Raw genomic sequence first — 41767 nt, forward strand, 5'->3', positions numbered from 1 at the left:
AAATACGCCGCGCGGATGAGCGCGTACCGCTTTGTTTAAGCGCCAGACCTGCTAAAACGCAAGCTGACCAATCCGCTTGCAGGCCGGGCAGGCCTCCGTGGCGGCGGGCTATTGTTACCTAGAGAGCGCATTAATCCACTTGCCTTTTCAACGGGCAGTGTCTGGTTGAAAAAGCTGCTTTCTTTGGTGACTTTCTTTGCAGCAGCAAAGAAAGTTACCCCCCCGCCGGGGAGGCGGCTACTGCAAAACCAGCACAACAAACAGCAGCCGCAGCCAAACCAACTACCACCGAGCCCCAAACGAATCCCGAAGCTCCTGAATAGCCGATTCAGGCAACCCCTCAGTCCGAGGCAAAACCGAAAGCCAAAGCCGAGCCGTCTCCTCAAGCTCTTCAAGAGCAAAAGAAGCATGCGAAACCGACTTCTCCCAAACCACAGGCCCGAGTCGCTCAAGCAAAACCGCCCTAACACGCGAGGCAAGAACCGCCACTTCTTCAGCAACAGAAGCATCCCCCGGCTTGCGATAAGAAATCAAAGGCACATGCCCAACCTTCATCACGTAATAAGGCGTAATCGGCGGCAAGACGTCGTCAGCAGACCAGACGCCCGCAAGCGTCAATGCGACCAAGGAAGTCGAATGCGTATGCACAACACCCCGCGCCTCCGCATTGTTCTCATAAATCCGCCGATGCAAAGCCAAGGTCTTTGAAGGCCGCCCGCCAGAAACATGATTGCCAGAAAAATCCACCTTGGCGATCTCAGCAGGATCGAGCCTGCCAAGACACGCATCGGTCGGCGTAATGAGCCAGCCATCATCGAGCCGCGCGCTGATATTGCCAGCACTGCCAACGGTGTATCGGCGCTCATACAAACTCTTACCAACGATGCAAATCTCTTCGCGGATGCGGTTTTCGTCGTTCGATGCCATCAGAGCGCCTTCAATGCCTTCTCAAAGAAATCAGTCGTACCGAAGTTTCCAGACTTGAGCGCCAGCCCAAGCGAGACCGCGCCGTCCGCACCAATGGACTGCGTCGCCGGCACGCCCGGATCGATCTGCGGTCCGATACGCAGCGTTCGCACATCCAGCGCCTGCACCACCGCGCCCGATGTCTCGCCGCCCGCGACCACGAACTTGCGCACGCCTTCGTCACGCAGACGCCGCGCAATCGATGCCAACGCGTCTTCCACCAGATGCCCGGCTTTTCCGACGCCCAGTTCCTTCTGCACCGCCTTCACTTCATCGGGCGATGAGGTCGCGTAAATCAGCACGGTTTCATCGCGCTTCATATGGTCCAGCGCAAACGCGACGGCCTGATCGACCACCGCTTCGCCGCGCGACAACGCCATCGGATCGACACGGAAACTCGGCTTCGATTCGCGCCACGCCGCCACCTGCGCATTGGTCGCCTTCGATGCGCTGCCCGCCAGCACCAGCGCCGGACCATCGATCTTCGGCAGATCGGCCGCATGTTCCGCATGCGCGAGCAGATTCGCCGCGCGGAAATTCTGCGGCAAACCGAGCGCAATGCCCGATCCGCCCGTGATGAGCTTCAGATCGCGCAGCGCGTCGCCGAGCACGTAGAGGTCGGCGTCGGAGACGGCATCGGCGATGGCAAGACGCACGCCGTCCTGCTTCAATTCGGCGATGCGCGCACGAATGGCGTCCGCGCCCTTCATGATCGTGTCGTAGCGAATCAGGCCGACTTTCGACTTCGTTTGACGCTGCAATACGCGCACGAGATTGGGATCGGTCATCGGCGTGAGCGGATGGTTCTCCATGCCCGATTCGCTCAGCAGCACGTCACCAACGAACAGATTGCCGCGGAAAATCGTGCGGCCGTTCTCGGGGAACGCGGGACACGCGATGGTGAAATCGTCCTTCAACGCATCGAGCAAAGCGTCCGCGACAGGGCCGATATTGCCCTGATCGGTGGAATCGAACGTCGAGCAATACTTGAAGATGAACTGGCGGCAGCCCTGCGCGCGCAGCCATTCGAGCGCTTCGAGCGATTGACGCACGGCGTCATCGGCGGGAATGGTGCGTGACTTGAGCGCGACGACGATGGCGTCCGCTTCGAGTTCCTTCGACGACCCCGGCACGCCGATAGTCTGGACCGTGCGCATGCCGCCGCGCACGAGCATATTGGCGAGATCGGTCGCACCGGTGAAATCGTCGGCGATACAGCCGAGCAGTGCCTGCGCCATTTACTTCGCTCCCTTCGGGACGTCGATGCCCGGAAAAATTTTGATGACCGCGGAATCGTCCTCGCCGCCGTGACCGGCCGTGGACGCCATCATGAACATCTGATGCGCCGCCGCCGACAAGGGCAGCGGGAATTTGGACGTGCGGGCCGTATCGAGCACGAGGCCCAGGTCCTTCACGAAAATATCGACGGCGGACAGCGGCGTGTAGTCGCCCGCCAGAATGTGCGGCACGCGGTTCTCGAACATCCACGAATTGCCCGCGCTGTGCGTGATGACGTCGTAAAGCGCGTCCGGATCGACGCCTTCGCGCAGGCCGAGCGCCATCGCCTCGGCGGCGGCGGCGATATGCACGCCCGCCAGCAGTTGATTGATGATCTTGACCTTCGAACCCGCGCCGTGCGCATCGCCCAGTCTGTACACCTTGCCGGCAATCGCCGCGAGCACGTCTTCGCAGGCAGCGTAGGCATCGGCGGGGCCGGAGGTCATCATGGTCATTTCGCCGGTGTTGGCTTTGGCTGCGCCGCCGGATAACGGTGCATCGAGCAGCTTCAGGCCTTTTTCGGCGAGTCGCTTGCCGAGCGACACGGCGAATTCAGGCGATACCGTCGCGCATGCAAGCACCACGCTGCCCGGTTTCATCGCATCGCACGCGCCGTGTTCGCCGAGCAGCACCGCTTCCGTCTGCGCCGCATTGACGACGACGGTCAGCACCACATCGCACTTGCCGCCCAACTCGGCGGGCGATGAACACGCGATGCCGCCTTCCTTCGCGAACGCATCGAGCACGGGCCGGCGCACATCGCACGCGTGCACGGCGAATCCCGCGCGCAATAACGAGCGCGCGACGCCCATGCCCATCGCACCCAAACCGATCACACCGACGTTTTTACTCATCGCTCCATCCTTTTTGTTTCAACAGATGCCCGCTTCCGACAAGCGGCGCGCGGCGTTGATCAAATGCGTCTGCGCGGCGGCCCGCGCGGCGTGGGGATCGCGGGCGCGGATGGCCTCGACAATCGCCGCGTGTTCTTCCCGCACCTGCCGCATAAAGTCCTCGCGCAAGGCTTCGTTACCGCGCGTGACCAGCGTGCCCGCTTCGAGATACTGGTTCAGAAAGGTGAGCGTTTTCAGGAAGTACGGATTGCCCGTCGCATTGGCGATTTCGCGATGGAACGCCACGTCTTCGGCTACGCCGTCACGTCCTTCGCTGACGGCTTGCGCCAGCAAAGCGAGCGCCGTATCGATCGCGGCCATCTGCGTGTCGGTCCGGCGCGATGCCGCTTCCGATGCCACTTCCGCTTCGATCGCCCGCCGCAGCGCCAGAATGTGCAGCAAGTCGCCCGGCTCGACCGCCTGCGCGTAATCGATCCGCAACGGCCGAATCCCCGCCCGCTCGACGATAAACACGCCGCTGCCCTGGCGCGGCTCGACCATGCCTTCGTTTTTCAGCCGCGACACGGCTTCGCGAATCACCGTGCGGCTCACGCCGAATTCCTGCGCAAGCACGGTTTCGCTCGGCAGCTTGCCGGTCGAGGCGAAGCTGCCCTTCTCGATCTGCTCGTGCAACTGCTGCGCGACCGTATCGGACAGGGCGCGCGGCGGAATCTTCTCGAACATGCGATTCGGTGGAGCTTGTAAGGTCATCGGGTCATCATACAAGTTTTTGAGATAGGAATCGACTCGGCGATTACCCTGAATCGCGTCGAATCAGGACAGAGGTTCGTCGATCAGCGCCAGCGCGCGGCTGATATCGGCGGCATTGCCGGGGCGCACGAGGCGCGCGACTTCTTTGCCGTCGCGCATGAACACCAGCGTCGGCCAGAGTTTGACGCGGAAAGATCGGCCGAGCGGACGCCCGCTGCCGTCTTCGATCTTCATATGCTTGGCGCCGCCGTGATCCTGAAACGCCTGCGCGATATGCGGCTGCGCGGCGCGGCAGAAGCCGCACCAGTCGGTGCCGAATTCGACGACCACCGGGCCGGTGAGCGCGCCCACTTCGCTGCGTTCCGGCGCGGTCTTCGCGTATTCCATATTGGTGCTCATCGTGCTGTCCTCGTGTCCTAGCTTTGCGATATTTACTGCCCGATCCCCGTCAGTCCGACCAGCGCGCCCGCCGCCAGCAGCCACAACGGATGCAGCTTCGTCCGATGCGACAGCAGCGCCACCGCCACCGTGATCCCAACCAGCATCGCCGTCTGATCCGACGCTTCCGCGATCAGCAACGCGCTCGCGGCCACCAGTCCCGCCGTGATCGGCACGAGGCCGAGCTGGATATAGCGCCGCCACGGACGGTCCTTGAAGCGCTCCCACAGATGCATCGCGAAAATCGTTACCAGCGACGACGGCCCGAACTTGGCAATCGACGTGACGAGCACGCCGGGCCACGCCGCCACATGCCAGCCGATCAGGGTGACGACCATCATGTTCGGTCCGGGCGCGGCCTGCGCGAGCGCGAACAACGCGGAGAAATCGGCCTTGGTCATCCAGTGATGAACCTCGACGACCTGGCGCTGCATCTCCGGCAGGATGGTGTTGCCGCCGCCGAACGCAAGCAGCGAAAGCTGGCTGAAGATACCGGCGAGCGCGAGCAGCGTCTGGTTCATGCGCGCATCTTCCGGGCGATGAACACGGAAATCGGTGTGAGTACGAGCATCGACGGCAAGAGCGGCGTGCGCAGAAACGCAATCGCGACGAACATCACCAGCGCGATGATCGCCGCCTCCGGCTTATGCCGCAGCGGCCACACGATCTTCACCGACATCGCGATCAGCAAGCCCGCCGCCGCAGCCGCCAGCCCCGCGAACAGATGCGCAATGCGCGGGTCCTGATGCGTACGCTGATAAATCACGCCCAGCCCGATCACGATCAGCGAAGGCCCGACGATCAGCCCGAGCAAGCCCGCCAGAGCACCCGGCACGCCGCGAAAACGCATACCGATCGCAACCGATAGATTGATCACGTTGCCGCCCGGAAGAAACTGGCACAAGCCGAGCAGATCGGTGAACTCGTCGGCATCGAGCCATTTGCGACGTTCGACGATCTCGCGTCGCGCCAGCGGCAACGCGCCGCCGAACGCGATCAGCCCGAGCGTCAGAAAGCCGGTGAAGATTTCAACGAGTGTGGGATGCGGTTTGTCGTGTGCCATACGCGCTTGAAAAGGCGGAAAAGCCGCAAGCGTACAACCTGCATCCGCGTGACAAAAGTCTTCTCACGCGGACGACAGCGGCGTGAAAGCTTCAGCGCGCCCGACGCGATTCGTACGCCTTCAAATGCGCGTACGCGACTTCCAGCATCGATGCACCCTCGACCTTCGAGCGCCGCCGCGCGATCAGATCGCCGACGATGTGATCGGCTTCGATCGGCGCATCGTTCTCCAGATCGCGCAGCATCGAAGCCGTCATCGGCGATTCGCGGTCGGAGAAGAACGAGCGCGCGCGTTCCAGCGTCGCTTCGCCGGGTGGATGATCGTTATCGGCCGCGATGCTTTGGCATTCGAGGAACAACCGGCGCAGCACTTCTTCGCCGCCCGGCGCGGCGAGAATATCGCGGATCGGCGCGCGCATCAGGCACGTGCCGGTGGCGAGCGTGGCGAGAAATACCCATTTGTCCCACATCGACTGAAGCACGTTTTCGCTCACGCTCAAATCGAAACCGCAGCCGCCGAGCTGCGCGCCGATCGCTTCGATGCGCGCCGAATGTCCGCCCGCGCGCTCGCCTATGACCATCGAGTGCATGTCGGTCATTTGCACGACTTCGCCTTGCGGATTGAGCGTCGCGGCGATCGCGCACTGGCCGCCGAGCACGTTGGCGGAATCGAAACGGGCGTCGAGCGCGTCGAGATGCGCCATGCCGTTGAGCAGCGGAAGAATGGCCGTGTCCGGGCCGACGGCGGGCGCGAAGGAATCCATCGCGCCTTGCAGATCGTAGGCTTTGCAGCTCAGCACGATCAGATCGAACGGCGTGGTGATTTCGTTCGATAACACCAGCGAAGGTTTTTCGACGTGCAGATCACCTTCGGGCGTGTGAACCGTCAGCCCATTTTCGCGCAAGCGCTGCGCGCGCCCTTCGCGCACGAGAAACGTTACATCGCGTCCCGCATTCAGCAGCCGCGTGCCGAAATATCCGCCGATCGCGCCCGCGCCCACTACCAGAATCCGCATATCTCGCTCCGTTTCGATCGTTTCGATCGTTGTAATCAAGCCTGCCAGACGCCGTAGCCCGCTTCGCGCAGGCCGATGGCCAGTTCCACTTCCATATCGCGCGCGCCGTCGTAGGGCATCGGGTTGTACATCTCGTACAGATGCGGCAACAGCCGCAACCCGAAGTCGCGCACGTATCGATTCGACTGAATGCCCGCCTTGTGCTTGTCGAAACGCACGTCCGGATCGATGCCGGTCATGCCGACATAGACGAACGGCTGCCCGAGCACGTAGTCCGGATTCGCGCGCCGAAAGCGCGCCTCGTTCCACACCATGTCCGACAATTGGACGACATAGACGCTGTAGTGATGACGTTTCGCGCCCATGCTCGTGCGATGCGTTTCAAGGTTGAACGAAGGTTGAATGACGGCCGCTCATTCTATTCCGCGATTGACGAAGCCGCAGCGCCCGCCCTGCTCGATCTGGCTCAAAGTGGTAAATTCGCTCGGTCTGCGTGCGCGCGGCGACCGTGCTGCTGGTAGAGTTCCGGCCCGCGCTTGCGGTGCGGGTCGTCGAGCCTCGCCGAGGGAGTCGATCCTCCCGCGCGCCGCATCCATCGACACGTTTTCACCCCGAAGCCACGCGCCACGAGCCGCGCTGCGCTTCGGTCATTCGGAGATCAAGCATGAGCAAGCAAGCTATCGGCGTGGTGGGCCTCGCCGTCATGGGCCGCAATCTGGCCTTGAACATCGAGAGCCGCGGCCACGCCGTTTCGGTCTACAACCGCAGCCGCGCCAAAACCGACGAACTGATTGCCGAACATCCCGACAAGAAGCTCGTGCCGTCGTACACGCTCGAAGAGTTCGTGCAGTCGCTGGAAACGCCGCGCCGCATTCTGCTGATGGTGAAAGCCGGCGCAGGTACGGATGAAACCATCGACCAATTGCGCCCGCTGCTGGAAAAAGGCGACATTCTGATCGACGGCGGCAACACGCATTTCACCAATACCATCCGCCGCAATCAGGACCTCGCCAAGTCGGGGCTGCATTTCATCGGCACGGGCGTGTCGGGCGGTGAGGAAGGCGCGCTGAAAGGCCCGTCGATCATGCCGGGCGGACAGAAGGAAGCCTACGATCTGGTCGCACCGATTCTCACCGAAATCGCCGCGAAAGCGCCGGACGGCGAACCGTGCGTCGCGTACATGGGACCGGACGGCGCGGGCCATTTCGTGAAGATGGTGCACAACGGCATCGAATACGGCGATATGCAGTTGATCGCCGAGAGCTACGACGTGTTGAAGCGCGTGGCCGGTTTGTCGAACGAAGAGTTGGGCAAGGTGTATGTCGAGTGGAATCAGGGCGAGCTGGACAGCTACCTGATCGAAATCACCTCGAAGATTTTCTCGAAGAAAGACGATGAAACCGGCAAGGATCTCGTCGATGTCATTCTCGATCGCGCCGCGCAAAAGGGCACGGGCAAGTGGACCAGCCAGAACGCGCTGGACCTCGGCGCGCCGCTGCCGCTGATTACCGAAGCGGTGTTTGCGCGCGTGTTGTCGTCGCTGAAAACGCAGCGCGTGGCGGCGGCCAAGGTGCTGACCGGTCCGAAGCCGAAGTTCGATGGCGATCGTGCGGCGTTTATCGAATCGGTACGGCGTGCGTTGTATCTGTCGAAGATCGTTTCGTATGCGCAGGGCTTTGCGCAGTTGCGGGCGGCATCGGATGAGTATGAGTGGAATTTGCAATATGGCGAGATCGCGAAGATCTTCCGCGCGGGCTGCATTATTCGCGCGCGCTTTTTGCAGAAGATCACGGACGCTTATAAGGCTGATTCGAAGCTCGCCAATCTGCTGCTCGATCCGTATTTCAGCGATATCGCGGCGAAGTATCAGGACGCGCTGCGCGATGTCGTGGTCGCGGCGGTGAAGGCGGGGATTCCGGTGCCGGCGTTTTCATCGGCGATTGCTTATTTCGATGCGTATCGCTCGGAGAGATTGCCGGCGAATCTGGTTCAGGCGCAGCGGGATTTCTTTGGGGCGCATACGTTCGAGCGTGTTGACAAGGAAGGGAGTTTTCACGCGAATTGGGCGTGAGGGGTTGAACAGATGTGAAACGGGGCGGCCTGCGGTCGCCCCGTTTTTTTACGCCGCCCTTGCCCACGCGAAAGAAACGCGGAGTTCTCGCAACATTTCGAACGTGTCGCGGCTCGTCACGCCGAACCTGCGACAGACATTAGGAATCTTCACTTTAGTTGAATTCTCACTGAACGCTTCGTGTGTTGCGACGTGCCAATTCATGGTTTTGGCCTTGGCGATCAGCCAGGGATCGGCACCATCGAGAAACTGAACCTTGTTGGCTTCCGTATATCGCCCCACTGATTCGATATGCTGAATGATTTCCGCAAATGAAGATTGAGTGGCGTCGTCCGTGACATCCAGAAACCATCCGCCGCGACGGCGCGCTTTGACCCATTTCGCCAACGCGTCCGATCCATCCGCAAGCTCTTCATAGACCTCGCTGATACTTGCCACCAATCCCTTCCGATTGGCATCATCCAACCACTCCCAGAATCCGGGGCAAATATCGTTTGCATAGTAGCGATTCTGTGCTTCGATAAAGATATTGCTGTCCAGCAGGTACATCTTCAATCGTCTCCATACACACTGTCCGCGAGCTTCCGCAAATTGGCGGGTTTAACGCCAAGCAAGTTACCCGCATCACGCAATAACATCCGACCTTCGAACGTCGTTTCAAGAACCGCTTTGGTCAGCCGCCTGCTATTTCTTGTGGCTGAATTTTGGTACGGGTTGCCGCCGCCATTGCGTCGCATGGCTGCCGCAGCCCATTGCTCGCGCTCAGCCTGATAAAACCGATTAAATTCGACCCATGCAACCAAGCCCAATTCAAACGCACGACGTCCCGCGACAATTCGGCTTACCTTAAAGCGCCGTGCGAAGTCGCTGACTTGCGTCACGAAGACCGCTTGCAGGCTCCAGTCGCGGCGCATCTCGTCTTCCGGGATCAAAAACTGGGCTGCCACTGCGTTGCACCACCGCTCAACAGAACTGAGGCGTTCACGCACGACACCAACTGCTTCATTCGAAACGCCGCTCGCGCCCAGCCATACATGCGCAAGTTCGTGCATCAGCGTAAATATTTGCGCCGGCTTCGCATCCTTACTGTTCAGAAAAATGACCGGGACGTAGCGATCCGCCAAGACGAAGCCGCGAAACTCATCGACCGAAAGCGCTCGATGTGTATTACCGCCGACGATTCCAGATCGCATCACCAATATGCCCACGTCCTCAATACGCGCGATCAAAAGCCGCAAATAGTCTTCCCATCCTTTACACGCGATGCGGTCTTGAGACGTAATCCGAAGCGCTTGCTGGATATCCGCCGCGATGCCCTGGACCGAGTCTCCAACATTCGCGCTTCCGGCGAACGGCAACTCATTTTCGCCGTGCTGTATCCGGTATTCGCGATACCAATTCTGCTTGCGCAGAACGTCGTTCAGCAGTTCCCTGAAATCTGCACCGAGAGGAACAAGCGGAGCATCGCCTACCGTACGGAAATCAGCGATCGGGAGCGATTCTTCCGGTGGTTCCGCGAGATAGAGATAACCGAACGGGATGTGAGTGAGTTCAGCAAAGCGTCTTGCCTGTCGGAAGGTCGGCCGGCTCTCGCCAATCTCCCACGATGCGACATGGATTGCGTCAGTTCCAATCTTCTTCGCTAGCGCCGGCACGTCGATACCCGAGCGCTGGCGCGCCCAAACGAGTATCGAAGGATTAATCAGTGCCTCGGGCATAGTGGATGCGTAGTTGCCGGTTGATGACAAGCCCGAAGGTTAGCATCGAACGCATCCATAAGTCGTTGACTATGAGCAGCTTCAAGATATCCCCACCCACGCCCCATTCCTCTCCCCGCTCCGCAACACAGCATCGACAAACCTCAACCCCGCGACGCCATCCTCGACCGTGGTCAGCCACTCATCCCCCTGCGTGGTCCCGCTCGCGATACACGCCGCCGCATCCGTATAAACCTGCGCGAACGCCTCCAGATACCCTTCCGGATGCCCCGCCGGAACGCGCGTCGCGTGGAGCGCTTCGGGACTCTGCACACGCCCGCGCGTAATGCGTTGCGATGCCCCTCCGATCGGCGTGAACCACAATTCGTTCGGCGTCTGCTGATCGAACGATAAACCCGCCTTCGTCCCATACACGCGCAATCGCAGCGCGTTCTCCTCACCCGCCGCCACCTGGCTCGCCCACAACATGCCGCGCGCGCCGTTGTCATAGCGGAACATCGCCTGGACGTGATCGTCTACGCGCCGATTCGCCACGAACGTGGTTACATCGGCGGAAAGCTCGGCGGGCTGCATGCCTGTGACGTATTCCGCAAGCTGATACGCATGCGTGCCGATATCGCCGAGACAACCGGCCGGACCGGCCATCGACGGATCGGTGCGCCACACAGCTTGCCGATTCGCCTGCGTTTCGACCGGCAATGATAGCCAGTCCTGAGCATATTCCACCTGCACGACGCGGATATCACCGAGCAAACCTTGCCGCACCATGCCGCGCGCGTGGCGCACCATCGGATAACCAGTGTAGGTATAAGTCACCGCAAACACGCGGTCTTTTTCGCGCGCGAGCTTCGCCAGCGCCTCGCCTTCATCGAGCGATACGGCCAGCGGCTTATCGCACATCACGTGAATGCCGGCTTCGAGAAACGCAGTGGCAATCGGCGCATGCAAATGATTAGGTGTCACGATCGATACCACTTCGATACCATCCGATCGCCCCGCTTCCACGCGCGCCATCTCGCGCCAGTCGGCATAACTGCGCGGCAAGCCGATCGCCGCAGCACTCGCCGCCGCGCGCTGCGGATCGGACGATAGCGCGCCTGCTACCAGCTCATATCGATCATCCAGCCGCGCCGCAATCCGATGCACCGCGCCGATAAACGCGCCCTCTCCGCCGCCAACCATCCCGAGCCGCACACGATTCATCGCGTCTCTCCGATACCGAGCAAGCCACGCATCTGCTCGCGACTCGCGCCGCTGCCCGCGAAGTCATCGAAGGCACGTTCGCCGACGCGAATGATGTGATCGCGAATAAACACCGCGCCTTCACGCGCGCCGTCTTCGGGATGCTTCAGCGCGCATTCCCATTCGAGCACGGCCCAGCCCGCGAAATCGTATTGCGCCATCTTCGAGAAGATGGCCTTGAAGTCGATCTGTCCATCGCCCAAGGAACGAAAACGTCCCGCGCGATCGACCCAACCTGAATATCCGCCATACACGCCTTGCTTGCCGTTCGGACGAAACTCCGCGTCCTTCACATGAAACGCCTTGATGCGCGAATGATAGATATCGATAAACGCGAGGTAATCGAGTTGCTGCAAAACGAAGTGGCTCGGATCGAACAGAATATTGGCGCGCGGATGGTCGTCCACCGCGGCAAGAAAGCGCTCGAAGCTCACGCCATCGTGCAGGTCTTCGCCGGGATGCAGTTCGTAACATACGTCGATGCCCGCTTGATCGAACGCATCGAGAATAGGCCGCCAGCGTGTCGCGAGTTCTTCGAAGGCGGCTTCCACGAGACCGGCCGGACGCTGTGGCCAGGGATACACATACGGCCACGCCAGCGCGCCCGAAAACGTCACATGCGCGTTCAGCCCCAATCGTTTCGATGCCGCCGCCGCGAGCTTCATTTGCGCAATCGCCCATTCGGTGCGTGCCTTCGCGTCACCACGTACATGCGGCGCGGCAAAGCCATCGAACAACGTGTCGTATGCGGGATGCACTGCGACGAGTTGCCCTTGCAGATGTGTCGATAGTTCGGATATCTGAGCACCTGCGTCTTCGACCGTGCGGCGGATATCGTCACAATACGCATCGCTCGATGCGGCTTTTTCCAGATCGATCAAACGCGGATCGCACGGCACTTGTATGCCTTCATAACCCAGCGATTTTGCCCACGATGCAAGGTTCTTCAGCGTATCGAACGGTACGCTGTCGCCCATGAACTGCGCGAGAAAAATCGCCGGGCCTTTGATGGTCTTCATCTTTCGCCTCAAACAAAAAGAAGGCCGATTAAACGACTAAGCGACTAAGCGGCCTTCGCGCATCGACACGATCAGAACGGCGAGTTCGGGAAGTAGAACTGCTTGGCGTTGTCCTTGGTGATCAGCACCGACGGAATGATCGTCGTCGCGGGCAGCTTCTCGCCCTTCAAGCGCGCCTCGGCCGTGAGTTTGATCGCGTCGTAGATGAACTTGGGCGAATACGATACATCGGCGGGCGTGCGCTTGTCGCCATCGATAATGCGCTTGACCGCATCCTTCGATCCCGCGCCGCCAAACACGATCTTCACGTCCGTCCGCTTGGCCTGATCGATCGCCTTCAGCACGCCGACCATCATGTCGTCGTCGGCGGCCCAGACGGCATCGATATGTTTGAAGCGCGTGAGATAGTCCTGCATCACCTTGAAGGCATCGTCGCGATTCCAGTTGGCGTATTTGGCATCGAGAATCTTCATGTCCGGATGCTGTTTGATCACGCCTTCGAACGCGGTCCAGCGCTCGTTATCGAGCGTGGTCGGAATGCCGCGCAGCGCGACGATATCGCCTTTGCCGTCGAGCGCTTTCGCCAGATATTCGGCGGGAATCTTGCCGAACGCGGTGTTGTCGCCTGCTACATAGGCATCCTGAGCACTGGTATCCGTGAGACCGCGATCCACGACGGTGACATACACGCCCTTCTTCTTCACCTGCGCCACCGGCTGCGTCAGCGATGCCGATTCCTGCGGGAAAATCACCAGCGCATTGATCTTGTTGACCGTCACCAGATCCTGCAATTGATTCGCTTGTTCCGGCGCGCTGCCCGCTGTTTTCACGATCACTTTCAGATCGGGATGCGCCTTCTCCAGTTCTTTCTTCGCTTCGTTGGCCCACCAGACGATGCCGCCCGTAAAGCCGTGATCCGCAGTCGGAATGGCGACGCCGAGTATCACTTTGTCGGCGGCGAAAGCGGGTGATGTCATGGCGAGCGCGCAGGCAGCAAGCGTGATTGCGCGAATGATTTTCTTCATGGCGATGTCTCCTGTCTTATGAAATGTCTTTGACTAACGACGGCCTCGCTGCAGGAACGCTACGACGACGATCACGGCGCCCTGCACCGCCGCGTTCAGATACACACTGATGATGCTCGTCAGATTCAGAATGTTATTGATGACCGAAAGCAGAATCGCGCCGATCACGGTGCCGATCACGCGTCCTTCGCCACCCTTAAGCGCTGTGCCGCCAACAACTACGGCAGCAATTGCTTCGAGCTCCCAAAGAATTCCGGTCGTGGGCGTCGCGGAGCCTAAGCGCGGCACGTACAACACAGTCGCCACGGCCACGCACAGCCCAAGCAAAACATAAGTCGCAATCTTCACGCGATCCACACGAATCGCGGCATAACGCGCCACTTGCTCGTTCGATCCGATCGCCTGCACGTGTCGGCCGAACACGGTGCGATTGAGCACCAGCGCGCCGCCCGCCGCGACGATCGCGAAGATCCAGATTGGCACGGGTATGCCGAAAAGACTCGCGTAATAAACCGGTCCGTATAGATCGACGAGGGAGTTGTCGAGCGTGAGCGCGCCGCCATCGGCGAGCCATGTCAGCAGCGCGCGATAAATACCGAGCGTTCCCAGCGTCACGATAAACGGTTCGATACGCCCCTTCGTCACCAACACGCCATGCGCAAAACCGAACAGCGCGCCGAGCACCAGCGCCAGCACGATGCCCAATGCGATAATCGCAAGCGGCGGCACCACATGGCCTTTGAAGCCTTGCAAGAGCCCATTCATCATCCAGATCATGCTGCCCGCGATCAACGCCGCCATCGACCCGACCGACAAGTCGATACCGCCCGAGATAATCACGAACGTCATCCCCACCGCGATGATGCCGATAAACGACGTACGCGTAAGCACGTTCATCGCGTTATCGAACGTGGCGAAGTCGCCGTTGAGCAGCGTGCCGCCGATGCACAGCGCGATCAGCCCGATCAACGGTCCGACGCCCAGCAAAAACCGCGCGAACACGGTCAGTCGGCTTTCCTGCGCGGTGTCTTCAGTGTGTGCCGGTCGCATGCGCGATCAACCTCTCTTCGGTCAAAAGTTCCATGCCGAGCGTGGCAACAAGTTCGCCCGCGCGCATCACCGCAACGCGATGACACAAGCCGATCAGTTCGATCAGCTCGGACGAAATCACGATCACCGCGCGGCCTTCCGCCGCCAGCCGATGGATCAGAAAATAGATATCGCGTTTCGCGCCGACATCGACGCCGCGCGTGGGTTCATCGAGCACGATCACGCGCGGACCGGGATGCAGAAACTTGGCAAGCGCCAGCTTCTGCTGATTGCCGCCCGACAGCATGCGCGCACGGCTCGATGCATTGCCCGTGCGAATGCCGAAATCGTTCACGGCTTGTTTGAGCGCTTCGCGTTCCGCGCGAATGTCGAGCAGCGGATGCGCGTAGCGTTCCGGCGTCATCATCGTGAGATTGTCTTTGAGCGACATATCCACGTGCAGGCCGCGTCCCTTGCGGTCTTCGCTCAAATACGTGAGACCGTGATGCATGGCATCGCGCGGTGATCTGAGCTTCACCGTTTCACCTTCGATCACGATGCGTCCCGCGCTCATCGCGCGCAATCCCGCGAGTCCTTCGAACAGCTCGGTGCGGCCCGCGCCCACCAATCCTGCGAAGCCGAACACTTCGCCTTTACGCACCGCGAAGCTCACGCCTTCGGCCCAGCCGGGAACGGAGGCCTGTTCGACTTTGAACGCGACAGGCGCATCGTCGGCGAGGGCGGGTTTGTCGGGGAACATGTCGGAGACTTCGCGACCGACCATCAGATTCGCCATCTGCTGACGCGTGAGTTCATCGGTCGGCGCGCGCGCGACGAAACGGCCATCGCGCATCACGATGACTTCATCGGTAATGCGCTCGACTTCATCGAGTTTGTGCGAGATATAAACGATGGTCACGCCGTCTTTCTTCAAACGCGCCATCAACGCAAACAAGCGCTGCGTTTCGGATGGCGTGAGCGTCGCCGTGGGTTCATCCATGATGAGCAGACGCGCATCGCGCAACATGGCTTTCGCGATTTCCACAAGCTGCTTCTCCGCGACGATCAGATCGCGCACGCGCACATCCGGGTTCTGATACAAACCGACTTCGTTCAAGCGAATGCGCGCGGCTTCGCGCATCGCGGGTTCATCGAGAAAAAAGCCTTTGCGCAGTTCATGACCGAGAAACATGTTCTGCGTAATGCTCAAATGATCCGCGAGATTCAGTTCCTGATGAATCAGCACGATGCCCGCTTCTTCGGCCTCGCGCGAATTGCGAAAATCGCGCTCACGTTCGTCGATGTAAAGCGTGCCCGCGTTCGCGCGTTCATAACCGCCGAGTATCTTCATCAAGGTCGATTTGCCCGCGCCGTTTTCGCCGAGCAAACCATAGATGCGGCCCGGCGCGAGATCGAAGCTCACGCCGTGCAGCACGCGCACCAGCCCGAACTGTTTTTCGATGGCGTCGAAGCGAACCGAAAGGCTCATCGTCTATGCGCTCCTTCGTTCGATCAGGCGATGCGGCATCACGACACCAGGCACGTCGGCGCGCGGATCGCGCAGGCGCTTGAGCAGCAATTCGGCTGCGGTCTCGCCAAGCGTCTGCATCGGCTGCGCGACGGTGGTCAAAGGCGGATCGACATGCGCGGCCACAGCGATATCGTCGAAACCGACTACGGCGACGTCTTCCGGCACGCGCAGCCCCGCGCCGCGCACGCCGTTCATTACGCCGATCGCCAGGGTATCCGAGACGGCGAAGATCGCGGTCGGGCGTGCATCGTTCAACGCCATGAGTTGCGCGGCGGCTTGCGCGCCGGCATCGTAATCGAGGCTGTCGAGTTCGATCTGCCACGCGGGATTGGCGTGAATGCCGGCATCGCGCAAGGCATCGCGATAACCCGCCAGCCGCTGACGTCCGTATAAGTAACCATGCCCCGAGTTGATCAGCGCGATTCGCGTATGTCCCTTGTCGATCAGATATCGCACGACATCGCCCGCTGCAAGATGATTGTCGATACCGACGTACGGCACGGGCGCGTCCGGATCGAATTCGCAGCACGCGACCCACGGCAGGCGCGATGCTTCTTCGGCTAACGCCTGCTGCACGGCGGCGGGATCGAGACAGATGGCACCATCGGCGCGACGGCCGCGCAGGAGATCGAAATAACTTCGTTCGCGCAAAGGGTCCGCGCCGGTATCGCACAACAGCATGAAGTAGCCGTTCTGACGCGCCACGCTGTCGATACCGCGCACGATCGCCGCGTAGAACGGATTGCCGAAATCGGGCACCATAGTGAGCAGCAGACGGCTTTCGGCGGTGCGCAGATTGCGCGCAAGTTCGTTGATGCGATAGCCGCTTGCCGCGACGGCCGCGAGCACTTTCTCGCGCGTAGGCTGACGGACGTTCGTATGCCCGTTGAGCACACGTGATACCGTAGCCACGGACACACCCGCGCGCTCGGCGACGTCGGCAATCGATACTTCTTCGCGCATACGAACGGTATCGGACATGCTTCGCGCCATCGAAGGCGTTCGGGATGTAATGGATTACATTATTTGGTGCAGAGCGCGATCTAGGCAACCGGAATCGGCTAGGGAAAAACGCTTAAGAGCAATTTTCACATCGCTCATGTCGATTACATGGCAAGTTGCTCGTCGTACGTTCAGAGCGGCCCAATTCCATCACTCTCGCTCGACAACAACCGGAGCCAATGACATGAAATTCATGATGCTGATGATCCCGCGCGGTTACGAATCCGCCGAACCCGGCACGATGCCCAGCGCCGACGCCGTCGCCAATATGATGAAGTACAACGAAGACTTGCAGAAAGCGGGCGTGCTGCTGGCGCTCGACGGTCTGCATCCGCCGTCGATGGGCGCGCGCGTGACCTTCGAAGGCGGCAAGCCACGCGTCACCGATGGCCCGTTCGCCGAAGCCAAGGAAGTGCTCGGCGGTTACTGGATCATTCAGGTGAAGTCGCGCGAGGAAGCCATCGAATGGGCCAAGCGTTGTCCGGCGCAAGGCAACGAGATGATCGAAGTCCGGCAGGTGATGGAGTTCGACGATTTCCCGCCGGACGTGAAAGAAGCCGCGGCGGGATTCGACGAAATGCAAAACGCGCAGAAGAACGTTAAACCGTAACGCCTGCGATATAAGCCGGCTTGTCCGTCGACAGCGATTGCTTGATGGCGCGGCCGGTGTCGTCGATCAGCACTTCTTCGTGATCGCGCGCCACCGCGTCCAGCACCAGGCGCACGACGTCTTCGGGCGTGGATTTCGGCGCATCGATTTTCGCGGTCATGTCGGTATCGATCAGACCGGGGTGCGCGGCGACCACCAGCGTGCCCTGCTCGCGCAGTTCGATGCGCAGCGCATTGGTCGCCGCCCACGCCGCCGCCTTCGAGATGTGATACGCGCCGCCATTCGGCAGCGACGCCCAGCTCAGCACCGACAGCACGTTTACCAGCGCGCCGCCGCCATTGCGCTTGAGCGCGGGCGCGAAGGCCTGCGTGACGCCGAGCACGCCGAACAGGTTGATCTCCATGACATCGCGCACGTCTTGCGTCGAAGCGGGATCGGTGAGCGGGCTGCGTGTCGATACACCCGCGTTGTTGATGACCACCTGCACGTCGCCATAAGCAGCGGCCGCTTCGGCGATATCCTTCGCGTTGGTCACGTCGAGGCGAATGGCCTGCGCACCGGGAATATCGACGCTCTTCGGATCGCGCGCCGCCGCATACACCTTCGATGCGCCCGCCTCCAGCAGCGACTTCACGAACTGTTTGCCGAGACCGCGATTTGCGCCGGTGACGAGTACCACTTTTCCTTTGATCTGCATGACAAGCCTTTTGTGCATATGCACTTTACGTTGCGATAAAAAGGCCCGCGTAGAACAAGCGGGCCTCGTCGTGTTTCGACTCACTCCATCGCGGTCAGTTCGAACAGCGATTCACGCAGCGCCTTCGCGCGTTTCGCGCCGAACTTCTGCTCGAATTCCGCCTGCGCCGCGCGCCATGCCGCGCCCGCCTGCGCCAGCGTTTCCTTGCCCGTCGCGGTGTTGTACAAGCCGACGGCGCGCGACGAAGCCGAATCCTGCGCGGTTTCGACCAGACCGTCACGCTGCAATGGCTTGAGCGCGCGGACCAGCGTGGTGCGGTCCATCACCATGGCATCGGCGAGTTCGAGCATTTGCACGCCGGGTTTGCGCGCGATGGCGGCCATGATGGTGAACTGCGCCGACGTCAGCCCGACGCCGTTCAAATGCCGCTCGTAAAGCTGCGACACATAACGCGCGGCCTGCCGGATGGCGAAGCAGTTGCAGTCCTGAGGAGATGAGTGCGAAGTCATGTTCGGAAGACTACTTTGTGCATATGCACTTTGTCAAGCCAAGTGTTTTCCATTAGGCCGATAGCCTTGTCTCGAATCGTCGTTTCATTTATCTGATCAGAACGCACGAAGCCGCTTCAGGCTTGCGCTCGGGCGTGATCGCGTCTGTGCCGAAATCCGCATCGCGCGCGCGACTAAACCACAAGACGCGGCGAATTTTGGTTGACTACATTGCGCTTATCCGCCGAGGACAGCTCGCCGTCGTGCGCGGAAGTCGTATTTCATCCGACGAGTCCGCCGGATCGTCAAATCTAAAAAGGAGAGCACACCATGCGTTTCCGTATGACTTCTCTTTCGTGGCTCGTCGCGTGCGCCACGGGGGCGCTCGCCGTCGCGCCGATAGCCGCATCGGCGGCGGATCTGGTCGCCAAGATCGGCTTTGCCGCGCCGCTGACGGGCGCGAACGCGGGCTACGGCAAGGACTTGCAGAACGGCGTGCAACTCGCACTCGACGAAGCCAACGCCAAGAAGATCAAGATCAACGGTCAGGTCACCAAGTTCGAGATTCAGGCCGAAGACGATCAGGCCGATCCGCGCATCGGCGTGCAGGCCGCGCAGAAACTCGTCGATGACGGCGTGGCGGTGGTGGTCGGCCACTTCAACTCCGGCACCACGCTGCCTGCATCGCCCGTGTACAACAACGCCGGCATCCCGATGATCGATCCGGCCGCGACCAATCCGACCATCACCACGCGCGGTCTGGAAAACGTCTTCACCGTCATTTCGAGCGATGCGCAGAACGCAGGCAACGCCGGCATCTATGCAGTGACGACGACCAAGGCCAAGCGCATTGCGCTGATCGACGACCGGACCGCGTTCGGTCAGGGCGAAGCGGACGAGTTCGAAAAAGCGGTGAAAGCGAAAGGCGGCAACATCGTCGCGCGCGAATTCAGCGATAACCAGACCGTCGATTTTTCTTCGCAGCTCACGCGCATCAAAGCCGCGAACGCCGACCTGATCTTCTTCGGCGGACTCGACCGGCAGGCCGCCGCCGTCGTCAAGCGGATGAAGCAACTCGGCATCAACGCGCAGTTCGTGGGCGGCGGCGGCGTGATGGACGCCGACTTCCTCAAGCTCGCCGGCGACGCCGCCGAAGGCGCGCAAGCGTGGGAATACGGCAGTCCGCTCGACAAGCTCCCGCAAGGCAAGGCGTTCAGCGACAAGTTCCAGAAGCGCTTCGGCGTGGCGATTCTTTCGTACGCGCCGTTCGGCTACGACGCCGCGTGGGCCGCCATCAACGCCATGCAGAAAGCCAACTCGATCGACCCGAAGGTGTATCGGCCGGCGTTGAAGAGCATTTCGTTCGAAGGCATTACCGGGCCGATCGCGTTCGACAGCAACGGGGCGCTGAAGAACGCGTCATCGACGCTGTATCAGGTGAAGAACGGCCAGTGGGAATCGGTCGAGACGAAACACGGCATGTAAGTCAGTTGGCCGGGCCCTGCACGACGTTGTGGATGAAACCCTTGAGGCGCTCGTTGCATTCGATGAGCGCCGCAAGATGCACCTCGTGCAGTTGCCGGTCGTGTTCGTTGATGACCGCAGTCAGACGCGCCAGGCTGACATCGGAAAGCGTCCACTCGCCGGTCTCGCCGCCACGCTCGAGCATGGCCAGCACGTCTTCTTCGGTCGTGCAGATCAACGCGTGTTCGAGCCGCCCGTAACCGACCTGCGTCAGCATATTCGTCAACAGCACGGCTTGCGCGAGATGCTGCGCTTCCATCTGCGTGGCGTGAGCGTTGCGGAACGCCTCGATGGCGATCCGGTATTGCAGCACGATCGACTCGGCCTGACGCCGGGGCATCGGCAGCCAATAGACTTTCGCGGTGCGATTGCATGCGGGTCTGGCGGCGGCTTTCTTTCTTGCGTTCGGCATGTTCGGCTCACTGTTCAGCGGTTCATAAACAAAAGATCAGGCCCAGCATAGAAACGAAGCAGAGCAAAGCATTCAGATAAAAGAACCAGTCCGATGCGAACAGTGACTCCTCCGGCGGCGCACGCATGTCGTGCGGATCGTCGGCGGCGCTGTTGCGCCAGGCATCGATATAACCGGCCAGCGCGCAGCACAGCAACGCGATCGCCGCGAATATCAGCACGCCCAGCAGAAACCAGGAGATCAACTCGATCGGGACCGTCACCATCAACGTGGTCATGGACATCGAGTTCCGTTCTTCAATGAAAATTCAGAAGCGTGTTGCATCGGCTGGCCACTCATTTCGAATGACGAGTCATGCTAACAATGTCAATCCTTCAGGGCGCTATCGCGCGGAAAACAAAGTTATAGGGGTGTTTCCGAGTGTTTGCTAAAACAGGAACAGCGCGCCGAATTCAGATATCGCGCATGCGCAAAATGTAGCCCAAGCCGCGCAACGTCATGATCTGCGCAGTCGATTCCGCCAGCCGTTTGCGCAGCCTGTGAATGTAGATATCGATCGCGTCGCCGCTGGGTACATCGTCGAGGCTGAAGATGCTTTCCACCAGCATGGCTTTCGAAACGGTCTTGCCTTGCCGCAGCATCAGCGCTTCGAGAATCGCGTGCTCGCGGCGGCGCAGGAGAAACGGCTCGTCCTTATAGCGGAACTCGCGCGTGTCGAAGGTGTAGTGCAGGTCGCCGCACACCGCGGCTACGCCCTTCTGCGCGTATTGCCTGCGCACCAGCGCCTTGATGCGCGCCACCAGTTCGCGTGCATCGAAGGGCTTGACCACGTAATCGTCAGCGCCCGCGGCGAAACAATCCACCTTCTCGTCGATGGAACCGTGCGCGGTGAGCATCAGCACCGGCACGGAATCGCCACGCCGCCTAAGCCGCGTGAGCAGTTCCTTGCCGCTCATCGCGGGCAGACGCATATCGAGCAGCGCGACATCGTAGCTTTGATTGCCGAGGATGGACTCGGCGCGCTCGGCGTCCGGCACGTGATCGACCACGAACGATTCCGCCCGCAGCAGATTCACGATCCAGTGCGCCAGTTCGGCATTGTCCTCAACCAGCAGCAGTTTCATCGCGATACTCTCGTTCGGCCCAGGCGGGCAATTTCACGGTGACGGTCAGTCCGCGTCCGTCGCTTCCCGACCCGAGCACGACGCTGCCGCCATGCCGCTGCGCGATCTTCCTCACGATCGACAAACCCAGTCCCGAGCCTTCCACCAAAGTCGCGCCGCGTCGGAAGCGTTCGAACACGTGCGCCAGCAATTCGGCGGCGATGCCCGGCCCGTTGTCGATCACTCTGAGCACGACCCACGCATCCTCGCGATTCACCGAAGCCGTCACGCGCCCGCCGCGCTGCGTATAGCGAATGGCGTTATCGACGAGATTGGCGATGAGCGCGGCGAAGATCGGCGCGTCGCCGGTCACGTACATGTGGTCATCGCATTCCGCGCCGAGATCGATATCGCGCGCCTGCGCGGCAACCACCAGTTCGCTCAGCACCGATGCAACCACCGCCGCCAGATCGGTCTGGGTATCGCTGCGTTGTGGCGCGGATTCGGCCTGCGCCAGCAGCAGCAGTTGATGCGTCATGGTCTTCATCTTGCCGGTGCTGCGGCGCGCGCCGTTCAGCGCATCGGCGCACGCGGCGCCTTCGCAGATGCGGACCGCGTACTGAATCTGCGTGTCGAGCAAGGCAAGCGGCGTACACAGTTGATGCGCGGCATCTGCAACGAACTGACGCTGCGTTTCGCTATGCAGCTTCAACTGCGCGATACATTGATTGATCGCATCGACGATAGGCTGCAACTCGCGCGGCAAACCAACGGCGTGCATGGGTTCGAGCTGCATCGGCTCACGGCCGGCGACATCGTTCTTCAACTGCATCAGCGGCTTGAGTTCGACGGCAAGCCCGAGCGGCACGAGCGCGGCGACCAGAAACAGCATCAGACATTCGCAGAGCAACAGCGGACGCCACATACGGTCGAGCATGGCCTGACGCGAGCCTTGCGTTTTGCCGACGACAACAGTGACCGTATCGGACTTGCCGTCGTTGAAGAGCTGACGCGAATAGACGACCGCGCGAATCGGCATGCCGTCGAAATGGCAATCGAAAAAGAAAGGGCGTCCTTTGCCTTCCGGCGGCACGGCGAGATCGTTGGATCCCGCGAGCAGGCGGCCGTCCTGCGCGATCACCTTGTAGAACACGCGATCCTGCGAAGGCGATTCGAAAATTTCCAGCGCCGCTGGCTGCACCGCGACCGCGAGCCGGCCATCGATCCATTGCACGTCTTCGATAATCGTGCGCGCCGAAGATAAAAGTGTGCCGTCCTGAAGATAATCCGCGGTGTGGCGCGCGGCGTCGTAGGCCGTGAGCGCGGTCGCGATCACGAACGGCGCGAGCGGCACCATCAGCCATAACAGCAGCCGCGAGCGCAGACTCAGCGTCATGCGCCGCGCCAGGTGTTGCCAGATAAGCCATGCGCGCGCACCAGTGCCGCGCCCGTCCCCGTCCCCGTCATGTCGGTGCATGTGAATTCGCTAAGTATCGTTATAAGCGGCGAAGGATCCGGATCATGTCCGGGATCTTCGTCGGGAATCGGAAGCGTCCGTGTATCGGTTCACTTCAGCGCGGATTCTAGTGGCCAGAACCCTTCCCGCCGCTTACCTGAATTCTTATTTTTGATACGGGATTTCCATGAGTCGGCGCGCTGACTTAGCATGAAATTACTTTGCAGTGCGGAGTTTGGCTTAGGGGTTTGCTCAGGCGTCTGCTCAGGCGTCTGTTGTATCGGCGTAAGCCGAGAGATTGATGCGGGTAATCGCGGCTTCATCATCGAGCCATTGCGCGAACTGCCGCAAGGCCGGCGACGGCGCGGGACGCTCGGGATAAACCAGATAGTAAGCCGCGCCGCTCGGCACGCTCAGCGCAAACGGCGCGATGACCCGCTTCGCGCGCAAATCCTCTTCGATCAAGGCGACATCGCCGATCGTCACGCCCAGACCTTGCATGGCGGAGGAGATGGCGAGATCGAGCGTATCGAAATGCTGCGCTTTCGCCGATGGCAAACCGGGATAGCCATACGCATCGAGCCAGCGCAGCCAGTCGCGGCGATCGCGTGTGGGATGCAGCAGCGTCTTGCCAGCGAGATCGGCGGGCGTGGGCATCGCGTTCTTGCGTGGCTTCCAGAGCGAGGGCGCGCACACGGGCGTGAGCACTTCATCGAACAGATGATGCACGCTCGCGCCTTTGAGCGACGGCGGCGCGCCGAAGACGATGGCGGCATCGAACGGTTCGGTTTTGAACTCGACGCCATGCGCCACCGATGCCGTCACTTCCACCACCAGTTCCGGCCGCTCGTTTTGCAGGCGGATCACACGCGGCAGCACCCAGCGCATGGCACAGGTCGGACACTTGACGCGCAGCGTGCCGGACTGCGCGCCGCCCTTCGCCAGCGCTTCGTCGATCTGCGCGAAGGCCTGCTGCAAGGGCGCGACCAGCAACGCGCCTTGCTGCGTGAGCGCCAGACCGCGCGCCTGCCGCACGAACAGCGCATAGCCGAGTTGCGCCTCGAGACCGGAAATTTGACGGCTCACCGCGCCTTGCGTCACATTGAGCGATTCGGCGGCGCGCGTGAAATTGAGCTTTCGGGCGACCACCAGAAAGGTTTTGAGGACATCGAGCGAAGGAAGCGGTTTCATCGTAAAGAGAGGCGTAGCCATGATCTGCAAGCATGGCTAGTATGACAAAGTTTCGATTGTCCGGGCATTATTGGAGCGGTTGAATCGTCGAAAGTACTCCGGAGACATTTGCCGTGCGAAGCGCCTGCATTCCCGAATCGAAGCTGCCGAAGGTCGGCACGACCATTTTCACCGTGATCGGCCAGTTGGCCGAGGAACACCACGCCCTCAATCTCTCGCAAGGCGCGCCCAATTTCGCCTGCGATCCCCGACTCGTCGATGCCGTCGATCGAGCCATGCGGGCAGGACATAACCAGTATTCGCCGATGTCCGGCGTGCTCGCGCTGCGCGAGGCGATCGCCGTGAAGACGCAGAAGCTATACGGCTCGCAGTACGATCCGGGCACCGAAGTGACCGTCGTGGCGAGCGCCAGCGAAGGGCTGTACGCGAGCATCAGCGCGCTGGTGCATCCGGGCGACGAGGTGATCTACTTCGAGCCGTCGTTCGACAGTTACGCGCCAATCGTCGAGCTTCAGGGCGCGCGGCCCGTGGCGATCAAGCTGAATCCGCAAACGTTTGGCATCGACTGGGACGAGGTGGCGGCGGCGATTACGCCGAAGACGCGCATGATCCTCGTGAATACGCCGCACAATCCGACCGGCAGCGCGTTCACGGCGGCGGATATCGAGCGTCTGACCGCGTTGACGCGCGATACGAAGATCATCGTGCTGTCGGACGAGGTGTACGAACACGTGGTATTCGACGGCGCGCTGCATCACGGCATGGCGCGGTATCCGCAATTGGCGGAGCGCAGCGTGATCGTGTCGTCGTTCGGCAAGTCGTATCACGTGACGGGATGGCGCGTGGGTTACTGTCTCGCGCCCGCCGAGCTGACGGCGGAAATCCGCAAGGTCCATCAGTTCATGACCTTTTCCGCCGATACCCCCATGCAAATGGCTTTCGCCGAAGCGCTCGCGGATGAATCGAGCTATTTGAATCTGGGCGGGTTTTATCAGCACAAACGCGATTTGCTGGCGGGTGCGCTCGAAGGCTCGCGCTTCGAACTGCTGCCAAGCGCGGGCAGTTTTTTCATGCTGGCGCGCTACGACGCCATTTCCAACGACAGCGACAGCGACTTCGTGCTGCGCCTGATCCGCGAAGCGCGCGTGGCGACCATTCCGCTGTCGGCGTTCTATACCGATAGCACCGACAATCGGCTGATCCGTCTTTCCTTCGCGAAGGACGACGATACGCTTATCGAAGGCGCGCGCCGCCTTTGCTCGATCTGAACTCCGGAGACCTTCACTATGAAATTGAATCGCCTGACTGCTGCTGTGATTATCGCGTGTTCGTTTGCCAGTGGCGCCGCGTTCGCTGCCGATACGCTGCGTTACGGTATCGAGGCGCAGTATCCGCCGTTCGAATCGAAATCATCGACGGGGGAATTGCAGGGCTTGGATATCGATGTCGGCCGTGCGGTGTGTGCGGCGGCGAAGATGGAATGCAAGTGGGTCGAAACCTCGTTCGATGGCTTGATCCCCGCGCTGCAAGGCCGCAAATTCGACGCGATCAATTCCGCGATGAACGCCACCGAGCAGCGCCGCCAGGCAATCGATTTCACCACCGTGGTGTATCGCGTGCCGACGCAGTTGATCGCGAAGACCGGCAGCGGATTGGAACCGACGGCGGCATCGCTTAAGGGTAAAAGCGTGGGCGTGCTGCAAGGCTCGATTCAGGAGACTTTCGCCAAGGCGCATTGGGAGAACGAAGGCGTGAAGGTCGTGCCGTATCAGGATCAGAATCAGGTGTATGCGGATCTGAAGTCCGGCCGCCTCGATTCGACGCTGGTGCTCGCGCCGGCGGGTCAGAGCGGATTCTTGTCGAAGCCGGATGGCGCGGGATTCGCGTTTGTCGGCGCGCCGGTGCGGGACGACAAGATTCTGGGCAGCGGGATCGCGTACGGCATTCGCAAGGGCGACGATGCGCTGAAGGCGAAGCTCAACGCGGCGATCGCCAAGGTCAAGGCGGATGGGACGATCGATAAGTACGCGAAGAAGTATTTGGGGGATATTGATATTTCGGCGAAGTGAAAGTGGGCGGCTTTCGATAACTCGAAGTGGCTGCCGTCCTGCAGCTTTTTTTAAGCACAGGCACACTGGCGGCTTCCCTCGTTTTTCCAAAGCCGCATGAGCACACCCCAGCCGCCCAACGCCGCACCCGCGCCACCGCCGCCCCTGCAAGGCGGTCAACTCGTGCTCGCCACGTTCGCCGTGGCGCTCGCGACCTTCATGAACGTGCTGGATTCGTCGATCGCCAATGTCGCGATTCCGACCATCTCCGGCAATCTCGGCGTCTCGGTCAACGAAGGCACGTGGGTGATCACGGTGTTCGCGGCATCGAACGCGGTGTCGATTCCACTGACCGGCTGGCTCACGCAGCGACTCGGCCAGATTCATCTGTTCGTCGGCGCGATTCTGATGTTCGTGCTGTCCTCATGGCTGTGCGGCCTCGCGCCGAATCTGCCGGTGCTGCTGATCGCGCGCGTACTGCAAGGCGCGGTCGCCGGTCCGCTGATCCCGCTCTCGCAGGCCATTCTGCTCGGCTCGTATCCGAAGGAGAAAGCGTCGATGGCGCTCTCGCTCTGGGCGATGACCGCGACCGTCGGCCCGATCGCCGGTCCCGCGCTCGGCGGCTGGATCACCGATAGTTACTCGTGGTCGTGGATCTTCTACATCAACATTCCGGTCGGCCTGTTCGCGGCGGGCGTGACGTGGATCATCTACCGCAATCGCGAATCGCCGACGCGCCGCGCGCCGATCGATATCGTCGGGCTGATCCTGCTGGTGTCATGGGTCGCGTCGCTGCAAATCATGCTCGACAAGGGACGCGATCTCGACTGGTTCTCGTCGCCGGTGATCGTCGTGCTGGCGATCGTCGCGGTGATCGCGTTTGCGTTTTTCGTCGTGTGGGAGTTGACGGAGGCGAACCCGGTAGTCGATTTGCGGCTGTTCGCGGGCCGCAATTTTTTCGGCGGCACGGTGGCGATTTCGGTTGCGTACGGCGTGTTCTTCGGCAACCTCGTGCTCTTGCCGCAGTGGATGCAGCAATACCTCAATTACCGTTCCGTCGATGCCGGTCTCGTCACCGCGCCGCTCGGCATTTTCGCGGTGATGCTCGCGCCGGTGATGGGCAAAGTCCTGCCGCGCAGCGACGCCCGCGTGATCGCGACGATGGCGTTTATCGGCTTCGCGTTCGTGTTCTGGCTGCGCTCGAAATACGTGATCGAAATCGACACCTTCCATCTCGTGTTGCCGACGCTCCTGCAAGGCATTCCGATGGCGATGTTCTTCGTGCCGCTCACGGCCATCGTGCTGTCGGGTCTGCCGCCATCGAAGATTCCGGCGGCGGCGGGCTTGTCGAATTTCGCGCGGGTGTTTTGCGGCGCAGTGGGCACGTCGCTGGCGGGCAATGCATGGGATGATCGGATCGCGCTGCATCACGAGCGGCTGACGGAGCAGGCGAATATCTACAATCCGACGTTCATGCAGTCGCTCGGCTTATCTCAATCCACACTCGATGTCAGCGCGCAGCAGGCGCGCGGCATGTTCAATTTCACCGTCAACTCGCAAGCCGCAATGATGGGCCTGAACGATATCTTTCTGATCTCGGCAGTGATCTTTATTTTGATCATTCCGCTGATCTGGATTACGAAGGTGGCGAAGGGGGGCGGTGGTGGAGCGGCGTCGGGGGCGCATTGAATCCAGCGGCAACGCGCCCCGCGAGTCACTCCGGAAGGAAGTTCGAATCGAGCGCTTGCGCCATCGTCCACGGACAGACTTCCGGGAAATCCGAAAAGCTGATGTGCGTTTCATGTGAAGCAGCTTCGCGCGCATCGCCCCACATATCGGCAATCCAATCGTCGTCATTGAGCATAGGCTTGAGACTGGGTGTTTTTCTCAGCCGTCGCTCAATGGCGGCGCGTTGCGTGCGAATCGTATTCGACCAACTGTTCGACCGATGAAGCGCCTGAAATTTCCACTTCAATAAATGCGCGAGCAACACGGACATTCTGCTCGCAAATTCACGCTGTTCACTCTTGCCCACGTCCTCGATTTCCTCTGCGATATGCTCGATATCGATGGACGCAAGCTTCCCTGCACGCAGCAGCGCGGCCTGTTCTATGGCCCACGCGACGACGTCCTTGTCATAAGGTGTTCCCATCGGCTGATTCCCGTCTTCCTTTGAGTTGTCGGTATCGCCCATGCTAATTTGCATTCCTTCGTTCATATAGATCGTCCAAACGGCCTAGTCGCGGCCTACTTCAACCCCATCTCCACCCGCGTCGTCGCGCCTTTATCCTTGATGCCGTCCGCATTCAGTTTCGGCGCAACCGTATAAATCCGCTTGCTGTCGATTTTGCCATCGAAGTACTCCTGCACGGCCTGCGCGCGCCGTTGCGCCAGATCGCGCAGCGTGCCTTCATCCACCGGCGCGTTCTTCGTCAGCGCATCTTTCATATCCGCATCCGGCACACTCTTCGTCATGCCGATGAAATTCGTCGGCTTCTTGAAGTCCGCGGACTTATACACTTTGGTCAGGTACTTGTCGTAATCGGCATCCGAAATCTTGATGGCCGACCAATCGACATTTTCGCCGTTGTCCGACATATCGCGCACCTTCAGGCGCTTGACCTGATTGTCCACCCACGCGGTACGCAAAGCCGGCTCGTCCACCTTCGGATCGACGCGTCCCATCAGATCGACGCGAATCGATTGTTTGTCCGCCAGCGCCTTCGCGATCGTTTCCAGCTTCTTCTGCGCGGCATCGTTGAGCGTGGCCGAGCCTGCATCGAATTCGATGTAATTGAGATCCTCGCCGCTGCCGCCGCCAAACGCGTGCGCGAGCAGCGTGAACGGCGCGGTCACCGCCTTCTGCAACAGGTTGAGAATGGCCTGCCACACCAATCCGCCGATCGAAAACTGCGGATTGTCCAGCGAGCCGGAAATCGGAATATTGACGTCGATTTCGCCGCGCGAATTCTTCAAAAGCGAGATCGCCAACCTCACGGGCAACTTGGTCGCCGTGGTGTTATCGACGTGATCGCCGAAGGTCAACTGATCGATAAATAGATGGTTGTTCGCGCTCAGTTTGTTGTCGGCCAGCGCGTAGTGCAGATCGACGTTGAGCTTGCCCTTGGTGATCGGATAGCCCGCATATTTGGACGAATACGGCGTGAGATTGGTCAGTTCGATATCGTGCGCGGTCGCGGTCAGATCGAGCGCGGGTTTGTCGATCAACGGGTTCACCTGCCCTTTGATCGCCACCGGCCCGTTCGCCGCCAGTTTCGCCGATACATCCACTGGCGCGGGCGTGGTCGAATGCGTGCCGAACGCGCCGATGGTCCCGTTGATCGCCACCAGATTCGCCGTGTAATTCGGCTTGATGAAGTTATCGGTATAGGTCACGCGGCCGTTCTGCAACACGAGCTGGCCGAAGCGCATATTCAAAGGCGGACCGGATTTCGCTTCCGTCTTCACCACGGGAGGCGTCGGCGTTTCGGGCGCTTTCTGCTTGGCGACGGGCTGCGCCGCGCCCCTTTCCCCCGCCACCACGCTCGTCAGATTCAGCTTGCCCTGCGCATCCAGCAGCACGCGGCCGTAGAAATTGGCGAACGTGACGCGCGCGGCATCGACGTCGGTGCCGCGATCGCTGTAGCTCGCCTTCATGTTCGTGAGGCCGAGCAGCTTCCAGCCCGCGAAACGATCGTTGGACGCTTTGTCGATCATGCGCACGTCCGTGAGCGATACGTCGCCCTTGTACGTCGCGGCGAGCGTCTTGCCGCTGCCGGACAACGTGGCATCGCCGTTGGCGTTCAGGTTCGCGCTGGCCACATCGACATTGAGCTTGTCGCCGAAATACGGCTCGAACGCGGAGGCATCGAGTTGATCGCTTTTGACGTGCAGCGCGAGCTTGAGCGGATTGACCGTCACGTTGCCGTTCACGCCGAGCGCGCCCTTGCCGTTCAGCGTCAGCTTGCCATCGACGTCGAGCGGCTTGCCAAGGTCGTCGCTGAACTGCTTTACGGTGACGGACAACGGCGCGACGCGCAGCTTCATCGGGCGCGGCGTGGTTTCATCGGTGAAGTTCGCGGACGCATCGTTCAGCGCGATGGAATTGATCTTGTAGCGCCAAGCCGGCCCCGCTGCCTGCGCCTTCTGCACCTGACGCGTGGCGCTCTGCTCCGGCGCGGCGTCGTGCGGTCCGGCGAGCGCGGCCAGGTCGATGCTGCCATCTTTGCGGCGGGTGGCATCGAGTGAAAGTTTGGACAGCTCCACGCTGTCGAGCGATGCCGTGCGCGCCGCAACATCCACCTTGTCGATCTTTGCGACCGCCGAGTCGAGTTTGATCGGCGCGGCCGCGTTCGATTCGAGCGTCAACGCGTCGAGCTTCACGTCGCCTGCGCCGACTTGCACGGCGGCGTCGGGCTTGGACCAATCGACGGAAATCGGCAGATTCGCGCCGAGCGTGCCGCTGGTCACGCGCGCGGCCATCGCGTTGGCGATATACGGTTGCAGCGGCGCAAGCGCGAGCGCGTTGACGGCGAGTTTGGCATCGGCGGTTTTGGCGGCGAGCGTCACGTTGCCGGAGGCATCGAGCGCGCCGCCGTGGTCGAGCGCGGTCTTCAGCGTGTAGCGCGCGGGCGTTTTGGCGAGCGTCGAAAAGCCGTCGAGCGTCACGGCAATACCGCTGAGCGCGAGTTGCACGTGCTGCTTCATCAACTGGTCGTCGAAGGCGATCTTGCCGCCGTCGATGCCCACGTGCCTGATCGCCAGATCGAGCGGCGGCGTTTCTTTCGCTTCTTTCGCTGGAGCCGTCGATGATGCAGGCACAAGCTTCTGCACGTTCAACACACCCGAAGCATCGCGCGACAGCCGCACGTCGGGTTGCGAAAGCGTGATGTCATCGATCCGATACAGATCGCGCAAAGGTTCCGCCTGCGCGATCTTCACGTGCAGCTTGTTCGCGGCGATCAGCGGCGCGTTCGCCTTATCCGTCACGCTGAGGTCAGCCAGATCAGCGGTTCCGTCGATACGAATCGTCGGTGTATCGCCCGCAATCGAAAAGTTGACGTTGAGATCGGTCGAGAGCTTGCCGCTTTTCACCGCGACCGGCACCGATGCCGGCGCGTACGACGCCATCTGCGGCACGTCGAGGTCATCGAGCGAAATCGCGACTTCGGATTCGCGCGACTGCGAGAACGGCTTGCTGCGGCCTTTCACCAGCAACGGTGAACCGTCGATGCGCGCCTGCAACAGCGGCGTCACGAAGATATCCGTCGCGGACGGCAACGTAGCGATAAACGGAATCCCGAGCGCGAAGCGATCGACGACATGCTTCGCTTTCAGCAGGCGATCATCGAACGTAACGCTGCCGTTTTCCACCCGAATATTCGATACCGAGAACTTCAGCGGCTTGGTCGATGGCTCAGGTGACGGCTTGGAAAACTTCTCGATCAGATCGGTGAAATTGAAATGCGAGGCGTCGTAACGCACGACGTTGATACGCGGCGAATCGATCTTCAGCTCGTTGACGACCGGCGCAAGTTTGAACAGCGACGACCACGACGTACGCACCACCAGCCGCGATACATCGGCAAAGTCAGGCGAACTGCCCGGCGCTTTCGCGACATTTGCAAGCGACTCGCCGATATGCACGCCATCGGCTTCGAAATCGAGCGTATAGGGATTGAGCGAGATGCGCCGGATGCTCACCGGCCGGTCGAGCTGCTTGCCGAGCTGCTGTTCGGCGACGTGCCGTATGACCGGCGGCGCGACGAAAAAGCCCAGCAATCCGATCACCAGAAACGCAATGATCAGCCCGATAAAGATGCGCCGCGTGCGACGCGCGTGCACCACGCCGCGCAGTGTCTGCCCGGCATTGGCGAGTGAATTCGTGACGCTTGACATTCGATGCGCGCGGCAACGGTTCGCGGGCCGTGCGCCGCGTCACGTCGCTGTCTCAGGGAAGGTGATGGTCGGAGTATAGAACGCGGCGCGCGGCAAACGTTCGCCAAAAACGCATCGGCGCGCGCAATTCTTCCGATTGCGCGCGCCGATACCGCGATGTCGATTGGATTACTGCCGCGTGACAGCAGGTGGCGCCCAGTTGCCATCGCTGGCTTCGGGCTTCGGCGCGTAGAGGCGCATCGTCAGTTGAAAATCGCCGTCGGGCGCGGGCAGCCAGTTCGCGGCGTGCGCGCGCCCCGGCGAATCCGCCGACACGATCACATCGATGGAACCGTCGCGGTTTTTCTTGAGGCGATCGCGGTCGGTGAGCGCGAGACGCGCGCGTTTGTTATCGACCAATGCGCCGTCTTTCGAATAAGCCGTGAGCGTCCAGAAACCGCGTACCGGCGGCAACTGATTCGGCGCGAAATGCAGCACGTAGCTGTTCGCGCCGTTGAGCGCGTGGCCGTCGCTGTCCACGCGCGCGATCGGCTTGACTTCGCCTTCCTTGGTCGTCGTCGCCTGCTGACGGCGCGCAAGGTAGGCGCGCAGCGTGTAGTCGGTGCCGTAGACGCCGACGCCATCGCCGAACCAGGTCCAGCCGTTCTTGGTCAGCGCGTTGGCCGGGACGGTGGCGAGACGTTCGCGGGCATCGGACAGGCCGGAGGTCAGCAAGGGCGTATCGCTCTTTTTGAACTGGACCGGCTCGCCCGGTTTCACGCCGAGATCGGCCAGGCGATTCATCGCGGGCGTGTCGTCGGTGGCGGGCGGGTTGTCGTCGAGTGCGCGGGCGAGGCGCGCGAAGAACGCGTTCGCATCCAGCGATTCAGCCTGAAATCCCGGCGATGCCGTCTGCGGCGCGGCCGGCAGCGGCGGCACCGCAGGCGTCTGCGCGCCGCCCGCGCCCCACGCGCCCGCGACGGCGGGTGTCGGATCGGAAGCGGAATCTTTCGCGGGCGTCAGCGGTTCGATGCGCATCGCCGTCTGCAATTTGCGCGCATCGCGGATATCGCGCGGGCCGTTCACGCGCACGCGCACCGAGAGCCACACGTAGCGCGTGCGCGTGATGACGCGCGTCGCGTTCGAGGGCAGCGTGCCGGTCCAGCCAGCGGGCACGAAGGCGATCAGTTGTGCTTTCGGGTAGGGCGTGGTGTCGGCGCTGGAATAGAGCGCGTTGGTCCAGGCGTCGAAAGCGCGGGCATCGAGATAGCGTCCGCGCGGCGCGGCGGGCAGCGAGACCAGCACGGGATCGGCGGAGACGTCGAGCCAGGCGGTGGAATCGAGTGTATCGACGCTCGGCCAGCCGGATGCGCCGACTGGCGGCAAGGCGCTTGCATGACGGAACGTGTTGAGCGGTGCGCGGCCCGGTTGTCCCGCGCCGCCGCTGGCGCGTTCGCGCGCGATATCGCTGGCGACGAGCGGGAAGCCGAACGTATAGGCATCCGCGACCTGATCTTTCACCCAGCCGCTGCCCGCTTTCACTTCCTCGGGCGGTTTGTTCGCCGCACATCCCGCCAGCACGGCCGCACCGAGCAGGCAAAAAGCGAGGCAAAAAGCGGCATGGAGAGGAAACGTCCAGCGTCGTTTGTTGTTCATTCGAGTCGGAATCCGGGTTTTTGTCGTTTCTTTCGGGATGGCGCGCGAGCGGTCGCAGCCGCTTCCTCGATGCGCGTCCGGCATGCTGTCGTTTCTATCTCGGAATTCGGGTTTTAACTTATAAGCTGACGATAGGCAAGACGAACGACCGTAATTCCTTGCCTGCGCCGCAAAAAGCCTTGTTCACGTGGAGCGCGCGCATCGCGTACCATCGTTTTTCCGCCGATATTTTCACCGCTTACCGAGACCGCACGATGTATTTGCCTGCTCATTTCGAAGAAAGCCGCGTCGATGTGCTTCATGCGCTGATCGGCGCGCACCCGTTCGGGGCGCTCGTTACTCACGGCGCAAACGGGCTGGACGCAAACCACATTCCCTTCGAACTCGATACGACCGCGCCCTCCGCTCTCGGCATCTTGCGCGCGCACGTGGCGCGCAACAATCCGGTCTGGCAGGAAGTCGCGGCGGGACAGGACGTGCTGGCGATCTTTCAGGGCGCGATGGGCTATATCTCGCCGAGTTTCTATCCCAGCAAGCAGGAAACGCACATGCAGGTGCCGACGTGGAACTACCTCGTCGTGCACGCGCACGGCCGCATCACCGTGCGCGATGACGAAAGCTACGTGCGCGGCGTGGTCGCGCGGCTCACGCGCAAGATGGAAGCGGGCGAACCCGCGCCGTGGAAGATGGGCGATGCCCCGCGCGATTTCATCGATCAAATGCTGAGCGCGATCGTGGGTATCGAGATTGAGGTGACGCGGCTGGTCGGCAAGGCGAAGCTGTCGCAGAACAAGGCGGAAGTGGATCGCATCGGCGCGATCGACGGCGTGCGCGCCCGCGATACCGACCACGCCCGCGCTTTGGCCGATGCCATGACCGCCACGATGAACGAAGCAAAGCGTTCTTGACCTTCCAACCATTGGAAGGTCGATACTGGTTTCATCATCGCTTTGTCTGGTTTCGTCATGTCTTCCACTGTCACGTCTGAAGAAACTGCCCGGACCGCCGAGTTCACCGTCGAAGGGATGACGTGCGCGTCGTGTGTCGCGCGCGTCGAGAAGGTGCTCAAACGCGTGCCGGGCGTCGAAAGCGTCGCCGTCAATCTGGCGACCGAAAAAGCCACCGTCCATGCCGATGCCTCCGTTTCCGACGATCAACTCGTCGCAGCCATTGTGAAGGCGGGTTACGAGGCGGCGCGTATCGTGCCGGAAGCGCCTGTGCCTGCTGTCGCCGCGCAGACGTGGGATCGCGAACTCGCTTCTGTCGTTGCCAGCGGCGTGCTGACGCTGCCTTTGCTGATGCCGATGTTCGGTGTGCAGATCTCGCCGTGGCTGCAATTCGCGCTGGCGAGCATCGTGCAATTCGGCTTCGGCGCGCGCTTCTATGTCGGCGGATATCGCGCGGTGCGGGCCTTCGCGGGGAATATGGATTTGCTGGTGGCGCTCGGCACGTCGGCGGCGTGGGGATCGAGCGTGTATCAACTGCTCGCGCACGGCGGTTCGATGCATCTGTACTTCGAGGCGTCAGCCGTGGTGATTACGCTGGTGCGCTTCGGCAAATGGCTGGAGATGCGCGCCAAACGCCAGACCACCGATGCGATCCGCGCGCTCAATGCGCTGCGCCCCGCGACCGCGCGCATCCGCGATTCCGCCGATCCTTCGCGCGAACGTGAAATCGCGCTGGCGGACGTGCGCGTCGGCGATATCGCGGTGGTGCGGCCGGGTGAGCGCGTGCCGGTCGATGGCATCGTGCGCGAAGGGCGTTCGCATATCGATGAATCGCTGATTACGGGCGAAAGTCTGCCGGTCGCGAAGGAACCGGGCGTGCGCGTGACGGGCGGATCGGTGAATCGCGAGGGCTTGATCGCCGTCGAGACGACCGCCATCGGCGCGGAAACCACGCTGGCGCGGATCATTCGATTGGTGGAATCGGCGCAGGCGGAGAAGGCGCCGATTCAACGGCTGGTGGATCGCGTGTCGGCGGTGTTCGTGCCGGCCATTTTGGGCATCGCGCTGGTGACGCTGATCGGCTGGCTGCTGCACGGCGCGGCCGGCGAAACGGCGTTGCTGAACGCGGTCGCGGTGCTGGTGATCGCGTGCCCGTGCGCGCTTGGACTGGCGACGCCGACGGCGATCATGGCCGGTACAGGCGTCGCGGCGCGTCAGGGCATTTTGATCAAGGATGCGCAGGCGCTGGAGCAGGCGCACGCCGTATCCATCGTCGCGTTCGATAAAACCGGCACGCTGACATCGGGGCGCGCTGCCGTCGTTGCGTTTGAAGTTGCGTCAGGTTTTGACCGACTCGACGCGCTGGCGCTTGCGGCTGCCGTGCAACGCTCGAGCGATCATCCTTTGGCGAAGGCCGTTGTCGAAGCAGCCGAAGAAGCACGTGCCGCACGTCTCGATGTGAGCGCCGCGCGCGCGATTGCCGGACGCGGCGTCGAAGCGATCGTCGGCGGCAAGCGCGTGGCGATTGGCAGCGCGCGTTGGCTCGCGGAACTCGGCTTCACGCCACCCGACGCGCTTTCAAAAAGCGCCAGCGAACTCGAATCGCAAGGCAACACGATTTCCTGGCTGATCGATCACGACAGCGGCGTCATCGCCCTGCTCGCTTTCGGCGATACGATCAAACCGACCGCACGCGCGGCCATCGAACGGCTTGCGGCGATGGGCGTAAAAAGCGCGCTCGTCACCGGTGATAACGCGGGCAGTGCGCATGCCGTTGCGCAGGCGCTCGATATCGCGCCGGAGTTCGTGTTCGCGCAGACCTTGCCGGACGACAAAGCGCGCGTCGTCGCCGATCTGAAGCGGCACGGCATTGTCGCGATGGCCGGCGACGGCATCAACGATGCGCCCGCGCTCGCCGCCGCGGATATCGGCATCGCGTTCGCGAGCGGCACGGACGTGGCAATGGAAGCGGCGGGCATCACGCTGATGCGCGGCGACCCGTCACTCGTCGCCGATGCAATCGATATTTCGCGGCGGACGTATCGCAAGATTCGGCAGAATCTGTTCTGGGCGTTTGTCTATAACCTCGTCGGGATTCCGCTGGCCGCGTTCGGTCTGTTGGATCCGATGTTCGCCGGTGCCGCGATGGCGTTTTCGAGCGTGAGCGTGGTGACGAACGCGTTGCTGCTGAGAGGATGGCGCGGTCAGGCGGCGGAAACCCGCACCGGCAACCCAATCACCCGCCCCGCGTAACGCGCCTCCGTTGCCGCGATACGCTCCATCGCGGCAACGTTCGCGCCGACCTCATCATCGAACGAAGCCGCTTTCGGTTCACCGCTCGTATCGATCTGCATCATCATTTGTTCGCACGCCGAAACAACTTCGGTGCCCTCGCCTTCGAACATTTCCATATACAGATGCACGCGCTTCTTGTCGAACGCGATCACGCGCGTATCGACCCGCACGGCCGCGCCTTCCTTGATCTCGCGCAGATAGCTCACGTGCGCCTCCAGCGTGTACATCGTGCGTTGCCGTGCATGACGTCCCGCTTCGTCGAGACCGATGCGATCCATAAACGCATCGGTCGTAAGGCTGTAGATCAGCATGTAGAACGCGTCGCGCAAGTGGCCGTTATAGTCCACCCATTCGGGTTTCACCGTGTCGCCATAGATCATCGTTTTCCTCGATCAGTCTTCGATGCCGTGCCGCGCCTTCGCCTGCGCAATCGCTTCGATCACGCTGGTGATGCAGTCGTCGCGGTAGCGTTCGAGTTGCTTGATGCCGCGCCCATTCGTTTGTTTCGACGTGCCGTCCACCACGCGATCGATGAGTTCATCGGTCAATGTCGGTGCGACGAGCTTCGTCCACGGCAATTCGAGCGCGGGGCCGAACTGCTGCATGAAGTGTCGCATGCCCGCTTCGCCGCCCGCCAGCGTGTACGTGAGAAACGTACCCATGAACGACCAGCGAATGCCCGCGCCATAACGAATGGCATCGTCGATTTCGCCGGTGGTGGCCACGCCATCGTTCACCAGATGAAGCGCTTCGCGCCACAACGCTTCGAGCAATCTATCCGCGATAAAGCCCGGCACTTCTTTCCGCACGCGCAAGGGCTTCATGCCGATGGACGCATAGAAGCTCATCGCATTATCGATCGATTCCGCCGAGGTCCGCGTGCCGCCCAGCACTTCGACCAGCGGTAATAAGTACACCGGATTGAACGGATGCCCGACCACGCATCGCTCGGGATTCACGGCGTTTGCGTAGAACTCGCTCGGCAACAAACCCGACGTCGATGATCCGATAATCGCATCCGGTTTCGCCGCGCGGCTCACGCGCTCATGCAGCGCAAGCTTCAGTTCGATGCGCTCCGGCGCGCTCTCCTGAATAAAATCCGCCTCTGCGACGCATTCCTCGACGGTCGCAACCACGCGCAATCTTTCCTGCGATGCGCCTTCAGCCAATCCCGCACGCTCAAGCGCAGGCCACGCATTCGCCACATTGCCACGCACCACCGATTCCGCATTCGGCGCGGGGTCCCACACGGTGACATCCAGTCCGTGTGCAAGCGCACGCGACACCCATCCACTGCCGATCACACCCGCGCCGAGCGCGGCGAATTGCTTCACTTGCATATCTTAGGTTTCCTGATTTAAGCGAATTGTTCGAGCGCGCGTCGTTCCAGCGGACGTTCACCGCGCGCCGGCAAACCGAGCTTCTTGCGTCCTTCGGCAGGCGTCAGCGCCCGTCCGCCCAATCGTTCGATGATCTCGACCGCGCGTTGCACCAGCGTGCCGTTGCTCGCATGCACACCGCGATCGAGCCACAGGTTGTCTTCCAGTCCGACGCGCACGTGGCCGCCCAAAAGCATCGCTTGCGCGACCATCGGCATCTGCATGCGGCCGATGCCGAAACCGGCCCAATGCGCGCCCGGCGGCAGGTTATCGACCATCGCCTTCATCGTGCCGGTGTCGGGCGGCGCGCCCCACGGAATGCCCATGCAAAGCTGGAACAGCGGCGGTGCATCGAGCAGGCCTTCCTTGAGCAATTGATTCGCGAACCAGAGATGGCCGGTATCGAAGATTTCAAGTTCGGGCTTCACGCCCAGCTCTTGAATGCGCTTTGCACCGGCGCGCAATTGCGCGGGCGTCGATACGTAGATGTAGTCGCCATCGCCGAAATTGAGCGTGCCGCAATCGAGCGTGCAGATTTCGGGCAACAGGTCTTCGACATGCGCAAGCCGCGTCAGACCGCCGACGAGATCGGTGCCTTTTCCGAAGCGCATCGGCTCTTCGCCGGGACCGATTTCCAGATCGCCGCCCATGCCCGCCGTCAGATTGATGATGACGTCCACATCCGACGATCGAATCCGATCCACCACTTCGCGATACAGCGCGGGATCGCGGCTGCCGCGTCCGGTATGCGGATCGCGCACATGGCAATGCGCGACAGTCGCGCCCGCGCGCGCCGCCTCGATAGCCGATTCGGCGATTTGCTTCGGCGTGACGGGAATCGCCGGATGGCGCGATGTGGTGTCGCCTGCGCCGGTTACCGCGCAGGTCACGATGACGTCGTAGTTCATGATTTATTCGGATCGCTAAGCGTTTGTACGAAGGCCCGATCTTTGAAGAATCGAGCCTGCCTGAATCAGAGTCCCAGATACTGTTTCACTGCGGGCAAGCCGTCCTTGCCATCTACCGTTTTGACGCCGGTGAGCCAGGCATCGAGCAATTGCGGATTTTTCTTCAGATACGCTTTGGCGGCATCGGCGGGGCGTTCTTTGTTCATCACCGGCTGCATCAGGCGGTTTTCCATATCGGTCGTGAAATGGAGGTTTTGCACCAGCTTGCCCGCGTTCGGGCAGCGCGTGAGAAAGTCCGGATTCGTCAGCGTGTACACGCGCGCTTCGCCGTAGTTCGGGCCGAAGACTTCATCGCCGCCCGAGAGATAGTTGAGCTTCATCGTGATGTTCATCGGGTGCGGTTCCCACGCCAGAAACACCACGGGTTTCTTCTCGCGCGCGGCGCGTTCGACCGTGACCAGCATGCCCGCTTCGCTCGATTCGACCAGCTTGAATCCGCCCAAACCGAACTGGTTCGTGTCGATCATCTTCTGAATCTTGGCGTTCGCGCTGCTGCCCGGTTCGATGCCGTAAATCTTGCCGTCGAGTTCATCCTTGTGCTTGGCGATATCCGCGAAAGTCTTGATGCCCGCATCGTATGCATAGCTCGGCACCGCGAGCGTAGCCTTCGCGCCGGAAAGGTTCGGCGGTTCGATCTTGTCGATGGTCTTCGCATCGAGGAAGGGCTGCACGGCCTTTTCCTGCACTGGCCACCAATAGCCGAGCGATACATCGATCTGCTTGCTCTTCAGGCCCGCAAGCGAGATCGGCACGGACGCGACCGTGGTGCGCGGCGAATAGCCTAAGCCTTCGAACAGGACGGAGGCGAGCGCGGTCGTCGAAGTGATATCGGTCCAGCCGATATCGACGAAACGCACGGTCTTGCAGCTGGCGTCATCGGTCGGTGCGGCATAGGCGGTCTGCGCGACGCAAGCCGCGGCAAGAAGGGTCGAAAGCAGACGAAGTCTCATGGCGTGCTGTTCCAGTGGAGGGTTTGCCTTGAAAGGCCGGTTCGTTCTGCCGGCGTGAGTAGAAAGTACCGCCGCATAAAAGTGCGCGAACGACCGGTTGCGACTGTGACTTGACTGCGTGCGACTATGGCTTGTTCCGAGAGCGAGAAGCCGGCACTTAAGGGGCAGGCCGGATTGCGCACGCTTTTTGCAATTGTTAGCGTAACGGGACCGCCGTTGAGATATTTCGATGCCCGATCCTCAAGATTTCCACTTCCTTCTGCTGCCCGAATTCTCGTCCATCGGCTTTATGTCGGCGATCGAGCCATTGCGCGTGGCGAATCGCTTCAGCGGCGAGTTGTATCGATGGCACATTCTTTCGACGGATGGCTGCCCGGTTGCGGCAAGCAATGGGATCACGCTGAACGCCGAATGCGCCATCAGCGATGTGAAGGATGCGAGCACGGTGATTGTCGTGTCCGGGTTCGAGCCGCTGGCGCGCTATACGCGTGTGATCGGCGACTGGCTCAAGCGGCTGGATCGCGCGGGCGCGACGCTTGGCGGTATCGATACGGGCAGCTTTATTCTTGCCGAAGCGGGGCTGCTCGCGGGCAAGCGCGCGACGATGCACTGGGAAGCGGCGGCGGCGTTTGCGGAGCGTTATCCATCGATCGAAACGAGTCAGGAGTTGTTCGAAATCGATGCGCGGCGGATTACGTGCGCTGGCGGCACGGCATCGATCGATCTGATGCTGGATTTGATTGCGCGCGATCATGGTGCGGAGTTGGCGGCGCAGGTTTCGGAGCAGTTCGTGCTCGGGCGCATTCGGCAGCGGAGCGATCATCAGCGGATGAAGATCGCGGCGCGGTATGGGATTCACAATCGCAAGCTGATTCAGGTGATTGGGGTCATGGAGCAGCATATGGAGGAGCCGTTGTCGCCGGATGCGCTTGCTGAATCTATTGGCGTGACGCGGCGGCAGTTAGAACGGCTGTTCTGTACTTTGATTAAGGATACGCCGACGCATTTTTATTTAGGTCTTCGGTTGCTGCGTGCGCGTGAGTTGCTTCAGCAGACTGATATGTCGATTCTTGCTGTTTGTGTAGCCTGCGGCTTTGAATCGCCTTCGCATTTTTCTCGGACTTATCGGGTTAGGTTTGGGGTTAGTCCTAGGCAGGATCGGTCG

Annotated in this window: 40 protein-coding genes; 9 read left to right on the plus strand and 31 right to left on the minus strand. The window is 61.2% G+C overall.

What is annotated here, in order from left to right:
- Window positions 1-282: 282 nt before the first annotated feature.
- From P7F28_RS26385 to P7F28_RS26425, 9 genes are all read right to left on the minus strand, one after another.
- Window positions 283-927 carry an aldolase gene (locus P7F28_RS26385; protein WP_277187734.1) on the minus strand — a complete coding sequence of 215 codons (645 nt, stop codon included), beginning with the start codon at window positions 925-927 and terminating at the stop codon, window positions 283-285.
- On the minus strand, window positions 927-2204 hold the full coding sequence (otnK, locus tag P7F28_RS26390; protein WP_277187736.1) for a 3-oxo-tetronate kinase: 1278 nt from the start codon (window positions 2202-2204) through the stop codon (window positions 927-929). Before otnK ends, P7F28_RS26385 begins: the two co-directional genes overlap by 1 nt.
- Window positions 2205-3098 carry an L-threonate dehydrogenase gene (ltnD, locus tag P7F28_RS26395; protein ID WP_277187737.1) on the minus strand — a complete coding sequence of 298 codons (894 nt, stop codon included), beginning with the start codon at window positions 3096-3098 and terminating at the stop codon, window positions 2205-2207. It lies immediately after the preceding gene.
- An 18-nt stretch (window positions 3099-3116) separates the two neighbouring features.
- The gene (locus P7F28_RS26400; RefSeq protein ID WP_277187789.1) at window positions 3117-3821 is read right to left on the minus strand and encodes a FadR/GntR family transcriptional regulator; all 705 of its coding nucleotides are present in this window, start codon (window positions 3819-3821) and stop codon (window positions 3117-3119) included.
- A 90-nt stretch (window positions 3822-3911) separates the two neighbouring features.
- Window positions 3912-4247: a thioredoxin family protein gene (locus tag P7F28_RS26405; RefSeq protein WP_277187738.1), complete on the minus strand. Its 336-nt coding sequence runs from the start codon at window positions 4245-4247 to the stop codon at window positions 3912-3914.
- A 32-nt stretch (window positions 4248-4279) separates the two neighbouring features.
- Complete coding sequence (locus P7F28_RS26410) at window positions 4280-4807, minus strand: chromate transporter (protein WP_277187739.1); 528 nt, start codon at window positions 4805-4807, stop codon at window positions 4280-4282.
- Window positions 4804-5349: a chromate transporter gene (locus P7F28_RS26415; RefSeq protein ID WP_277187741.1), complete on the minus strand. Its 546-nt coding sequence runs from the start codon at window positions 5347-5349 to the stop codon at window positions 4804-4806. Before P7F28_RS26415 ends, P7F28_RS26410 begins: the two co-directional genes overlap by 4 nt.
- A 91-nt stretch (window positions 5350-5440) precedes the next feature.
- Window positions 5441-6364, minus strand: a complete 924-nt coding sequence (gene panE / locus P7F28_RS26420) for a 2-dehydropantoate 2-reductase (RefSeq protein ID WP_277187742.1) — start codon at window positions 6362-6364, stop codon at window positions 5441-5443.
- A gap of 35 nt (window positions 6365-6399) precedes the next feature.
- Complete coding sequence (locus tag P7F28_RS26425; RefSeq protein WP_277187743.1) at window positions 6400-6729, minus strand: hypothetical protein; 330 nt, start codon at window positions 6727-6729, stop codon at window positions 6400-6402.
- A gap of 299 nt (window positions 6730-7028) precedes the next feature.
- Here P7F28_RS26425 and gndA point away from each other — a divergent pair, with 299 nt between their 5' ends.
- On the plus strand, window positions 7029-8435 hold the full coding sequence (gene gndA, locus P7F28_RS26430) for an NADP-dependent phosphogluconate dehydrogenase (protein ID WP_277187744.1): 1407 nt from the start codon (window positions 7029-7031) through the stop codon (window positions 8433-8435).
- 48 nt (window positions 8436-8483) lie between these two features.
- Here the strand turns inward: gndA and P7F28_RS26435 are convergent, their stop codons facing one another.
- The 8 genes from P7F28_RS26435 to P7F28_RS26470 all read right to left on the minus strand — a co-directional run bounded on the left by P7F28_RS26435 (window position 8484) and on the right by P7F28_RS26470 (window position 16980).
- Entirely contained in the window at window positions 8484-8984 is a 501-nt protein-coding gene (locus P7F28_RS26435) for a DUF4411 family protein (RefSeq protein ID WP_277187746.1), read from the minus strand.
- A 2-nt stretch (window positions 8985-8986) separates the two neighbouring features.
- Window positions 8987-10153 carry an XRE family transcriptional regulator gene (locus P7F28_RS26440; protein WP_277187747.1) on the minus strand — a complete coding sequence of 389 codons (1167 nt, stop codon included), beginning with the start codon at window positions 10151-10153 and terminating at the stop codon, window positions 8987-8989.
- An 81-nt stretch (window positions 10154-10234) separates the two neighbouring features.
- The gene (locus P7F28_RS26445; protein WP_277187749.1) at window positions 10235-11356 is read right to left on the minus strand and encodes a Gfo/Idh/MocA family protein; all 1122 of its coding nucleotides are present in this window, start codon (window positions 11354-11356) and stop codon (window positions 10235-10237) included.
- Window positions 11353-12414 (minus strand): sugar phosphate isomerase/epimerase, encoded by a 1062-nt coding sequence (locus P7F28_RS26450; RefSeq protein WP_277187750.1) that lies wholly within the window; start codon window positions 12412-12414, stop codon window positions 11353-11355. The genes P7F28_RS26445 and P7F28_RS26450 overlap by 4 nt, the downstream gene beginning before the upstream one ends.
- 71 nt (window positions 12415-12485) lie before the next feature.
- Window positions 12486-13439 (minus strand): substrate-binding domain-containing protein, encoded by a 954-nt coding sequence (locus P7F28_RS26455; RefSeq protein ID WP_277187751.1) that lies wholly within the window; start codon window positions 13437-13439, stop codon window positions 12486-12488.
- Window positions 13440-13472: 33 nt separating this feature from the next.
- Window positions 13473-14489, minus strand: coding sequence for an ABC transporter permease (locus P7F28_RS26460; protein ID WP_277187753.1), 1017 nt, complete (start codon window positions 14487-14489; stop codon window positions 13473-13475).
- Window positions 14470-15957 (minus strand): sugar ABC transporter ATP-binding protein, encoded by a 1488-nt coding sequence (locus P7F28_RS26465; protein ID WP_277187754.1) that lies wholly within the window; start codon window positions 15955-15957, stop codon window positions 14470-14472. Before P7F28_RS26465 ends, P7F28_RS26460 begins: the two co-directional genes overlap by 20 nt.
- Before the next feature lie 3 nt (window positions 15958-15960).
- Window positions 15961-16980, minus strand: a complete 1020-nt coding sequence (locus tag P7F28_RS26470) for a LacI family DNA-binding transcriptional regulator (protein ID WP_277187756.1) — start codon at window positions 16978-16980, stop codon at window positions 15961-15963.
- A gap of 205 nt (window positions 16981-17185) precedes the next feature.
- Between P7F28_RS26470 and P7F28_RS26475 the strand changes: the two genes are divergently transcribed.
- Window positions 17186-17611: a YciI family protein gene (locus P7F28_RS26475; protein WP_277187757.1), complete on the plus strand. Its 426-nt coding sequence runs from the start codon at window positions 17186-17188 to the stop codon at window positions 17609-17611.
- Here the strand turns inward: P7F28_RS26475 and P7F28_RS26480 are convergent.
- Both P7F28_RS26480 and P7F28_RS26485 read right to left on the minus strand, forming a co-directional pair.
- On the minus strand, window positions 17601-18308 hold the full coding sequence (locus tag P7F28_RS26480; RefSeq protein WP_277187758.1) for an SDR family oxidoreductase: 708 nt from the start codon (window positions 18306-18308) through the stop codon (window positions 17601-17603). The two genes, P7F28_RS26475 and P7F28_RS26480, sit on opposite strands and share 11 nt — an antisense overlap.
- Window positions 18309-18388: 80 nt before the next feature.
- A complete protein-coding gene (locus P7F28_RS26485) occupies window positions 18389-18817 on the minus strand; it encodes a MarR family winged helix-turn-helix transcriptional regulator (RefSeq protein WP_277187760.1) in 429 nt (142 codons plus the stop codon).
- Window positions 18818-19126: 309 nt separating this feature from the next.
- Here P7F28_RS26485 and P7F28_RS26490 point away from each other — a divergent pair, with 309 nt between their 5' ends.
- Window positions 19127-20281, plus strand: coding sequence for a branched-chain amino acid ABC transporter substrate-binding protein (locus tag P7F28_RS26490; RefSeq protein ID WP_277187761.1), 1155 nt, complete (start codon window positions 19127-19129; stop codon window positions 20279-20281).
- Window position 20282: 1 nt separating this feature from the next.
- On the opposite strand, the gene P7F28_RS26495 is transcribed toward P7F28_RS26490, so the two are convergent.
- The 5 genes from P7F28_RS26495 to P7F28_RS26515 form a co-directional block, all read right to left on the minus strand.
- Complete coding sequence (locus P7F28_RS26495) at window positions 20283-20732, minus strand: Fis family transcriptional regulator (protein WP_277187762.1); 450 nt, start codon at window positions 20730-20732, stop codon at window positions 20283-20285.
- Window positions 20733-20754: 22 nt separating this feature from the next.
- On the minus strand, window positions 20755-21015 hold the full coding sequence (locus P7F28_RS26500; protein ID WP_277187763.1) for a hypothetical protein: 261 nt from the start codon (window positions 21013-21015) through the stop codon (window positions 20755-20757).
- Window positions 21016-21184: 169 nt separating this feature from the next.
- Window positions 21185-21856: a response regulator gene (locus P7F28_RS26505; RefSeq protein ID WP_277187765.1), complete on the minus strand. Its 672-nt coding sequence runs from the start codon at window positions 21854-21856 to the stop codon at window positions 21185-21187.
- Window positions 21837-23231: a sensor histidine kinase gene (locus P7F28_RS26510; RefSeq protein WP_277187766.1), complete on the minus strand. Its 1395-nt coding sequence runs from the start codon at window positions 23229-23231 to the stop codon at window positions 21837-21839. Before P7F28_RS26510 ends, P7F28_RS26505 begins: the two co-directional genes overlap by 20 nt.
- A 324-nt stretch (window positions 23232-23555) precedes the next feature.
- Window positions 23556-24482 (minus strand): LysR substrate-binding domain-containing protein, encoded by a 927-nt coding sequence (locus tag P7F28_RS26515; protein ID WP_306806024.1) that lies wholly within the window; start codon window positions 24480-24482, stop codon window positions 23556-23558.
- A 113-nt stretch (window positions 24483-24595) separates the two neighbouring features.
- On the opposite strand from P7F28_RS26515, the gene P7F28_RS26520 reads away from it, so the two are divergent.
- The 3 genes from P7F28_RS26520 to P7F28_RS26530 all read left to right on the plus strand — a co-directional run bounded on the left by P7F28_RS26520 (window position 24596) and on the right by P7F28_RS26530 (window position 28219).
- The gene (locus P7F28_RS26520; protein WP_277187770.1) at window positions 24596-25750 is read left to right on the plus strand and encodes a methionine aminotransferase; all 1155 of its coding nucleotides are present in this window, start codon (window positions 24596-24598) and stop codon (window positions 25748-25750) included.
- An 18-nt stretch (window positions 25751-25768) separates the two neighbouring features.
- Window positions 25769-26551, plus strand: a complete 783-nt coding sequence (locus P7F28_RS26525) for an ABC transporter substrate-binding protein (RefSeq protein ID WP_277187772.1) — start codon at window positions 25769-25771, stop codon at window positions 26549-26551.
- Window positions 26552-26647: 96 nt separating this feature from the next.
- On the plus strand, window positions 26648-28219 hold the full coding sequence (locus P7F28_RS26530) for a DHA2 family efflux MFS transporter permease subunit (protein ID WP_277187773.1): 1572 nt from the start codon (window positions 26648-26650) through the stop codon (window positions 28217-28219).
- Window positions 28220-28244: 25 nt separating this feature from the next.
- On the opposite strand, the gene P7F28_RS26535 is transcribed toward P7F28_RS26530, so the two are convergent.
- From P7F28_RS26535 to P7F28_RS26545, 3 genes are all read right to left on the minus strand, one after another.
- Complete coding sequence (locus tag P7F28_RS26535) at window positions 28245-28682, minus strand: DUF29 domain-containing protein (protein WP_277187791.1); 438 nt, start codon at window positions 28680-28682, stop codon at window positions 28245-28247.
- A 95-nt stretch (window positions 28683-28777) separates the two neighbouring features.
- Window positions 28778-32428: a DUF748 domain-containing protein gene (locus tag P7F28_RS26540; protein WP_277187775.1), complete on the minus strand. Its 3651-nt coding sequence runs from the start codon at window positions 32426-32428 to the stop codon at window positions 28778-28780.
- Between the two features lie 168 nt (window positions 32429-32596).
- Complete coding sequence (locus tag P7F28_RS26545) at window positions 32597-34063, minus strand: DUF1254 domain-containing protein (RefSeq protein ID WP_277187777.1); 1467 nt, start codon at window positions 34061-34063, stop codon at window positions 32597-32599.
- A gap of 254 nt (window positions 34064-34317) precedes the next feature.
- Here P7F28_RS26545 and P7F28_RS26550 point away from each other — a divergent pair, with 254 nt between their 5' ends.
- A complete protein-coding gene (locus tag P7F28_RS26550) occupies window positions 34318-34971 on the plus strand; it encodes an FMN-binding negative transcriptional regulator (RefSeq protein WP_277187778.1) in 654 nt (217 codons plus the stop codon).
- A 57-nt stretch (window positions 34972-35028) separates the two neighbouring features.
- Window positions 35029-37263 carry a cation-translocating P-type ATPase gene (locus P7F28_RS26555; protein ID WP_277187779.1) on the plus strand — a complete coding sequence of 745 codons (2235 nt, stop codon included), beginning with the start codon at window positions 35029-35031 and terminating at the stop codon, window positions 37261-37263.
- Here P7F28_RS26555 and P7F28_RS26560 read toward each other — a convergent pair.
- From P7F28_RS26560 to P7F28_RS26575, 4 genes are all read right to left on the minus strand, one after another.
- Window positions 37215-37685 carry a thioesterase family protein gene (locus tag P7F28_RS26560; protein WP_277187780.1) on the minus strand — a complete coding sequence of 157 codons (471 nt, stop codon included), beginning with the start codon at window positions 37683-37685 and terminating at the stop codon, window positions 37215-37217. The genes P7F28_RS26555 and P7F28_RS26560 overlap by 49 nt on opposite strands.
- A 12-nt stretch (window positions 37686-37697) precedes the next feature.
- Entirely contained in the window at window positions 37698-38645 is a 948-nt protein-coding gene (locus P7F28_RS26565) for an L-carnitine dehydrogenase (protein WP_277187782.1), read from the minus strand.
- A gap of 17 nt (window positions 38646-38662) precedes the next feature.
- A complete protein-coding gene (locus P7F28_RS26570; protein WP_277187783.1) occupies window positions 38663-39592 on the minus strand; it encodes a 3-keto-5-aminohexanoate cleavage protein in 930 nt (309 codons plus the stop codon).
- A 65-nt stretch (window positions 39593-39657) separates the two neighbouring features.
- Complete coding sequence (locus P7F28_RS26575) at window positions 39658-40602, minus strand: choline ABC transporter substrate-binding protein (RefSeq protein WP_277187785.1); 945 nt, start codon at window positions 40600-40602, stop codon at window positions 39658-39660.
- 229 nt (window positions 40603-40831) lie between these two features.
- Between P7F28_RS26575 and P7F28_RS26580 the strand changes: the two genes are divergently transcribed.
- The coding region (locus tag P7F28_RS26580) for a GlxA family transcriptional regulator (protein WP_277187787.1) at window positions 40832-41767 on the plus strand (936 nt) is incomplete at its 3' end.

Origin of the sequence: Caballeronia sp. BR00000012568055 (assembly GCF_029439455.1) — a bacterium.
Lineage (GTDB): Bacteria > Pseudomonadota > Gammaproteobacteria > Burkholderiales > Burkholderiaceae > Caballeronia.

Excerpts from the sequence above, each read along its gene's own strand:
- P7F28_RS26415 (WP_277187741.1), bottom strand. The coding sequence starts at position 5,349 with ATGGCACACGACAAACCGCATCCCACACTCGTTGAAATCTTCACCGGC.
- P7F28_RS26410 (WP_277187739.1), bottom strand. The coding sequence starts at position 4,807 with ATGAACCAGACGCTGCTCGCGCTCGCCGGTATCTTCAGCCAGCTTTCG.
- P7F28_RS26485 (WP_277187760.1), bottom strand. The coding sequence starts at position 18,817 with ATGACTTCGCACTCATCTCCTCAGGACTGCAACTGCTTCGCCATCCGG.
- P7F28_RS26445 (WP_277187749.1), bottom strand. The coding sequence starts at position 11,356 with ATGAATCGTGTGCGGCTCGGGATGGTTGGCGGCGGAGAGGGCGCGTTT.
- P7F28_RS26525 (WP_277187772.1), top strand. The coding sequence starts at position 25,769 with ATGAAATTGAATCGCCTGACTGCTGCTGTGATTATCGCGTGTTCGTTT.
- P7F28_RS26555 (WP_277187779.1), top strand. The coding sequence starts at position 35,029 with ATGTCTTCCACTGTCACGTCTGAAGAAACTGCCCGGACCGCCGAGTTC.
- P7F28_RS26515 (WP_306806024.1), bottom strand. The coding sequence starts at position 24,482 with ATGAAACCGCTTCCTTCGCTCGATGTCCTCAAAACCTTTCTGGTGGTC.
- P7F28_RS26510 (WP_277187766.1), bottom strand. The coding sequence starts at position 23,231 with ATGACGCTGAGTCTGCGCTCGCGGCTGCTGTTATGGCTGATGGTGCCG.
- P7F28_RS26470 (WP_277187756.1), bottom strand. The coding sequence starts at position 16,980 with ATGTCCGATACCGTTCGTATGCGCGAAGAAGTATCGATTGCCGACGTC.
- P7F28_RS26385 (WP_277187734.1), bottom strand. The coding sequence starts at position 927 with ATGGCATCGAACGACGAAAACCGCATCCGCGAAGAGATTTGCATCGTT.
- P7F28_RS26575 (WP_277187785.1), bottom strand. The coding sequence starts at position 40,602 with ATGAGACTTCGTCTGCTTTCGACCCTTCTTGCCGCGGCTTGCGTCGCG.
- panE (WP_277187742.1), bottom strand. The coding sequence starts at position 6,364 with ATGCGGATTCTGGTAGTGGGCGCGGGCGCGATCGGCGGATATTTCGGC.
- P7F28_RS26435 (WP_277187746.1), bottom strand. The coding sequence starts at position 8,984 with ATGTACCTGCTGGACAGCAATATCTTTATCGAAGCACAGAATCGCTAC.
- P7F28_RS26540 (WP_277187775.1), bottom strand. The coding sequence starts at position 32,428 with ATGTCAAGCGTCACGAATTCACTCGCCAATGCCGGGCAGACACTGCGC.
- otnK (WP_277187736.1), bottom strand. The coding sequence starts at position 2,204 with ATGGCGCAGGCACTGCTCGGCTGTATCGCCGACGATTTCACCGGTGCG.
- P7F28_RS26440 (WP_277187747.1), bottom strand. The coding sequence starts at position 10,153 with ATGCCCGAGGCACTGATTAATCCTTCGATACTCGTTTGGGCGCGCCAG.
- P7F28_RS26570 (WP_277187783.1), bottom strand. The coding sequence starts at position 39,592 with ATGAACTACGACGTCATCGTGACCTGCGCGGTAACCGGCGCAGGCGAC.
- gndA (WP_277187744.1), top strand. The coding sequence starts at position 7,029 with ATGAGCAAGCAAGCTATCGGCGTGGTGGGCCTCGCCGTCATGGGCCGC.
- P7F28_RS26475 (WP_277187757.1), top strand. The coding sequence starts at position 17,186 with ATGAAATTCATGATGCTGATGATCCCGCGCGGTTACGAATCCGCCGAA.
- P7F28_RS26460 (WP_277187753.1), bottom strand. The coding sequence starts at position 14,489 with ATGCGACCGGCACACACTGAAGACACCGCGCAGGAAAGCCGACTGACC.
- P7F28_RS26450 (WP_277187750.1), bottom strand. The coding sequence starts at position 12,414 with ATGAAGACCATCAAAGGCCCGGCGATTTTTCTCGCGCAGTTCATGGGC.
- P7F28_RS26405 (WP_277187738.1), bottom strand. The coding sequence starts at position 4,247 with ATGAGCACCAATATGGAATACGCGAAGACCGCGCCGGAACGCAGCGAA.
- P7F28_RS26535 (WP_277187791.1), bottom strand. The coding sequence starts at position 28,682 with ATGGGAACACCTTATGACAAGGACGTCGTCGCGTGGGCCATAGAACAG.
- P7F28_RS26560 (WP_277187780.1), bottom strand. The coding sequence starts at position 37,685 with ATGATCTATGGCGACACGGTGAAACCCGAATGGGTGGACTATAACGGC.
- P7F28_RS26400 (WP_277187789.1), bottom strand. The coding sequence starts at position 3,821 with ATGTTCGAGAAGATTCCGCCGCGCGCCCTGTCCGATACGGTCGCGCAG.
- P7F28_RS26530 (WP_277187773.1), top strand. The coding sequence starts at position 26,648 with ATGAGCACACCCCAGCCGCCCAACGCCGCACCCGCGCCACCGCCGCCC.
- P7F28_RS26495 (WP_277187762.1), bottom strand. The coding sequence starts at position 20,732 with ATGCCGAACGCAAGAAAGAAAGCCGCCGCCAGACCCGCATGCAATCGC.
- P7F28_RS26480 (WP_277187758.1), bottom strand. The coding sequence starts at position 18,308 with ATGCAGATCAAAGGAAAAGTGGTACTCGTCACCGGCGCAAATCGCGGT.
- P7F28_RS26545 (WP_277187777.1), bottom strand. The coding sequence starts at position 34,063 with ATGAACAACAAACGACGCTGGACGTTTCCTCTCCATGCCGCTTTTTGC.
- P7F28_RS26505 (WP_277187765.1), bottom strand. The coding sequence starts at position 21,856 with ATGAAACTGCTGCTGGTTGAGGACAATGCCGAACTGGCGCACTGGATC.
- P7F28_RS26565 (WP_277187782.1), bottom strand. The coding sequence starts at position 38,645 with ATGCAAGTGAAGCAATTCGCCGCGCTCGGCGCGGGTGTGATCGGCAGT.
- P7F28_RS26465 (WP_277187754.1), bottom strand. The coding sequence starts at position 15,957 with ATGAGCCTTTCGGTTCGCTTCGACGCCATCGAAAAACAGTTCGGGCTG.
- P7F28_RS26455 (WP_277187751.1), bottom strand. The coding sequence starts at position 13,439 with ATGAAGAAAATCATTCGCGCAATCACGCTTGCTGCCTGCGCGCTCGCC.
- ltnD (WP_277187737.1), bottom strand. The coding sequence starts at position 3,098 with ATGAGTAAAAACGTCGGTGTGATCGGTTTGGGTGCGATGGGCATGGGC.
- P7F28_RS26500 (WP_277187763.1), bottom strand. The coding sequence starts at position 21,015 with ATGTCCATGACCACGTTGATGGTGACGGTCCCGATCGAGTTGATCTCC.
- P7F28_RS26425 (WP_277187743.1), bottom strand. The coding sequence starts at position 6,729 with ATGGGCGCGAAACGTCATCACTACAGCGTCTATGTCGTCCAATTGTCG.
- P7F28_RS26490 (WP_277187761.1), top strand. The coding sequence starts at position 19,127 with ATGCGTTTCCGTATGACTTCTCTTTCGTGGCTCGTCGCGTGCGCCACG.
- P7F28_RS26550 (WP_277187778.1), top strand. The coding sequence starts at position 34,318 with ATGTATTTGCCTGCTCATTTCGAAGAAAGCCGCGTCGATGTGCTTCAT.